General features: G+C 39.3%; 67 protein-coding genes, 1 tRNA gene and 1 pseudogene (1 of these 69 running past the window's edge). 17 read left to right on the top strand and 52 right to left on the bottom strand.

Annotated elements, in window-relative coordinates; genetic code table 11:
* Positions 1–1,885, top strand: partial view of a glutamate synthase-related protein gene (locus tag HEQ36_RS21375; RefSeq protein ID WP_168634941.1) — the end only. It extends 2,801 nt beyond the left edge of the window; the window shows 1,885 of its 4,686 coding nt (coding positions 2,802–4,686); its start codon lies beyond the left edge, outside the window; it ends in the stop codon at positions 1,883–1,885.
* A 229-nt stretch (positions 1,886–2,114) separates the two neighbouring features.
* Here HEQ36_RS21375 and HEQ36_RS21370 read toward each other — a convergent pair whose 3' ends face one another.
* A complete protein-coding gene (locus HEQ36_RS21370) occupies positions 2,115–2,525 on the bottom strand; it encodes a hypothetical protein (RefSeq protein WP_233455369.1) in 411 nt (136 codons plus the stop codon).
* Positions 2,468–2,749, bottom strand: coding sequence for a hypothetical protein (locus HEQ36_RS21365; RefSeq protein ID WP_233455368.1), 282 nt, complete (start codon positions 2,747–2,749; stop codon positions 2,468–2,470). Before HEQ36_RS21365 ends, HEQ36_RS21370 begins: the two co-directional genes overlap by 58 nt.
* Before the next feature lie 241 nt (positions 2,750–2,990).
* Here HEQ36_RS21365 and HEQ36_RS21360 point away from each other — a divergent pair, with 241 nt between their 5' ends.
* Positions 2,991–4,742, top strand: coding sequence for an N-6 DNA methylase (locus HEQ36_RS21360; protein WP_168634940.1), 1,752 nt, complete (start codon positions 2,991–2,993; stop codon positions 4,740–4,742).
* A gap of 3 nt (positions 4,743–4,745) precedes the next feature.
* Positions 4,746–5,450, top strand: a complete 705-nt coding sequence (locus HEQ36_RS21355; protein ID WP_168634939.1) for a restriction endonuclease subunit S — start codon at positions 4,746–4,748, stop codon at positions 5,448–5,450.
* On the opposite strand, the gene HEQ36_RS21350 is transcribed toward HEQ36_RS21355, so the two are convergent.
* The 5 genes from HEQ36_RS21350 to HEQ36_RS21330 all read right to left on the bottom strand — a co-directional run bounded on the left by HEQ36_RS21350 (position 5,445) and on the right by HEQ36_RS21330 (position 10,005).
* Positions 5,445–6,275 carry a hypothetical protein gene (locus HEQ36_RS21350; RefSeq protein ID WP_168634938.1) on the bottom strand — a complete coding sequence of 277 codons (831 nt, stop codon included), beginning with the start codon at positions 6,273–6,275 and terminating at the stop codon, positions 5,445–5,447. The genes HEQ36_RS21355 and HEQ36_RS21350 overlap by 6 nt on opposite strands.
* A 406-nt stretch (positions 6,276–6,681) precedes the next feature.
* Positions 6,682–6,996 carry a hypothetical protein gene (locus HEQ36_RS21345; RefSeq protein ID WP_053538431.1) on the bottom strand — a complete coding sequence of 105 codons (315 nt, stop codon included), beginning with the start codon at positions 6,994–6,996 and terminating at the stop codon, positions 6,682–6,684.
* 296 nt (positions 6,997–7,292) lie between these two features.
* Complete coding sequence (locus tag HEQ36_RS21340) at positions 7,293–8,231, bottom strand: polysaccharide deacetylase family protein (protein WP_168634937.1); 939 nt, start codon at positions 8,229–8,231, stop codon at positions 7,293–7,295.
* Positions 8,232–8,555: 324 nt separating this feature from the next.
* The gene (locus tag HEQ36_RS21335; RefSeq protein WP_027402067.1) at positions 8,556–8,930 is read right to left on the bottom strand and encodes an EamA family transporter; all 375 of its coding nucleotides are present in this window, start codon (positions 8,928–8,930) and stop codon (positions 8,556–8,558) included.
* Between the two features lie 130 nt (positions 8,931–9,060).
* A complete protein-coding gene (locus HEQ36_RS21330; RefSeq protein ID WP_027402068.1) occupies positions 9,061–10,005 on the bottom strand; it encodes a glycosyltransferase family 2 protein in 945 nt (314 codons plus the stop codon).
* Positions 10,006–10,052: 47 nt separating this feature from the next.
* Between HEQ36_RS21330 and HEQ36_RS21325 the strand changes: the two genes are divergently transcribed.
* The 3 genes from HEQ36_RS21325 to HEQ36_RS21315 all read left to right on the top strand — a co-directional run bounded on the left by HEQ36_RS21325 (position 10,053) and on the right by HEQ36_RS21315 (position 15,202).
* Positions 10,053–12,491 carry a hypothetical protein gene (locus tag HEQ36_RS21325; RefSeq protein WP_168634936.1) on the top strand — a complete coding sequence of 813 codons (2,439 nt, stop codon included), beginning with the start codon at positions 10,053–10,055 and terminating at the stop codon, positions 12,489–12,491.
* A gap of 33 nt (positions 12,492–12,524) precedes the next feature.
* Entirely contained in the window at positions 12,525–14,018 is a 1,494-nt protein-coding gene (locus tag HEQ36_RS21320; protein ID WP_325064584.1) for a glycosyltransferase family 39 protein, read from the top strand.
* A gap of 464 nt (positions 14,019–14,482) precedes the next feature.
* A complete protein-coding gene (locus HEQ36_RS21315) occupies positions 14,483–15,202 on the top strand; it encodes a Uma2 family endonuclease (protein ID WP_168466395.1) in 720 nt (239 codons plus the stop codon).
* A gap of 102 nt (positions 15,203–15,304) precedes the next feature.
* On the opposite strand, the gene HEQ36_RS21310 is transcribed toward HEQ36_RS21315, so the two are convergent.
* Positions 15,305–16,087 (bottom strand): ABC transporter permease, encoded by a 783-nt coding sequence (locus HEQ36_RS21310; RefSeq protein WP_168634934.1) that lies wholly within the window; start codon positions 16,085–16,087, stop codon positions 15,305–15,307.
* A gap of 522 nt (positions 16,088–16,609) precedes the next feature.
* On the opposite strand from HEQ36_RS21310, the gene HEQ36_RS21305 reads away from it, so the two are divergent.
* Entirely contained in the window at positions 16,610–17,215 is a 606-nt protein-coding gene (locus HEQ36_RS21305) for a VTT domain-containing protein (RefSeq protein WP_039201960.1), read from the top strand.
* A gap of 100 nt (positions 17,216–17,315) precedes the next feature.
* Positions 17,316–19,034, top strand: coding sequence for an ABC transporter ATP-binding protein (locus HEQ36_RS21300; protein ID WP_053538436.1), 1,719 nt, complete (start codon positions 17,316–17,318; stop codon positions 19,032–19,034).
* Between the two features lie 705 nt (positions 19,035–19,739).
* Here HEQ36_RS21300 and HEQ36_RS21295 read toward each other — a convergent pair.
* Entirely contained in the window at positions 19,740–20,234 is a 495-nt protein-coding gene (locus HEQ36_RS21295; protein WP_168634933.1) for a GNAT family N-acetyltransferase, read from the bottom strand.
* The gene (locus HEQ36_RS21290) at positions 20,231–20,521 is read right to left on the bottom strand and encodes a DUF1778 domain-containing protein (protein WP_053538439.1); all 291 of its coding nucleotides are present in this window, start codon (positions 20,519–20,521) and stop codon (positions 20,231–20,233) included. The genes HEQ36_RS21295 and HEQ36_RS21290 overlap by 4 nt, the downstream gene beginning before the upstream one ends.
* A 319-nt stretch (positions 20,522–20,840) precedes the next feature.
* Between HEQ36_RS21290 and HEQ36_RS21285 the strand changes: the two genes are divergently transcribed.
* The 3 genes from HEQ36_RS21285 to HEQ36_RS21275 all read left to right on the top strand — a co-directional run bounded on the left by HEQ36_RS21285 (position 20,841) and on the right by HEQ36_RS21275 (position 23,219).
* Positions 20,841–21,359, top strand: a complete 519-nt coding sequence (locus tag HEQ36_RS21285) for a DUF29 domain-containing protein (RefSeq protein ID WP_053538440.1) — start codon at positions 20,841–20,843, stop codon at positions 21,357–21,359.
* Positions 21,360–21,406: 47 nt separating this feature from the next.
* Complete coding sequence (locus tag HEQ36_RS21280) at positions 21,407–22,306, top strand: M48 family metallopeptidase (protein ID WP_168634932.1); 900 nt, start codon at positions 21,407–21,409, stop codon at positions 22,304–22,306.
* Positions 22,307–22,718: 412 nt separating this feature from the next.
* Entirely contained in the window at positions 22,719–23,219 is a 501-nt protein-coding gene (locus HEQ36_RS21275) for a 2TM domain-containing protein (protein WP_168634931.1), read from the top strand.
* 118 nt (positions 23,220–23,337) lie between these two features.
* On the opposite strand, the gene prfA is transcribed toward HEQ36_RS21275, so the two are convergent.
* The 31 genes from prfA to rplC form a co-directional block, all read right to left on the bottom strand.
* Positions 23,338–24,438 carry a peptide chain release factor 1 gene (prfA, locus tag HEQ36_RS21270; protein ID WP_039201072.1) on the bottom strand — a complete coding sequence of 367 codons (1,101 nt, stop codon included), beginning with the start codon at positions 24,436–24,438 and terminating at the stop codon, positions 23,338–23,340.
* 121 nt (positions 24,439–24,559) lie between these two features.
* Entirely contained in the window at positions 24,560–24,796 is a 237-nt protein-coding gene (gene rpmE / locus HEQ36_RS21265; RefSeq protein WP_039201059.1) for a 50S ribosomal protein L31, read from the bottom strand.
* Between the two features lie 193 nt (positions 24,797–24,989).
* Positions 24,990–25,406 (bottom strand): 30S ribosomal protein S9, encoded by a 417-nt coding sequence (rpsI, locus tag HEQ36_RS21260; RefSeq protein ID WP_039201058.1) that lies wholly within the window; start codon positions 25,404–25,406, stop codon positions 24,990–24,992.
* Positions 25,406–25,861 (bottom strand): 50S ribosomal protein L13, encoded by a 456-nt coding sequence (gene rplM / locus HEQ36_RS21255; protein ID WP_027402083.1) that lies wholly within the window; start codon positions 25,859–25,861, stop codon positions 25,406–25,408. The genes rpsI and rplM overlap by 1 nt, the downstream gene beginning before the upstream one ends.
* Positions 25,862–25,909: 48 nt before the next feature.
* Positions 25,910–26,743: a tRNA pseudouridine(38-40) synthase TruA gene (gene truA, locus HEQ36_RS21250; protein ID WP_168634930.1), complete on the bottom strand. Its 834-nt coding sequence runs from the start codon at positions 26,741–26,743 to the stop codon at positions 25,910–25,912.
* A 99-nt stretch (positions 26,744–26,842) separates the two neighbouring features.
* Entirely contained in the window at positions 26,843–27,193 is a 351-nt protein-coding gene (rplQ, locus tag HEQ36_RS21245; protein ID WP_039201057.1) for a 50S ribosomal protein L17, read from the bottom strand.
* A gap of 39 nt (positions 27,194–27,232) precedes the next feature.
* A complete protein-coding gene (locus HEQ36_RS21240; protein ID WP_027402086.1) occupies positions 27,233–28,177 on the bottom strand; it encodes a DNA-directed RNA polymerase subunit alpha in 945 nt (314 codons plus the stop codon).
* A gap of 97 nt (positions 28,178–28,274) precedes the next feature.
* Positions 28,275–28,670, bottom strand: a complete 396-nt coding sequence (gene rpsK / locus HEQ36_RS21235; RefSeq protein WP_015079191.1) for a 30S ribosomal protein S11 — start codon at positions 28,668–28,670, stop codon at positions 28,275–28,277.
* A gap of 54 nt (positions 28,671–28,724) precedes the next feature.
* Positions 28,725–29,105, bottom strand: coding sequence for a 30S ribosomal protein S13 (rpsM, locus tag HEQ36_RS21230; protein ID WP_027402087.1), 381 nt, complete (start codon positions 29,103–29,105; stop codon positions 28,725–28,727).
* Between the two features lie 106 nt (positions 29,106–29,211).
* Positions 29,212–29,325: a 50S ribosomal protein L36 gene (rpmJ, locus tag HEQ36_RS21225; protein ID WP_015079193.1), complete on the bottom strand. Its 114-nt coding sequence runs from the start codon at positions 29,323–29,325 to the stop codon at positions 29,212–29,214.
* A 760-nt stretch (positions 29,326–30,085) separates the two neighbouring features.
* On the bottom strand, positions 30,086–30,310 hold the full coding sequence (gene infA / locus HEQ36_RS21220) for a translation initiation factor IF-1 (RefSeq protein WP_006276978.1): 225 nt from the start codon (positions 30,308–30,310) through the stop codon (positions 30,086–30,088).
* A 208-nt stretch (positions 30,311–30,518) separates the two neighbouring features.
* The gene (locus tag HEQ36_RS21215; RefSeq protein ID WP_027402088.1) at positions 30,519–31,073 is read right to left on the bottom strand and encodes an adenylate kinase; all 555 of its coding nucleotides are present in this window, start codon (positions 31,071–31,073) and stop codon (positions 30,519–30,521) included.
* Positions 31,073–32,386, bottom strand: a complete 1,314-nt coding sequence (gene secY / locus HEQ36_RS21210; RefSeq protein WP_027402089.1) for a preprotein translocase subunit SecY — start codon at positions 32,384–32,386, stop codon at positions 31,073–31,075. The genes HEQ36_RS21215 and secY overlap by 1 nt, the downstream gene beginning before the upstream one ends.
* Positions 32,387–32,516: 130 nt before the next feature.
* Positions 32,517–32,960 carry a 50S ribosomal protein L15 gene (gene rplO / locus HEQ36_RS21205; RefSeq protein WP_027402090.1) on the bottom strand — a complete coding sequence of 148 codons (444 nt, stop codon included), beginning with the start codon at positions 32,958–32,960 and terminating at the stop codon, positions 32,517–32,519.
* 64 nt (positions 32,961–33,024) lie between these two features.
* Positions 33,025–33,549 (bottom strand): 30S ribosomal protein S5, encoded by a 525-nt coding sequence (rpsE, locus tag HEQ36_RS21200; RefSeq protein ID WP_027402091.1) that lies wholly within the window; start codon positions 33,547–33,549, stop codon positions 33,025–33,027.
* 83 nt (positions 33,550–33,632) lie between these two features.
* Positions 33,633–33,995: a 50S ribosomal protein L18 gene (rplR, locus tag HEQ36_RS21195; RefSeq protein ID WP_027402092.1), complete on the bottom strand. Its 363-nt coding sequence runs from the start codon at positions 33,993–33,995 to the stop codon at positions 33,633–33,635.
* Between the two features lie 2 nt (positions 33,996–33,997).
* Positions 33,998–34,546 carry a 50S ribosomal protein L6 gene (gene rplF, locus HEQ36_RS21190; protein WP_027402093.1) on the bottom strand — a complete coding sequence of 183 codons (549 nt, stop codon included), beginning with the start codon at positions 34,544–34,546 and terminating at the stop codon, positions 33,998–34,000.
* Positions 34,547–34,633: 87 nt separating this feature from the next.
* Positions 34,634–35,035, bottom strand: coding sequence for a 30S ribosomal protein S8 (gene rpsH, locus HEQ36_RS21185; protein ID WP_027402094.1), 402 nt, complete (start codon positions 35,033–35,035; stop codon positions 34,634–34,636).
* Positions 35,036–35,055: 20 nt separating this feature from the next.
* Positions 35,056–35,604: a 50S ribosomal protein L5 gene (rplE, locus tag HEQ36_RS21180; protein WP_027402095.1), complete on the bottom strand. Its 549-nt coding sequence runs from the start codon at positions 35,602–35,604 to the stop codon at positions 35,056–35,058.
* Between the two features lie 103 nt (positions 35,605–35,707).
* The gene (rplX, locus tag HEQ36_RS21175) at positions 35,708–36,058 is read right to left on the bottom strand and encodes a 50S ribosomal protein L24 (protein WP_027402096.1); all 351 of its coding nucleotides are present in this window, start codon (positions 36,056–36,058) and stop codon (positions 35,708–35,710) included.
* Complete coding sequence (gene rplN, locus HEQ36_RS21170) at positions 36,058–36,426, bottom strand: 50S ribosomal protein L14 (RefSeq protein ID WP_027402097.1); 369 nt, start codon at positions 36,424–36,426, stop codon at positions 36,058–36,060. The genes rplX and rplN overlap by 1 nt, the downstream gene beginning before the upstream one ends.
* A 46-nt stretch (positions 36,427–36,472) precedes the next feature.
* Positions 36,473–36,721, bottom strand: a complete 249-nt coding sequence (rpsQ, locus tag HEQ36_RS21165; protein ID WP_027402098.1) for a 30S ribosomal protein S17 — start codon at positions 36,719–36,721, stop codon at positions 36,473–36,475.
* Positions 36,722–36,727: 6 nt separating this feature from the next.
* Entirely contained in the window at positions 36,728–36,955 is a 228-nt protein-coding gene (gene rpmC / locus HEQ36_RS21160; RefSeq protein WP_027402099.1) for a 50S ribosomal protein L29, read from the bottom strand.
* A gap of 3 nt (positions 36,956–36,958) precedes the next feature.
* Entirely contained in the window at positions 36,959–37,384 is a 426-nt protein-coding gene (gene rplP, locus HEQ36_RS21155; protein ID WP_027402100.1) for a 50S ribosomal protein L16, read from the bottom strand.
* Positions 37,385–37,458: 74 nt separating this feature from the next.
* Complete coding sequence (gene rpsC, locus HEQ36_RS21150) at positions 37,459–38,244, bottom strand: 30S ribosomal protein S3 (protein WP_168634929.1); 786 nt, start codon at positions 38,242–38,244, stop codon at positions 37,459–37,461.
* A gap of 57 nt (positions 38,245–38,301) precedes the next feature.
* A complete protein-coding gene (rplV, locus tag HEQ36_RS21145; protein ID WP_027402102.1) occupies positions 38,302–38,661 on the bottom strand; it encodes a 50S ribosomal protein L22 in 360 nt (119 codons plus the stop codon).
* A 91-nt stretch (positions 38,662–38,752) separates the two neighbouring features.
* On the bottom strand, positions 38,753–39,031 hold the full coding sequence (rpsS, locus tag HEQ36_RS21140) for a 30S ribosomal protein S19 (protein ID WP_027402103.1): 279 nt from the start codon (positions 39,029–39,031) through the stop codon (positions 38,753–38,755).
* 146 nt (positions 39,032–39,177) lie between these two features.
* The gene (gene rplB, locus HEQ36_RS21135) at positions 39,178–40,041 is read right to left on the bottom strand and encodes a 50S ribosomal protein L2 (RefSeq protein ID WP_027402104.1); all 864 of its coding nucleotides are present in this window, start codon (positions 40,039–40,041) and stop codon (positions 39,178–39,180) included.
* A gap of 136 nt (positions 40,042–40,177) precedes the next feature.
* Positions 40,178–40,495 (bottom strand): 50S ribosomal protein L23, encoded by a 318-nt coding sequence (locus HEQ36_RS21130; RefSeq protein ID WP_027402105.1) that lies wholly within the window; start codon positions 40,493–40,495, stop codon positions 40,178–40,180.
* Positions 40,488–41,120 carry a 50S ribosomal protein L4 gene (gene rplD / locus HEQ36_RS21125; RefSeq protein WP_027402106.1) on the bottom strand — a complete coding sequence of 211 codons (633 nt, stop codon included), beginning with the start codon at positions 41,118–41,120 and terminating at the stop codon, positions 40,488–40,490. The genes HEQ36_RS21130 and rplD overlap by 8 nt, the downstream gene beginning before the upstream one ends.
* A gap of 95 nt (positions 41,121–41,215) precedes the next feature.
* Positions 41,216–41,854 (bottom strand): 50S ribosomal protein L3, encoded by a 639-nt coding sequence (gene rplC / locus HEQ36_RS21120; protein WP_027402107.1) that lies wholly within the window; start codon positions 41,852–41,854, stop codon positions 41,216–41,218.
* An 872-nt stretch (positions 41,855–42,726) separates the two neighbouring features.
* Between rplC and HEQ36_RS21115 the strand changes: the two genes are divergently transcribed.
* Positions 42,727–43,203: an NAD(P)H-quinone oxidoreductase subunit N gene (locus HEQ36_RS21115; protein WP_168465888.1), complete on the top strand. Its 477-nt coding sequence runs from the start codon at positions 42,727–42,729 to the stop codon at positions 43,201–43,203.
* Between the two features lie 48 nt (positions 43,204–43,251).
* On the opposite strand, the gene HEQ36_RS21110 is transcribed toward HEQ36_RS21115, so the two are convergent.
* On the bottom strand, positions 43,252–43,911 hold the full coding sequence (locus HEQ36_RS21110; protein ID WP_053538450.1) for a Uma2 family endonuclease: 660 nt from the start codon (positions 43,909–43,911) through the stop codon (positions 43,252–43,254).
* 60 nt (positions 43,912–43,971) lie between these two features.
* Here HEQ36_RS21110 and HEQ36_RS21105 point away from each other — a divergent pair, with 60 nt between their 5' ends.
* A complete protein-coding gene (locus HEQ36_RS21105) occupies positions 43,972–45,054 on the top strand; it encodes an ATP-binding protein (RefSeq protein ID WP_168634928.1) in 1,083 nt (360 codons plus the stop codon).
* Positions 45,055–45,097: 43 nt separating this feature from the next.
* Here the strand turns inward: HEQ36_RS21105 and HEQ36_RS21100 are convergent, their stop codons facing one another.
* The 4 genes and pseudogenes from HEQ36_RS21100 to HEQ36_RS21085 form a co-directional block, all read right to left on the bottom strand.
* On the bottom strand, positions 45,098–45,532 hold the full coding sequence (locus tag HEQ36_RS21100; RefSeq protein WP_168634927.1) for a DUF29 domain-containing protein: 435 nt from the start codon (positions 45,530–45,532) through the stop codon (positions 45,098–45,100).
* Positions 45,533–45,558: 26 nt separating this feature from the next.
* Positions 45,559–45,861: a hypothetical protein gene (locus tag HEQ36_RS21095; RefSeq protein WP_053538453.1), complete on the bottom strand. Its 303-nt coding sequence runs from the start codon at positions 45,859–45,861 to the stop codon at positions 45,559–45,561.
* The gene (locus HEQ36_RS21090) at positions 45,848–46,078 is read right to left on the bottom strand and encodes a hypothetical protein (protein ID WP_053538454.1); all 231 of its coding nucleotides are present in this window, start codon (positions 46,076–46,078) and stop codon (positions 45,848–45,850) included. Before HEQ36_RS21090 ends, HEQ36_RS21095 begins: the two co-directional genes overlap by 14 nt.
* A 242-nt stretch (positions 46,079–46,320) precedes the next feature.
* A pseudogene (locus HEQ36_RS21085) lies at positions 46,321–47,430 on the bottom strand (formylglycine-generating enzyme family protein); the annotation flags it as partial.
* A 109-nt stretch (positions 47,431–47,539) separates the two neighbouring features.
* On the opposite strand from HEQ36_RS21085, the gene HEQ36_RS21080 reads away from it, so the two are divergent.
* Complete coding sequence (locus tag HEQ36_RS21080; RefSeq protein WP_053537527.1) at positions 47,540–48,559, top strand: transposase; 1,020 nt, start codon at positions 47,540–47,542, stop codon at positions 48,557–48,559.
* A gap of 55 nt (positions 48,560–48,614) precedes the next feature.
* Here the strand turns inward: HEQ36_RS21080 and HEQ36_RS21075 are convergent, their stop codons facing one another.
* A complete protein-coding gene (locus tag HEQ36_RS21075; protein WP_168634925.1) occupies positions 48,615–49,415 on the bottom strand; it encodes a serine/threonine-protein kinase in 801 nt (266 codons plus the stop codon).
* Positions 49,416–49,472: 57 nt separating this feature from the next.
* Here HEQ36_RS21075 and HEQ36_RS21070 point away from each other — a divergent pair, with 57 nt between their 5' ends.
* Positions 49,473–49,694: a hypothetical protein gene (locus HEQ36_RS21070; protein WP_168634704.1), complete on the top strand. Its 222-nt coding sequence runs from the start codon at positions 49,473–49,475 to the stop codon at positions 49,692–49,694.
* Between the two features lie 139 nt (positions 49,695–49,833).
* Here the strand turns inward: HEQ36_RS21070 and HEQ36_RS21065 are convergent, their stop codons facing one another.
* The 5 genes from HEQ36_RS21065 to psbZ form a co-directional block, all read right to left on the bottom strand.
* Positions 49,834–51,099: a glutamate-5-semialdehyde dehydrogenase gene (locus HEQ36_RS21065; protein ID WP_053538456.1), complete on the bottom strand. Its 1,266-nt coding sequence runs from the start codon at positions 51,097–51,099 to the stop codon at positions 49,834–49,836.
* 4 nt (positions 51,100–51,103) lie between these two features.
* Positions 51,104–51,511, bottom strand: coding sequence for a hypothetical protein (locus HEQ36_RS21060; RefSeq protein ID WP_053538457.1), 408 nt, complete (start codon positions 51,509–51,511; stop codon positions 51,104–51,106).
* Between the two features lie 198 nt (positions 51,512–51,709).
* Positions 51,710–51,781 (bottom strand) — tRNA-Gly (locus tag HEQ36_RS21055).
* Between the two features lie 136 nt (positions 51,782–51,917).
* Complete coding sequence (ribH, locus tag HEQ36_RS21050) at positions 51,918–52,409, bottom strand: 6,7-dimethyl-8-ribityllumazine synthase (RefSeq protein ID WP_096669318.1); 492 nt, start codon at positions 52,407–52,409, stop codon at positions 51,918–51,920.
* Between the two features lie 328 nt (positions 52,410–52,737).
* Positions 52,738–52,926: a photosystem II reaction center protein PsbZ gene (gene psbZ, locus HEQ36_RS21045; RefSeq protein WP_168465880.1), complete on the bottom strand. Its 189-nt coding sequence runs from the start codon at positions 52,924–52,926 to the stop codon at positions 52,738–52,740.
* Positions 52,927–53,176: 250 nt separating this feature from the next.
* On the opposite strand from psbZ, the gene HEQ36_RS21040 reads away from it, so the two are divergent.
* Together HEQ36_RS21040 and HEQ36_RS21035 are read left to right on the top strand one after the other, a co-directional pair.
* Positions 53,177–55,876: a CBS domain-containing protein gene (locus tag HEQ36_RS21040; protein ID WP_168634924.1), complete on the top strand. Its 2,700-nt coding sequence runs from the start codon at positions 53,177–53,179 to the stop codon at positions 55,874–55,876.
* Positions 55,877–55,901: 25 nt separating this feature from the next.
* Positions 55,902–56,477, top strand: a complete 576-nt coding sequence (locus HEQ36_RS21035) for a Uma2 family endonuclease (protein ID WP_168634923.1) — start codon at positions 55,902–55,904, stop codon at positions 56,475–56,477.
* Positions 56,478–56,639 lie beyond the last annotated feature (162 nt).

Here is a 56,639-nt window from a genome sequence, read left to right as displayed (position 1 = left end):
AGCGATCGCTATGAATCGCATTGGTGGTAAATCTAATTCTGGTGAAGGTGGGGAAGATCCGGTTCGTTACAACGTTTTAAATGATGTTGATACCGCTGGTAAATCTCCTACTCTGCCTCATCTCAATGGGTTGAGAAATGGTGACACGGCTGCAAGTGCCATTAGACAAATTGCCTCAGGACGGTTCGGTGTTACTCCCCAATACTTAGCCACAGCCCAACAACTAGAAATCAAAATTGCCCAAGGTGCAAAACCAGGAGAAGGTGGACAGCTACCTGGACCCAAAGTAAGCCCTTATATTGCCATGTTGCGGCGTTCTAAGCCGGGTGTAACTTTGATTTCCCCGCCACCCCACCATGATATTTATTCGATTGAAGATTTAGCCCAGTTGATTTTTGACTTGCACCAAATTAACCCCACAGCCCAAGTTTCTGTGAAATTAGTCGCAGAAATCGGGATTGGCACAATTGCTGCGGGTGTGGCTAAAGCTAACGCCGATATTATCCAAATTTCGGGACATGATGGCGGTACAGGTGCATCACCCCTCTCTTCGATTAAACACGCTGGTAGTCCCTGGGAATTGGGGTTAACGGAAGTACATCGGGTATTAATGGAAAACAGCTTGCGCGATCGCGTCATCTTGCGGGTAGATGGTGGTCTGAAAAGCGGCTGGGATGTCCTAATTGGGGCGTTAATGGGGGCGGAGGAGTTTGGGTTCGGTTCTATAGCTATGATTGCGGAAGGCTGCATTATGGCGCGGATTTGCCACACTAATAATTGTCCTGTGGGGATAGCTTCTCAAAAAGAAGAAATGCGGAAACGGTTTACTGGCATTCCCGAACACGTTGTTAATTTCTTCTACTTCATCGCGGAAGAGGTGCGGAGTCTGTTGGCTAAATTGGGATATCGTTCTTTATCAGAAGTAATTGGTCGCGCTGATTTATTAACGGTGCGTTCTGAAGTTAGACTGAATAAAACCCAAGCTTTGAATTTGGATTGTTTAACTAAGCTGCCAGATGCAAAAGTTAATCGTAGTTGGTTGGTGCATGAAAAAGTTCACAGCAATGGACCAGTTTTAGATGATCAGTTACTAGCTGATGCAGATATTCAAGCCGCGATTCAGAATCAGGGTGAAGTTAGTAAAACCGTTACCGTCGTAAATACTGATAGAACGGTCGGCGCGAGGTTAACTGGGGCGATCGCTCATAAATACGGTGACAACGGCTTTACAGGGCAAATAAACCTGAATTTCCAGGGAAGTGTGGGGCAAAGCTTCGGCGCATTTAACCTGGATGGTGTGATTCTCAACTTAGTAGGGGAAGCAAACGACTATGTTGGTAAGGGCATGAACGGTGGGGAAATTATTATTAAGCCCCCAGCCAATGCCACCTATAACCCAGCAGAAAACGTGATTGTAGGGAATACCTGCCTTTATGGGGCGACTGGTGGGGTGTTATTTGCCAATGGTTTAGCCGGAGAACGGTTTGCGGTGCGGAACTCTAAAGGTACAGCCGTAATTGAAGGGGCTGGTGATCACTGCTGCGAGTATATGACTGGTGGTGTAATTGTGGTTCTGGGTAAAGCTGGCCGCAACGTGGGTGCAGGTATGACAGGCGGATTGGCTTATTTCCTTGATGAAGTCGGTAATTTCCCTGATTTTGTCAATCATGCGATCGTCAAAGTGCAACGGGTTGTGAGTGAAGCAGGTGCAAAACAATTGTATGAGTTAATTCAAACTCATGCCCAGAAAACGGGTTCACCCAAGGCACAGGAAATTATTGCTAATTGGGAAGTATATTTACCTAAGTTCTGGCAATTAGTACCACCTTCTGAATCTGATAGTCCAGAAGCCAAAGTAGCAGAAAAACAATTGAGTTCTGTGTAATTTGTCTGAATCAGGATGTACAGGATTTGAGGATTTACAGGATTTAATTAAATACTTTATCCTGTTTATCCTTTAATCCTTTTTTGTCTGAATCAGGATGTCCAGGATTTGAGGATTTCCAGGATTTAATTAATAACTAGACATCTCCAGAAATTTAATTTCCTTACAACAACCGGAGCTTTTTAGGTTAAATTTCCGAGGTGTCTATTGCATTTGCAAGAAGTAGTACCTACGAGCAAAGTTGGATAATTTGAGTTTGCAAGGCGAGTTTTTCATCTACACCAGATTTGAGCATTAGCTCAAGTTCCAATAGCATTTTTAAACTATTTTTCAGCTTGTTTACACAACAATTAGCAACCTCTTGGCGGATGTAATACAAGCGTTTGGGATTTTTCACGTCTGCAAGTTGGGCGATCGTATTGTCGTCTTGACACCCTGTGATGATCATCTGTTTGACTGTTAGCCAAGTGCGAAAGGTTGTAGTCAGGGTAGCGGTAATCTTTAAAGCTGGTTCGTTACAGTTAATTAAGTGTTCAACAAATTCTAATGCTTGAGCAATGTTACCCAAGCGAATGGCGTTGGCTAGTTGTAAACTATTAGCAGAATGGACTCCAACTGCAACAAAATTTCTTTTGAACACACTCCCAGTAATGTGCTGTTGGGCAAATGTACTAATCTTCCTCTACTCCCAACTGGTGGTGTCATGATATCGGATAATGCTTGAGGAATGGTTTCTTTAGATTCTGGGGGGTATTCTGTATGGTTGAAGTTTGCCCATTGTTGATCTAGAGTGTGGGTTTTTAGTTGTTTGATGGTGCGAGTTAGAAAGAATTCGTTTTCACTAAAGTACAAGTATGTTGGCATGGTAGTACGGCAATTGTATTGTCGTACATGAGCGTTAGCTCTAAGCCTACTATAATTTTGTTTGCATGGGAAAGCAGTCATTCAACAAAATGGCACTTTCGTTCTTCAACTTGGGTTACTTAATGTCATATTGAAATCACTGCTGACAAACTGTCAAAGATAGTTGACGTTCAGTCAAGAGTGTATGATAATGTTTTACACAAGTCAATATATCTGTCTGTCGTGCTTTCAAAATCATACAATGCCCCATCTAAGAAGCTTTTATGTAGTACATCCTGATGATTGGCTGCTTCAAGAGTTCAGTCTAGGGATTCAGAACCGTTCTAAAGAATCAATTCGTCAGTGGATACTCCGAGAACTTCTAGAAACTTATAACTACCCAACTGGCTGGTTAGAAAATCAAATCAGTTTAGTTGACTCTGAAAGTTTGGAGTTAGAAGTTGAAGACTTTTTTGGGATTCGTTTGTTAACAACTAATGGAGAACCTTTTTTTTGGATTTCTATTAGCGAGGAAAATGAATTAGAAAAGGCTGAAAATCGTCTAGTATCAATTCTTATAAAGAGTAACACCGCTGGAGTGGGCATCGTAACAGATGGAACTGATCAAGGTACTAAATTTTTACGCCGTCGATTTGATAGTGACAAGTGTGAATATATTGTTGATATTGAGGTTTACTCTCAACCAGATGCTTTGTCTAGTTTAAAGCTGAACACAGTTGATGATGATATTACTACTTCTAGTAGGCTGCTAATGTTATCGGAGCGTGTTGAGAATGTTTTCTTTGAAATTCATAGCCACATAAGAGATATTGACGGATTTCATCCAGATGAAGCACTTGATGAGGTATGCAAAATCCTATATGTAAAATTATATGACGAGGAAATGACAAAACCTAATGAAGTCTATCGTTTACAGAAGGTTTTATATGGCTCAACTGAGGAATTTGCCGCAGTCATTAGAGGCTTATATATGGAGGCAACTGAATACGATACACGAGTCTTTAGCCTTAAAATTCCAGCTTATCAACGTTCACGTGGGGTATTTAATACAAAATTACGCCTTTCTAGTCCAGCTTTAGTAAAAATTGTAGAAGTTCTTCAAAATTACGATATTAGCCATTCTGACACCGATGTTAAGGGGCGTGCATTTCAAAAAGTTATAAATCCTGTCATACGTGCTGGTATGGGTCAATATTTCACACCTGACCCAGTAGTACGATTCATGGTTAATATAACTCGTCCCCAGATTTCTGATTTGATACTTGATCCATTTTGTGGATCTGCCCATTTCTTGACAGCTTGTTTGCAGTTCGTAAGAAGCCAAAATAGATCTGGCGCAGAAAAATCTTTACATGAATTTGCTTTTGGCAAGTTACATGGTATTGAAAAAAGTGACCGAATGGTTCGCGTTGCGATGACTGATATGCGACTTCAAGGTGACGGGCATAGCAATATCAGATGTACAGATGCGCTATTAGAATTTTCAAATTATCCTGATTTAAAATCAAGTTCATTTGACCTGATCTTGACTAATCCGCCATTTGGCTCAGTGCTTGGATCAGATGCCATTTCTCAAATAGGAGAATCTTGTCTTTCTAAAGGGAGAAAGACCTGTCAATTAGAAGTTTTAGGAATTGAGAGAAGCATTAAATTTTTAAGACCAAGTGGGCGAATTGGAATCGTTTTACCTGATGGAATTTTTGCTAATCGGAGTTCTAAATATGTTCGTGACTGGTTGCAAGAGGAGGCTAAAATACGTGCTGTTATAAGTCTTCCTGTTGAGACATTCTCTCCATTTGGAGCAAACATTAAAACCAGCATTCTTATTGCTCGTAAGTGGCGTAAAGATGAAAAGAAAAATCAAGACTATTCTATTTTTATAGCTCGAATTGATGATGTTGGATATGACGCATCTGGACGAGCTAGAAATACTTCAGATTTTGGCAAGGTGGTTGAAGAATATGAATACTTTCTCTTAAAAGAAGGATGGTAAGTTATGTGGATTGGAAAAGCTTCGATATCTGATTTTCAGAAAAAATCTTGTTGGAAAGTTGAGTTTTTTTGTAATGAAGGAACTAGTATTTCTAATAGCATATTTGAATTGGTATCGCTTCAAGAAATTGTAACTGAGCGTAAGGAAACATTGAATCCTCAAGCAAGTCCAGACAAGCTTTTAAATTATATAGGGCTTGAAAACGTTCAATCCTTAACAGGGGATCTAATTGACTTTCGTTCAAAATATGGAAAAGAGATTCGTTCAAGATCAAAGGTTTTCCAAAAGGGGGATATTCTTTACGGTAGGCTTAGACCATATTTGAATAAGGTGTATTTAGTTGAGGAATTCATTTCGGAAGGAATTTGCTCAGGTGAATTTTATGTTTTAAAGCCGAATACCAATAAGGTTTTACCAAATTTTTTAAGGGCTATTCTTGCATCACAATATGTTCAACAGTATGTTCAGAACCTACAAACTGGGTCTGCACTCCCTCGTCTTCAACTTCAAGATTTACTAGAAATAGAGATACCCTTACCTCTGATCGAAATACAGCAAGAGTATGAAGAGTTTTTAATTCAAGAAAACTCGTACAGACGAAAATTATCAATTGAATTATCTGAACTTCCGCAAAAAATTGTAGATACTGTTGTTCATGCTCTTGAACATGGTGAAAAACCATGTAAGGTTTTAGTAGAAAAACTATAAAATCAACCTAAGTTTCTCTCGATACTCTGGATATTTTTCTCTGATTGAGCTAATAATTTCTACCTTGTTAAGTCCTTTGGTTTGTATTCCTAAATCTTGTGCAATAGCCTTCCACTCGTTTAATAAATATTGATTAGCTTCTTCATCAGGATAATTTCTGTGAGTAAACGAAATATAAGCATGAGCATCATCATCATTAGCTCGAAATCTCCGAAATTCTTGTCTTGCAGCATCTGAATCTGTTTTAATCATCCGGACTAATCCGCCAAAATTTGCTGCATAAGATACGTTTGCACCACGACATGAACTTGGTCCTGAAAGTCTTTCCCTTGTCCCTGCTGCATTAAGAGGTTCGCCATGATGTTGACAGATGGTGGGATCGCAATGGTCAGGGCAAGAATTTCTATCTACAAAAGAGCCGCCACGAGCTAAATGTAAAGCATCTCTTAAAGATGCCACAGAGCGAGCTTTTCCAATAAAATGGTCAAGAATATATGGGTAAACCTGTCGAGAAATAGCTGTATCTACTGCCTCCCAAGTCCAAATTAGAATAAGCAATAAATCTTCTTCGCCAAGTTTTTCAAGCAATTCATCAAAGTGTCCTTTAGATTCATCCGCTAAAATATTCATTGATTTAGCTTCAATTCGTAATAGCTCGCCAGTTCGTGTGTCCGAATCCCAATCAGAATCTTTTAAGACACAGGCAAAGTCATTGTAGCCATGATCGGAAAACCAACCCAATTCATAAGCATAGGACTCAGGATCAACTGTTGACAAAACTTTGTTGGTGTGGAAACCCCAGAGAGCTTCCAGAAGAGAACCCATTCCGCTGCCCCTTCTACCTCCTCTCGTTTTTAGGAGAAAACGAGACATTTGATTGATTCGCTTACACGCCATAGGAGTTGCTTTTATGATTGCAATGGCGGCATTCTCAGGTGTCACTATAAACTCACTCGTAATTTAGCAGTAGTATTTTACAACAAAAGTGTTAAGTAGACGTGAACCTGAGATATAAGATATAAGATATAAGTAAGTACGATTCGTTCTGGAGAAACTCAGTTTTTTGGGCGGATTTCAGGCTTTAGTAGAGTAACTCTTATATTGTATGCCTATGCCATAGAGGTGACTTTCTAGCTTAGGCATCCAGGTAGCTTGGAGAGAAAAAAATTATAGGCGATCGCCTATGGTAATGGAGTGGGCGATCGCTCTCATCATTAGTATAATCCCCCACTCAAAACAAACTCAACTGCTTTCCCACATCACCTTGAGGCTCAACAACCGAAAGTAACTCATCTCGTTTTTTAGCCATCAACTCCAAATAATACCCACTGGAATAGCTTTCAGAATTAGTCAGTCCCCGAACTCCTTGATAAAACGTCACAACATCCCCAGTATTACCCAGAACCAAAAGAGCCTTTTCACCCTTCTTAATTTTCCGAGTAACCTGTAACTGTTCCACAGGAAAATCACCAGAACGAATAACCTTGGTTAATTCTTTGAGTCTGAGTCGTTCCCTGGTGAGATAATCGAGAATACTTAATCCCACTCATTGCGTATTTGGAGATGTCTACTTTATCTGTATTTATCCTGTTTATCCTTTCATCTTTTTTGTCTGAATCAGGATGTCCAGGATTTAAGGATTTACAGGATTTAATTACGATTATGTGCATCTTCATCCAGAATTGGTATAAGCTGAGAAACATTTAATTTGCATAATTAAAACAGGCAGGATGCCTGTTCCACAAGAGTTTTAGTTGTGAGCAATATACAATCTAAATGTCCAACAGCTTATTCATCCTGTTCATCCTTTAATCCTGGTTATCCTGATTCTGACATTTTTATTTATGGTTTCTTCGCTTTTTGAGATTTCTGGGATTTTTGGGCAACTAACTGGGGATATTGATCTTGCATTTCTAAAAGTTCGGGAACAGTCACAAATTCATAACCCTGTTTCCGAAACCTGCTAATGATTTCTGGTAAGGCTTTGACAGTGTGAGAGCGATCGCCACCACCATCGTGCATTAACACAATACCCCCTGGCTTGGCTTCCCTAAAGATGTTATTAATTAGTCTTGGTACACCCGGACGTGAATAGTCCATAGAATCAGACGACCACATAATAACAGCATATTTATTACTTTTAGCATAAGCCGCTACTCCATTCCTCATGTTTCCTCCTGGTGGACGAAACAGACTGGTTTTTATACCAGTAGTCTTATAAATTATGTCTGTTGTATTAGCAACTTCGTAAGCTGCTGTCTGTGCATTCATGTGATGATACCAATGATGCCAAGTATGATTAGCAATAATATGACCATCTGTAACTACCCGTTTTGTTAAATCTGGATAGTTTTTGACATTTTGTCCAACAACAAAAAATGTTCCCTTAATATTATTTTTCTTGAGAATATCTAATACTTTGGCGGTGCTACTAGGCCAAGGTCCGTCATCAAACGTTAGGGCAATAACTTTGTTTCCTGGGGGAAGTTTAGCCTCGCTAATGACAATCCCTTGAAAGTTAGATGGTACATCAGTGGAAACCCCTTTGGCTTGTGCTTCTTGTTGCCAAGTGGTAAGCATTTCTGTTTTAAATTCCTCTAACCGCTGCTGAGTTTTCACATTAGCTGCAATATCTTTATTTTTAACAATTACACCTTGACTTTGAGCATCAGAGATTTTCGCTTTGAATAAAATCATCAAAGCAATGCTTAAAGTGCCAGTTAGTCCAAGTATTGCAATTAATATTCCCTGCGTTCCAAAAAAAGACTTATTATTTTCCACAGTGTAACTCCTTCAAGGGGCGAGCAACCATTGATGGCAGTGATAGCTCTGACGGTAGGTTATAACACATTTTTCTAAAAATTGAGGTAGTTTACCATACTCTGAAGTATGATGTCCTTGGTATTCATGTACATTCTGTTGATTGAACTCATGATTCACTATTAAAGAAAAAATGATAATTAACTCAAGATAGTTTCTCATTTACGAATGAGATTTAGTAGTTACATTAGCTACTAATCTAACCTTGAGTGGATATACTTTTATCATAGATTGATAACTTTTCCATAATAGTGGATTTAGCAGAAAAAATTAACATTTGTTCTGTTAAGTTGATTTTTTCCAAATCACTAATATCACTCCAGTGACAATCAAACCTAGTCCAAAAACACGGGTTAGAGAAATAGGTTCTTTTAAAACAAAGTAACCTAGTAATACAGAAAATATATAACCAATGGATACAGCAGGGGCAGCAACGCTGAGATTGATTCTGGTTAGGAGTAATATATAGGTTACTGCACCAATACCATAACAGGTTAATCCTAATAAAACTTCTGGTATGGTGATCATGTTGAGAATGAGATTAATAATGTTTCCTATATGAACTTTACCTAATTTAATCGCCCCCATTTTCAAAAAAAATTGTCCTGCTACACTAATAAGAACTGATATTAGCAGTAAACTAAATTCTGGTATTGACACTGATATTGCCTTAATTTTATTGATAACGGTGATTGGTGGGATGAAATACAATGGAGGGCGCAGACCCTGCGCCCCTAGGTTTTTGAGATTTAAAACTATTGAATAGTATTATTTTTTTTAAGTCAACATTTTAGTTTTTTGTAAAGCCTCCACTTTCTTTTAATGTATAAAGAGGACGACCTTTCACTTCTTCATATATTCTGCCAATATATTCACCTAAAATACCAATACAGACTAATTGGACTGAACCCAAGAAAAACATGGAAATTGTAATTAATGTGTAACCAATTAAGTGAGAGACTGGGGCAAAGATTCGCCAATAAAGCACTAATACTATCATAATCATAGCGATCGTAGCTGAGATAATACCTAAGTAGGTTGCCAGTCGTAAGGGAACTGTAGAGAAAGAGATAATACCATCAATTGCCAGGGATAAAGATTTACCAAAAGTATATTTTACATCTCCCGCAAACCGAGGGTTTCTTTCAAAAAGTACAGAGGTTTGTCGAAAACCTACCCAAGCACGTAACCCGCGAACATAACGGTTGCGTTCTGGCATAGAATTCAAGATATCTACTACTTGTCTATCCATTAAGCAAAAATCGCCTGTATCTACAGGAATATCAACTTTAGCCAAGCGTCGAAGCAGACGATAAAAAAGGTATGCCGTTAAGCGTTTTAGCCAACCTTCCTTTTGACGGGATATGCGTTGAGCGTATACTACTTGGTATTCTTGATGCCATTTTTCGATCATTGTTAAAATTAATTCTGGTGGATCTTGAAGATCGGCATCCATAACAATGATACATTTACCTTGGACAAAGTTCAAACCGGCGGTAACGGCGATTTGATGCCCAAAATTCCGGGCGAGACTGAGGTAATGGACTCGATGATCACGGTGATGTAATTCGCGCATCATACTTAAAGAGCGATCGCGGCTACCATCATCAATTAAAATTAATTCCACATCACCGTCTAACTGTTCCATAACATCATGTAACCGGCGATACATCTCCATGATGTTTTCTTCTTCGTTATAAATGGGGATAACTAGGGAGTAGATGGGCTGATTGATCATGATAAAATTTATTGAAAATTTAATTGCCTGAAAATAAAAATATAATGAATTATTCCTCTTATCTAAAAATCAATAAAGACTATATCATACTATTAACCATCTGGTTAATAGGATTAATGATAGATAGAACATGGTTTTTCTTAGATGAATCTATTCCAGCTTATGATCAAAGCGCACATTTAACGGGAGCATTACATCATTATCGGATTTTTCAAAACTTAAATATCTTATCAGGTGATTGGTGGTTATCTCTATGGCAATTAACCCCTAGTTATCGCGCTCCTTTTGTATATATTTGTACTGTACCCTTTTTAGTATTGTTTGGTAAGGGTCATGATCAAGCAAGTTTAGTCAATTTGGTATATACAGCGGTAATTATTTTATCAGTATATCATTTAGGGAATTATTTATTTCAAAACCGAAAAATTGGCATCACAGCCAGCATATTTTGCTTGTTATTTCCCATTATGGGAATTATCCGCACAGATTATTTATTAGATTATGGTTTGACGGCTATTGTCATAGCTACTTTCACAGTTTTAACAATTTGGAAAGATAGTTATAGTGGGTTTTTATCATGGATATTAACTCTTTTGCTAGGAACAGGAATAGGGTTGATTATGTTATCTAAACCCACAGGTTTTATTTTTATTCTCATTCCTAGTATCTGCACATTAATTATTTTTATCAGCAAACGTAAATTTATTAAACTAATTCAAACAGGATTATCTTTAATTTTAGCTTGGTTGATTGCTGGTTCTTGGTATAGTGTAAATTGGTTAACTATTATTACTTCTGCCTTAAATGCTAATCATGTGGGAATAGGAGAAGGTGATCCATCTGCAACAACAATTGCTGGTTGGTTATATTATCCGCAAGCTATTCCTGAAACAGTTGGTTTTCCGATATTATTTGTAAGTATTGGTATTTTCTTAATTTATCTGTTTAAACGTCGGGTTACTCAAAATGTATTGCCAGATAATTTATCAAAATCCGCGTTAACTTGGTTATTTATTTCTCTAATTAGTAGTTATATAATTTGTTCCTTGGGGACAAATAAAGATATTAGATTTATTCTGCCTTGTTTTCCGGTAATTAGTTTAATTTTGGCTTACTTCTTTAACTTGATTGACAATATCTGGTTTAATAAATTAAGATTAGCAACTTTTGTATTAAGTGGGATAATTTTACTCAATAATTTATTCCCCTTACCCCTAATTCAAGCATGGGGAGGAAAACATTTACCAAATGATGAGAGTAAAAAATATCCCCTTGCGGAATTAATGGAGAAAATCAATCAAACTACTCCATATTTAAGAACAACTTTGGGAGTAATTCCAGTTTCTACACCCCAAGTTAATGAATTTACTTTAGATTATTTCGGGACATTAGCTGATTTTCGCATTTATGGAAGAAAATTAACTATGAAATTATCTCAGGTAAATCAGGATTTACAGTATTTATCGTGGTATGTCACCAAAGATAATGAACCAGATGAACCAGGAGAAAAGGGAGAAACAAAACGCAAATTAAAATCTTTAGTAGAAGCTGATCCTGAGTTAAAATTACAGAATGATTGGGTATTACCTCATGGTGATAAATTACGATTATATCATCGCAAAAATCCTCATGTAGTTGTTGAAAAATTAAATGTTGATAACAAGCCACTTGCTTTAGAAAAAGTAATAATTGCTAATGAAGTAATTACAAATCAAAATAACTCAGTTACCTATCAAATTACAGGTTCATGGGATGAATTGCAAAATGGTTTGTTACTGTTGAAATGGCAAAATGGACAATCAGCTTGGTATCATGATCATGCGATCGCACTAGGTAATTTATATTGTGGTATAAAATGTCATCCTCAAGGAAATTTTCGAGTAATTGAGAATCTCGCTACATTTATTCCCAAGGAATTACCGCTAGGAAAATATCAACTATCCGCACTATATTTAGATAAAATTAATGGCAAAATTACACCTTTAAATATTCCTAATATAATTGTTAATGTTACAGATACAGGAAAACTAGAAAAAACACCACCTTTAGATTTAGTTTCCCGAATGTCACAATTGGCAGTAGACTTACAACAGGGAAAATTAGATAATATCTTTGTGCAAATAGATAATTTTAATCAATATGATCCTACTCAAGATTATTTAAAACAAATTGAATTTGCTACTAATTATTACCTAGAGAATGAACCAAATAATCTGAATTGGCGTTATACTTTGGTTTTATCACAACTTTTACAGCGCAAAGCACCGGAATTAATTCAGAATTTAACAGAATTAACTAAATATGATCGTCACAATCCCTATACTTGGCTTTATTTAGCATTTGTTTATTTGTATGACTTTCAACCCAAACAAGCCGAAAAGCAGTTGATAATAGCAGAAAAATTAAAACCAGATATACCAGAATTAAAGACTTTAAAAACAGTTACAAATATCATGAAATTTCTCCCATTAATTCATTTATAAAATATGAGTCATAAACAATGGTTTTTAGGTTTATTGGTAGCATCTTTAATTTTATCGCTGATAGGTTTGGGTAATTTACCTTTACGAGATTGGGATGAAGGTACTTATGCTATAGTTGCCAGGGAAATTTATCGCACTGGTAACTGGATTTATCCGACTATCCAAGGAGATCCTTTTTTATTAAAACCACCTTTGATGCAATGGTTTATTGCTGTTTGCTATCATATCGGAGGAGTGCAAGAATTTACTACCAGATTTCCGGGAGCATTTTTAACAGCTTTAGGAGTACCTTTACTTTATTTAATTGGACGTTTAGCTTTTATAAAAAATTTACCAGCTTTATTTTCAGCTTTGGTTTATTTAACATTATTGCCTGTAGTCCGTCATGGTAGACTAGCAATGTTAGATGGAATGACTGTTTCCTTTTTCTTGTTATTGTTATTTTGTGTTCTCAAAGCCCGTCATGATAAAAAATATGCTGTTGGTATCGGATTTTGTTTGGGTTTAATTACTCTGACAAAGGGAATGTTAGTAGTAGTTTTAGCAGTAATAGTAAGTTTATTTATCATTGCTAATAAACAATTAGCTTTATTAAAAAATCCATTTCTATGGATAGGAATGGTATTAGGTAATTTCCCGGCTATTGCTTGGTATTTTGCCCAATGGCAACATTATGGTAATATTTTCTTAGAAGTGCATTTTCAATCCCAAGCTTTTGACAGACTGGGAAAAGCTGTGGAAGGTAATACTGGTCCGATTTGGTATTATTTACTGGAAGTGATAAAATATGGTTTTCCCTGGTTGTTATTTTTGCCAGGAGGTTTATATTTAAGTTGGAAAAATCGTCATACTGATTGGGGTTGTTTAACTCTCATTGGTACAATTATTTATTTTGCAATAGTTTCTTTAATGAGTACCAAATTACCCTGGTATATTATGCCCATATATCCATTTTTAGCTTTAGCAATTGGGGCTAATTTAAGTTATATTTGGCAAGAGGAGAAGTTTAAAACCAGATTTTTGACGGGATTTTTTGCATTTTTAGTTATCGTCGGTTTAGCAGGTTGCATTTATTTTAATATATTTGATAAACAGCCATTATTAATTGTAATGAGTGTTGTTTTAGCAATGACTATGGGGATGACATCATGGTTAGTTAATCAGCATAACCGTCAATTTATCCCGGTTTTATTTGCGGGGATGTATTTAGTTTTAGGAATGTTGATGAGTTCTCAATCATGGATATGGGAGTTAAATGAAAAATTCCCTGTTCTACCAGTGGCAGCGTTAATTAGAGATAATGTGCCACCTGGAACACAAATTTATACTTCTTTTCCTGATAGTCGTCCTAGTTTAGATTTTTATAGTGATTGTAAAATTATTCCTACATCTATGGCAGATTTAAAAGATAAGTTTGCTGATAAATCTTATTTATTATTGGGTCAGGATACTTTGCAGAAAATTAATTTAAATCAAAGTAAGGTTATGGGAGAAGCTAATGGTTTTAAATTGGTAGCTACAAATTAATGCTAATTAATATACAGGTAGGACTTGCTGAAAAACGGTGTACACACAAGTTATCGAATCACCATTATTCCTCGAATTACCCCACCCTAACCCTCCCCGATGCTTTGGGGAGGGAACTAATTTTTCCGGTTTCCCCCTAAAGCATCGGGGGGATTAAGGGGGGGTAATTTAACTTGTGTGTACACGATAGCCTTTATAAGGGGAGGGTTAGGGAGGGATAAAACATTTGATACAGCAATCATGACTTTTCAAACACCCTCTAAATGTCTTGGCTGGTGCGCCTATTTTTTCTGAAAATATTGCTGCGTATTCGCCATCAAATTCGCTTATTTGTAATAGTACGGCATAAAATCGGAAATTTTTCTAAATTTTCAGCAATTACCGCCATAATCAAAGACTTTGAGAAAGCTTTAGACAGATTATGATGGAAGTTTAGGGCTTGATGAAAAAGGTGATAATCACTCATGAGTACCGAAAACAATCTAGCCATTGTGGACTGGGAACCCCATCATCCACCTGCTGACTTAATATTTGATGATGGTGAAGTCTTGGAATCAAATAGACACCGGATTGCCATGAATGTCCTCATTCGTTCATTGCAGCAGCTTTGGTCTGACCGCAATGATTATTTTACTGGGGGCAATATGTTTATTTACTACAGCAGTAGCCAAATTCGTAATCGTGATTTTCGCGGTCCCGATTTTTTTGCTGTTCTCAATGTTGATGGTAGTAACCCTCGACAAGGTTGGGTAGTTTGGGAAGAAAATGGTCGCTATCCTGATGTGATTGTGGAATTAATGTCACGGTCTACAGCAGGAATAGATCAGGGAATTAAAAAAGACCTTTATGAACAGACTTTCCATACCTCCGATTATTTTGTCTATGACCCATTTGATGCTAATTCTTTACAAGGATGGCATTTAGATCATGAACAACAGTATCAGCCATTAAGACCAAATGAAAATGGTTGGCTATGGTGTAGACGTTTGGGTTTATGGTTGGGAACTTGGGAAGGAACTATAGATAGGGAAACTGCGATTTGGGTGCGGTTTTATGATGTTGCGGGCAATCTAGTTTTATTACCAGAGGAGGCAGCTAAATCACGAGAGGAGGAAGCTCAAGCAAAAGCAGCTAGGTTAGCTGCCAGATTACGAGAATTGGGTGAAAATCCAGATATGTTGTAATCGTTAGGTTTCCCAAATCCCCGACTTCTCAAGACAAATCACAATTTCTGGAGACGATTACAACAGAAGTCGGGGATCTTAATTTTTGTCTACTGAGTCCAATTAACTAGAAGCACTAGTATAAAACTGGAGGGCAAACCGCCAAAACTGGGTAGAAATGAAAAACAATATCAAAGCTAATAATCCTGCACCCAGCAACCAGGTAAGTTGAATTTGACCTAACATAGTTTGGGCGGGAACTGTAGTTAAAAAAGCTACTGGTACTATGAAGGTGAAGAAGAAGCGATAGGCAGCCGGATAACCTGTAATTGGGTATCTTCCAGCCTCTAAAAACCCTCTTAATACTTCAGTAATATTATATATCTTTACAAACCAAATACTAGTTGCTCCTAGTATAAACCACAGGCTATAAAGAATAACTAAACCACAAGTCAACGGAAAGATACTCAGTAAGTATTTATCAATACCTAAGTTAAGTTTTGTACCAGCATAGACAATGATCAATAGACCAAAGATTAAATCTGGTATTCCCCAGGGGGAAATGGTATGAAGAGATAACCAAAACTGACTACGAATAGGTTTTAATAATACGAAGTCTAAAGTCCCTTCTTGGACATGACGCACAATCCGATTTAAGTTGGGAGCGAGAAAGGTGGCAGCAAAGCCTTGTAATAGTGTGAAAATTCCTAAAACTACTAAAGCTGATTCCCATGACCAACCCGAAAAAGTGTAACCTGTACGGTAGAACAGGAATAAACTGAAGATACCACCCACTAAATTGCCTAAGCTACTAATAGCATAAATGATAAAATTGATACGATATTCCATTTCTGCGGAAATGGCAGCACTCCAAAATAATCTCAACACTTTTAAATATCTTGGCATTTTTCGTCTTTACCCCAATAGCTAGTAAATATAAAATAACTTTATATGAACTTAATATTATTTTTTATGAGCGCTAAAATGTTAAATGCAACTTCTTAAGCAAATCGGATTTTATAGAGTAGATGCCGAAAACCCTTGAAGATGCGTTCTCCTAAGTCGAACGCATCTGGGCTTCAGACAAGGGATGAAGGCTAGTTGCTTTCCTTTATCCTGCATTGACGTTAATTTGAAAATTTGAAATAATTTCAAATTTTCATCCATATTCGTGATACAATCAAATTGTCACTAAAGACATAAAAAGCTACCAGGGGACTCTCGGAAAGTTACGCTTGTCAGTTCGGCTTCGCTCACCGCAAGCAGATATGATTTCGCCCGCCAGGGCAAGAAATCAGGGCAAGAACCCAAATATTTAAGGAACCAATCCTGAAACTGGGATAACTGAGGGATATAGACTGAAACTCTCTATAGAATCTCCGCGTCTTTAGACCGGAGAGTGTCAAGCACTTTAATTTACCGGAACTAATGCACTTTAATTTACCGGAACTAATTAAATCGTTGGGTTACTTTGGAGTATGGGGAATTATCTTTGCTGAATCTGGTTTATTGATTGGCTTTTTTCTGCCCGGTGATAGTTTATTATTTACGGCGGGATTTGTCGCTTCTCAGAACTTGCTGAATATTTGGGTGCTGATTTTTGGTGCGTTTGTTTGTGCTGTATTGGGCGATAATGTCGGTTATTTTACTGGACATAAATTTGGGAGAAAGTTATTTGATAAGGATGATTCTTGGTTATTTCATAAAAAACATATTGTTAAAACTCAAGATTTTTATGAAAAGCATGGTAAGAAAACAATTGTTTTAGCTAGATTTATGCCAATCGTTAGAACTTTTGCGCCGATTGTAGCAGGTGTTGGAGCTATGCACTATCGGTCTTTTATGTCTTATAACTTAATTGGTGGCTTTGTTTGGACATTTGGTATTACTTTGTTAGGGTTTTTCTTAGGAAAATCTTTACCAGCGGAACAATTAGATAAGTATCTATTACCAATAATTGGCTTAATTGTTGTTGTTTCTTTATTACCTTCGATTATTCATGTAATTAAGGAAAACAGAGCTAATAAAGGATAAAATATTTTGTTTTGATTACAGTTTACCAATCTCTATTCCCAAATGTACCCAAAAACTGGTAGCGTCAAACAAGGAAAATATTTTTTGTGGATGTTACGATTTGAAAACACGTTCTAATTATTGGCAACTTTTACCCTATATCCGCACCCAATGGCAACCTATTGCTAAGGGTTTTGTAGGGATTTTGGGATATGTACTGGCAACTTTAACCCTGATTAATGTCGCGGGTAAGTTGGCAGTTCCCTTCGGGAATGGTAATGTATTAGCGATCGCTCAATTAGCCGGAATCAGTGCTGCTATCTTTCTTGTGCGCGGCTTTTTTCAGTCTGTACAAGATTTATACATGGCTAAGGCAGCGTTAAGAATCGCTTTTTATCTCCGGCAACAGGTTTATACTCATTTACAAAAACTCAATCTCAGCTATTTTGAAACTGCTAAAGCTGGAGATTTATCTTATCGTCTCACGGAAGATGTTGACAGGGTTGGAGAAGTTATTAATAAGCTTTTTCATGATTTTACTCCCTGTGCTTTACAGTTAATTGCTATTCCCATTTACATGATTTATTTAAATTGGCAACTTACCCTAGCGACGGTAATTGTTGCGCCAATTATGGGAATTTTAATTGGTTGGTTTGGGGAACGTTTACGGAAATATTCTCTCAAAAGTCAAAGTCGTATTTCTGATTTATCAGCTATTTTAACGGAAGTTTTTAGCGGGATTCGATTAATTCAAGCTTTTGCTGCGGAAAAATACGAAATTGATAGATTTAGTCATGAAGCAGAACGCAGTTTTAAAGCTAAATATTCTGTAGAAAGATTAAAAGCTATTCAAATTCCCATTGTGGGTTTTTTAGAAGCTCTCAGTGCGTTATCTTTGTTAATGGTAGGAACTTGGCAAATATCTCAACGTAATTTAACTGTCGGTGAATTTTTTAGTTATTTAACAGCAGCAGCTTTGTTAATTGATCCTATTGGTCATACTACTAATAATTATAATGAATTTAAACAAGGTGAGGCATCGGTTGATCGAGTTTTTGAGTTATTAGCAATTCAACCAACGGTATTAGAAAAACCCAATGCTATTACCCTTCCTGCTGTCAATGGTAAAGTTGAATATTGCAATATTACTTTTGCCTATAAGTCAGGAGAACCTGTATTAAATAATATTAGTTTATTAGTCATGCCCGGTCAAGCCATTGCCTTGGTTGGTGCTTCTGGGGCTGGGAAAACTACTTTTGTGAATCTATTACCTCGATTTTATGATCCTGAATTTGGGGACATTTTTATAGATGGCATAAATATCCGAGATGTAACATTAAATAGTTTAAGAAAACAGATTGGGATTGTTCCCCAAGAAACAATTATGTTTTCGGGAACTATTGCCCAAAATATCGCTTTCGGACAAAATGATTTTGATATGAATGCAGTAGAAGAATCTGCAAAAATCGCCAATGCTCATCAATTTATTCAGCAACTACCAGAAGGTTATCATACTTGGGTAGGAGAGCGAGGTGTGAATTTATCCGGGGGACAAAGACAACGAATTGCGATCGCTCGTGCAGTCCTGCTCAACCCGCAAATATTGATACTTGATGAAGCCACATCAGCGTTAGATTCAGAATCAGAAGCTTTGGTACAAGAGGCTTTGGAGAGATTAATGGCAAATCGTACGGTGTTAATTATTGCCCATAGATTGTCAACGGTGCGGAAGTGCGATCGCATTTTGGTGTTAGAAAAAGGGCAAATTGTGGAGTCGGGAAATCATGAGGAATTATTAGCTTTAGAAGGGAGATATGCCCGGTATTATGCTCAACAATAAGATCCATAAGATCCCCGACTTCTTAGAGAAGTCGGGGATCTGAAATTCTCGCAAGGGAGACGCTACTGCAACCGCTATAATCCAATAATATGCTCATAGTTTAATCCCCAGCGTTCTTTCTCAGATAGATCAGTTGTCATCGCTTTATCATAAGTTTAAATTATCCTAAACTAAGAATACTTTTGATATTTATAACTTATAGCAATTTGCCTTTAGATTTTCTTAATAATTAATTGAGAATCTTTTCTATTTATCAACGAGGTTGCAATACTTTCCGCGATTTGCTATAATTTCAGAGAATTTCATAATTGGGTTACTATTGTCAATTTTGGATCTTTCAAAAGATGTTAGTCTCAAACCCTTTATTGACAGTGGTTTTAGAAATCAATCTCCCAGGCTGATACAAAACTTTACAAAATTAATAGCTGTTTCTTCAACAATTTTAGCCATGAATTTGCTCAGAAATGATCTAATTTGAGTAATAGTAAAAATTTACTATTGACAAATTGACGAAAACGTGATAATTAACCTGTCAATATTATTAATTTTAGTGTTAAATCAACATGAATTACCTTAACTTCGATATATGTAAGGGTTTAGCACTGCTAAACCCTTACATATATCGCATCAATTACAGAATGGTTTAACGCTAAAATGCGTTTGGGAGTTGTGGCAGCATTTTTCATAAAGTTTCAGTATTTATTTCTAAGTAATAGAATCACGTAAATCATTAAGAGTAATCATCAACGTCATTGGTTCAAGAGGAGACAAAATAAAACCTAAAGCCAAATAAAAATCCTTAGCTTCTTCAGAAATAGCATGAACAATAATTCCTCTAATACCAATTGTATCAGCAGCTTGAACAACCCTTAGCGCCGCATCACGAAATAAAGCCCGTCCTAAACCTTGACTTTGATAAGAACTATCTATTGCTAATCTTGCTAAAATTACTACCGGAATGGGGTCAGGCATATTTCGCCGAAATTTACCTAAGGCTGATTGTACACTAATCGCTCCAGAAGCCAGGGCATAATACCCAACTACTCTATTGTCAACACAAAGAACAAAAGTTCTAGTTGCACCACTGATTTGATTGGTATAAGCTCGACGTTTTAACCAATCATCAAGAGAAGCAATTCCACAGGAAAAATCAGAGCAGGAGTGGTGACTAGAGAGAGTTTCAGGTGGTGTTAAACTCATTCTTTATCCCAAGGTGGAGTTGTCTGCATGGTTTTGCGTAAACGCTCATTAGGTTGGGGTGGTGCATCTAGTAAGGCGATAAATTCTGCATAAGCCTCTGGACTAGCCCAAAAAATAGTCCGTTCCAGCAAAGTTTCCTCCGCAGCATTCCGCGCTGCTGCCAAAATAAAATCAGTTCTATTTTTACCTAACACTTTGGCGGCCATATCTATCAAATCACGTTCCTCTGGCTTAATGCGTAAATTTAAGGTGTTACGCACAGTTATATTTTTTGTTTTATTGGTCATGGTGGATTTTTTTTGGGCGTAATTATTGATTAAATCATTTTAGCATATTGTAATGACAATGACATTACAATATTTGCTGAAAAAATCGCTATTTCTGGTAATAATTATAGCTATAGCCATTAAGTAGAGATGTTCCGCCGGAACGTCCTAACTACCCTGTCTGCGGCTATACAGCACTTCCTGATGTTATGAGGTACGGTTTTTTATCGCCAAATCCGTAGGGGCGCAGGGTCTGCGCCCTCCATTGCATTTCATGAGAGCGAGAATTGCTATAAGTTACAATAGTAGCAGAGCTAATGAATGGAAGTAGACCTAAAAGATGTCTAATAAACTATATAATAGCGATTTGCAATTATGGATTGAGCAAACAATTCAACAATTACGAAATCGTGAATTTGCGTCCCTGGATATTGAGAATTTAATTGAGGAGTTAGTTGATTTGGGTAAGTCAGAGAAGAATACACTCAGAAGTAATCTGAAAATCTTATTAGCTCACTTACTCAAATTAAAAATTCAGCATCATGTACCTGACTCCATGAAAACAAGTTGGTATAGTTCAGTTGTGGAACATCGTCAACGAGTTCTTGATAATCTCGAAGATACTCCATCTCTGAAAAGTTTTTTAATAGAAGCAGTAGAAAAAGCCTATCCTGATGGGCGTAAATTGGCAATTAAAGAGGGCAAACTGGCTAAATTCGGAGTTCGTGTACCGGAGGAGAGTGAGTATCCTATAATTTGTCCTTTTGGGATAGAGGAAATTCTTGATGAGGATTTTTATGGGATACCACTTTTAAAACATCCTCTTAGACAGGGAATAAATTCCCTGGATTTTTTATAAAATCAAACAATATAATTTAATTATTTTGCCAAAATAACTCACTTCCCATGACAAAAAAAATCTTAACTGGACTAAGTTCGCAAACTTACGAACACCCATTTGATCGCAAAGCTTTAGCTTCTTTACAAAGTATGCCCGGTATCTCTCCTTTGCTCAAAAAAGTCAACGAATATGGTATTGATCGTTTACTGAGATTACAAAGTATTGCTAGTGAAATCAGAGTCACACCCCGGAATTTTCCCCAATTGTATCAACCATTATTAGAAGCTTGCCAAATTCTTGATGTGACAACTATTCCTGAATTGTATTTGTTTCGAGGGACAGGGCATATTCAAACCTATATTATTGGCGTAGAAAAACCTATTATTGGTATCAATATTGAAGCAATGGAATGGTTGAATTATGATGAATTACTGTTTATTTTTGGATACGAAATTGCTCGAATTAAAAGTCAACATATGATTTATCATCAAATATCAATTGTCATGCCGGCGTTGAAAATGTGGTTAAGCAGTACCACATTAGGATTAGGAGGATTGATAGCTGGTGGTGTAGAATTAGCATTATATAATTGGGTAATGATGGCAAAGTTCACTGCTGACCGGGCCGGTTTATTAGCTTGTCAAGATATTGATATTGCCACTACCGCACTGATGAAACTGGCAGGTTTACCAGAAGAGTATTTAACTCCTAATGTGATCGAAGATTTCCTGATTCAATCCCGCGAGTTTGCATCTAGTAGTGTTGATAATCTAGATCAAGTTACGAAAATATTAAGTTATTCGGAATCTAGTCTTTCTTGGTTAGTAATGCGAACTGGTGAATTATTAAAATGGGTTGATTCAAGAGAATACGATCATGTACTTCAAGGAGAAAATGTCAATACTCCAAAAGAAGAAGAGGAAGGAGACGAAAAAGAAGGATGGAATTTTTTGACTTCTTGGTAATTTAATAGGCGATCGCCTTTAATCCTGATTCAGACAATCGCTTTTTATATCTTACCTAATCTTTCCACAAGGCAATACCACCCAATAAACCTGTGATATTGCGGATCAATTTCACATCTGATTGAAAATCCGTAGGGGTGCAAGGCCTGCACCCTCTCCTCATCGGACTGCTAATAACCACCATATATCTTTTTCCCAACCATAACTAATTGAACACCAGATTGATTTATATTTGCTAATCTAGAAGTGGTGTAAATACAGCAATTTTCGCTCTAATGAAATACAATGGAGGGCGCAAGCCCTGCGCCCCTACGGATTTGGGGATAAAAAACTGTACCTCATAACATTAGAAAGTGCTGTATTGCTGATGGTAGTGCATTTTTCTATTAAAACTATTATTTGAGCAACAATTATGACGACGTTTCACCCTAACAGCCTGCGTTCTTACAGCCAAGAAGATGTACAGCAAATTCTGCAATTAGCGATCGCTCGTCAAGTAGACGATAATGATCAGGAATTTTCCTATCAGCAAATCCTGGAAATCGCCACAGAGTTACAAATATCACCCGATATCCTCCAACAAGCGGAACGGGATTGGTTAGGTAAGCAAAACGAAGTTGAACAGCGTAAAGCTTTTAATCTTTATCGCCAAAGTAAATTTAAAAAACGTCTGGGAAATTACGCAATCATCAATATTTTTTTCATAGGTATGGATTTAATTAGTGGCGGTATTTCTTGGTCACTTTATATCTTACTAGCTTGCGGATTAGCCATATCCTTAGATATTTGGAATACTTTTCAAACCAAAGGTGAAGATTACGAAATCGCCTTTCAAAGATGGAATCGCAACCATCAAATTAAACAAACAATCAATACAGTTTTAAATAAGTGGTTTAAGGTATTTAGTCCTTAAAATGACCGTAGGGGCGCAGGGCCTGCGCCCTCCATTCTATTCCCTCGTCCAACAAGAAAACCGCCTGTGAGTGCAAAAAATAACAACAAGCGGTTTTCTAAGATATTTAGGAAGTTAATTAGCTACTAGAACCAGAAGCCGCTAGTTCTGCTAACCGTTCTTGTTGATCTTGCGATATACAAGATTGAATCACCGTCTCTATATCACCTTCCAAAACAGGGTTAAGGGTAAAATTTTGACCTAAACGGTGGTCAGTCACCCGACTATCTTTATAATTGTAAGTGCGAATTTTTTCCGAACGAGAACCCGTACCCACCTGCGATCGCCGCATGGAAGTCACAGCATCTTGTTGTTCTCGCAATTTCAACTCATACAACTTAGCCCGGAGAATTTGCATCGCCCGTTCTTTATTCTGCAACTGACTCCGTTCTTCAGTACAGAAAATCCGAATCCCCGTAGGTTTGTGGAACAAATCAGCGGCTGTTTCCACCTTATTCACGTTTTGTCCACCCGCACCACCAGAACGCGCCGTACTCATTTCAATATCTTTCGGGTCAATGTGGATTTCCACTTCATCCACTTCTGGCATAATCGCTATAGTCGCAGTCGAAGTGTGAACCCTTCCTCCCGATTCCGTTGCTGGTACACGCTGAACACGATGTACACCTGATTCAAACTTCAGCTTACTATAAACACTATCACCTTGAATTTCTAGAATTACTTCTTTAAACCCGCCCATTTCCCCCAAGGACTCGCTGACCAGCTTCACCTTCCAACCTTGGACATCAGCATAGCGGGAATACATCCGCAGTAAATCCCCAGCCCAGATACTAGCTTCATCACCACCAGTACCAGCGCGGATTTCCAACATAATGTTTTTATCATCGTTGGGGTCACGGGGTAGCAGCAACACCTTTAAGCGGCTTTCCAAATATCCTAGCTTTTCTTCCAGTTCACTAACTTCCATTGCTGCCATTTGATGCAACTCTAGATCGCTATTGGACTCTTTGAGGATCTGACGCGCCCCTACCAATTCATCCTGGACTGTTTTCCAAGTTTCATAGGTATTAACTACCTCTTCCAAAGAAGAACGAGACTTAGCAATTTTTTGATACTCATCGGGATTACTAGCAGTATCAGGATCGGCTAAACGGCGTGTTAATTCATGAAAAGTTTGTTCAACAGATTTAAGTTTCTCCAGTAAGTATGATTCTGCCATGATGACTATAAATGCTCCTAAAAAATAACAAGTTGGCTCAAGCATTAAATGACAAGCGACCCAGCACTATGCAGGGTCGTCTGTGGCTTCCGCCACACTATCAACAGCTACAGCCAACCAGCTACTTTTGATTATCGTCGCCAGTTTGAGTGCTGGACATACCATATTTACGCAGGAAGCGTTCTACACGACCTTCCGTATCAATCATTTTCTGAGTACCAGTGTAGAAAGGGTGATTTCCAGACCAAACATCTACGTGGAGTTCGGGCTTAGTAGCACCAATGGTCATAACTACTTGACCATTACAGTAGACTTTAGCATCTGGATACCATTTGGGATGAATATCAGGTTTAGCCATTGTTTTTTTGTGGGGAATCTATATAAATTTAGAACTGAGAATAGGGAACTGGAGATTGGATACTGGGTAAAAAGTTTTTCCCTCTTCCTTCTGAACTCCTGAATTCTGATAGCTTTCACGTACTGTGCTGAAGGCATAGGGTGGCGTTAGCCATACTCCTGAATTCTGAACTTCTGAACTCCTGACTCCTATCTTAGCGTTTCGAGTATTGAGGAGCTTTGCGGGCTTTGTGCAAACCGTATTTCTTCCGTTCTTTAGCTCGTGGGTCACGAGTTAAATAGCCTTCAGTTTTCAAAGGTGAACGGTTATCTGGGTCAAGTTGACATAAAGCACGAGCAACTCCTAAACGAATAGAATCTGCTTGTCCGGTTAAGCCACCACCTTCAGCTTTCACCACGATGTCATACTCGCTTTCCAATCCCAAGGTTTCCAAAGGTGCTTTAATCGCGCCTAAGTAGTTAGGATTGAATTGGAAATACAAATCTCCATCTTTACCGTTAACAGTCATTTTCCCTTCACCGGGAACTAGACGAACTCTAGCGACAGAGGCTTTCCGACGACCAGTACCCCAATAAACAGCACGTCCGCTAGTAATTTCTGCTACCTGCATTAGTTTTCTCCAGGAATTGTACTAATTGTGATTTCTTTGGGTTGTTGTGCTGCATGAGGATGAGTTGGGCCTGCATACACTTTCAGTTTGGTAAATAACTGTTTACCCAAACTATTTTTAGGTAACATACCCTTAATAGCGTGTTCGAGAATTCTTTCTGGTAATCGCTGTTGTAACTTGGCGAAAGTTTCGGTTTTCATACCACCGGGACGACCAGAATGGCGACGGTAAAGCTTTTGAGTGCGCTTTTTACCTGTAACTGCCACTTTCTCAGCATTGATAATAATGACAAAATCCCCGGTATCTAAATGGGGAGTATATTCAGCTTTTCTTTTACCTCTGAGGATCATAGCGACTTCACTCGCCAGACGACCCAGACGTTTATCTGTCGCGTCTACTAAGTACCAATCACGCTCAAGAGATGCTTGAGGGGGAAGGTAGGTTTTACTACTCATTTTTTGTCCTTTGTCAGTTGTCAGTTGTCAGTTGTCCTTTGTCATGATTCATGATTCATGACCCATGACTAGGTATGGTTGGGTGTCATACCAAATTTTTGGCGGAAAGGGAAAATCGGGATAACCGACTCTCAACAAGCATAGCCCGTGAGCGGGTGCAGAATATTTCACTTCTTCTCGGCGTTCCTGTTGCCAGATATCGGTAAAGTCATCTAGAGTCCGCTGACCAGAACCTACTTGCACTACCATTCCTATCAACAGCCGCACCATGCCATATAAAAATCCATCAGCCTGAATTTCAATATGGATAAATGATCCACTCCGACGACATTCTACTGCTTGCACTTCTACCCAGGAATGCGATCGCGCTGACCCAGCCCGTTCAAAAGCAGATAAATGGTGTTTTCCCAGCAGTGGTTTTAAGGCAGACCTAATTAAGGCTTCATCTAAAGGGGCATAATAATAATGCCAACTGAAAGGCTGCGCGAATAAATTCGGTAACTCCTCAGTGTAGATAGTGTAGCGATATCGTCGGTAAATCGCGCTAAAACGAGCGTGCCAACTTTCACTTACACCTGCTGATGCCCTAATTAATATACCTGGGGGCAAGTAGCCATTGAGAACTTTTGCCCACCTATGAGCAGGAATTAAACTTGCGGCTTGAAAATGAGCTACTTGAGCGGCAGCATGGACTCCAGAATCAGTTCGACCTGCTCCGTGTAGTGTCACATGATACCCTAGCACAGTGGCTATAGCTGTTTCTATCTCTTCTTGAACAGTTCGCTGTCCTTTTTGTCTTTGCCAGCCGTGAAAATGAGTACCTATATACTGAATGACTAAGGCTACTCGCTGAGTCTGATTTTGCTGGCGGCTTTCTAACATAGTTGTTTATCAGTTGTCAATTGTCAGTTGTCAGTTGTCAGTTGTTTTTTATTTGCTACTGACCAATGACCCATGACCAATGACTAATAACCAATAACTTTAAACTAGTTCAATAATCGCCATTTCCGCATGATCACCGCGACGGGGGACAGTATGCAGAATGCGAGTATAACCACCTTGACGGTTAGCATACCGAGTAGGAGCTTGCTCGAATAGTGCATGAACCAGGGCTGTGTCGTAGATATAACCTAACGCTTTTCGACGTGATGCTAAAGAGCCATCTTTAGCTAGGGTAATCATTTTATCTACTTCACTGCGGACAACTTTAGCTCTGATTAAAGTTGTAGTAATTCGACCATGACGTACCAATTCTGTTGTCAAAGCTCTGAGAAGAGCTTTACGTTGATCCGCTGGTTTACTAAGTTTTTTGACTCGGCAACGATGACGCATAACAATGCACTAATGAAGTTTCATTTATTGGGTTTTGATTTAGCTAGGCTTAGAGCTTCTTTCTTGAGGTAAAGTAATACCTAAGCGACGCTGTAAAGCTTCCACTACTTCTTCCGCTGACTTTTGACCAAAGTTTTTGATTTCTAAAAGGTCTTCTTGGGTGTAATCCAATAAGTCGGCTACGGAATTTACTTGGGCGCGTTTTAGACAGTTATAAGCTCTAACAGATAACTGTAACTCTTCAATGGGAATTTGTGCGGTGGGATCATCGGGGATATCGGAACCTGTGTCTGTTGGTTCTAAGGAGATATCTTTTAATGGGTTAAATAAATCTACCAAAATTCCAGCAGCAGATGATAGTGCTTCTTGAGGAGAAATACTACCATTAGTCCATACTTCCAAAAGAAGTCTATCTTTCAAAAAGCCATCGTCACGAGTTTCTTCAACACTATAGTTGACCTTTCGTACGGGCATAAACACTGAGTCAATTTGGAGAAAATCCAAAGATGTGGCTTCTTCTCTGCCTCGTTCTACAGTCCGGTAGCCTTTGCCTCGCTCAATCCGAAATTCCATTTCCAGTTTTCCACCCTCGGCGATGGTGGCGATATACTGGGTCGGGTCAATCACTTCTACTTCACTAGGTAAATCGAAATGTGCCACAGTTACTGTTGCTGGTCCGTTAACGAGTAACCGACCAATTTGGGGTTGAGAAGAATAACTCTTGAGAATGACATCCTTCATTCGCATGAGCATTTCCAGTACGTCTTCCCTTACCCCTGGAACTGTCGCAAACTCATGACTGACACCAGCAATTCTCACTGCTGTGACTGATGTTCCTTCTAAGTTAGAAAGTAGAACCCGCCGCAACGCGTTGCCAACAGTTGTCCCTTGACCGCGATCTAGGGGTTCTAGAACGAACTTACTGTAATAGCTCCGACTTTCCTCAGCATTAGACTCTACACATTCAATTTGAAACTGCGCCACGGAGTAGCCTCCCTCACTTCGTAAAGTCAAAATTCAAAATTCAAAAGTCAACAGTCAACAGTCAAAAGTTGACAGTTAACTGTTAGAGGAGAAAAGCTTAAACTCGACGGCGCTTGGGTGGACGGCAACCGTTGTGGGGAATTGGGGTAATATCCCGAATGAGTGTAATTTCTAATCCTGCACCTTGAAGCGCCCGAATCGCGGTTTCTCTACCTGCACCAGGACCACTCACCATAACTTCGATTTGCCGCATTCCTTGGTCTGTGGCTCGTCTAGCTGCGCTTTCAGCAGCGGTTTGCGCGGCAAAGGGTGTTCCCTTTTTTGCCCCTTTAAATCCACTAGAACCAGCACTTGCCCAGGAGATAACATCTCCATTTTGATCGGTAATTGTGACAATGCTATTGTTGAAGGTAGACTGAATGTAGGCAACCCCATTGGGTACGTTCCGTTTCTGCTTTTTGCTCCCGGATTTTTTTGTTGGTTGTCTGGCCATATTTCTTTAGTGAATTTAAGGTACAACTTGCTAATTGCAGCAAGTTTAGAGAAATTATTTACCAGGGGCTTTCTTCTTACCAGCCACTGTCTGTCTTCTACCACGTCTGGTTCTAGCGTTGGTACGGGTTCTTTGTCCACGCACTGGTAAGCCCATGCGGTGTCTCCGACCTCTGTAACAGCCAATATCAACTAAACGCTTAATATTTAGTCCTTCTAAACGGCGTAAATCTCCTTCAACTTGATAGTTGCTTTCGATTTCTCCTCTGAGGGCTGCCACATCAGCATCGGACAGTTCTTTGACGCGGGTATCTGGGTTAACACCAGTCGCTGCGAGAATTTGATGTGATCTAGTTAAGCCAATTCCGTAAATGTATGTTAGACCGATTTCGATACGCTTATCGCGTGGAAGGTCTACTCCGGAAATCCGTGCCACAATGAATCTCTCCCTATTGTTTTCGTAGTTGCAGTTAGCAAAGCGCGATAGTTTTTTCTTGTCCGGTTAATTGTCGCGGTTTTAACTTTGCTTTGATAGATAGTTTCTATCCTTGGCGTTGTTTGTGTTTGGGATTTTCACAAATCACCATCACGCGACCACGACGCTTGATCACGCTGCACTTTTCGCAAATTTTCTTAACTGAGGCTCTGACTTTCATAAGACCTTGTGGTACGTGGGAAACTCAGTCACAAAGCGTGCTGAGAGGGATGGTTCGACATGGCTCACCAGCCACGAATCGTGCGGTTTTAACCGCCTTGAATATTTTGTCATTACCGCCTTGGAATCAAGAAATTCGGGGTACTTTTGTGATGTACTTTCAACGGGACAATTACCGATTCAAATTTCCCAACTCTGTACGCATAATGTTTTGCTCCAAAGAGCCTCCCATTTTTGGGGTAATGTTAGCTGATGCCTACGGCACGCTGCGCGAACGTCAATGTTTTAAGAGCTTTTTAGACTTGCAACACTGTTTCAGTGACTTTAAAACTGTTTAATTGCAAATGACAGAGCAGGGAACTAGTGAGGCAGCGCGGTCTTGGGGGTTTCCCCCATGAGCGACTGCTGAACCCCGAAGGGGCTACGCATTCGGTGGGTGTCGTGACTCAAAAAACGTAGTCAGTTAAGACTTAGACTGGTCAGTACAGCTTGCAATTTCTTACAAGCTCAGTCCTTTTTAGGGCTGAGTTACTAACGCCTTTTAAAATTGACTCCAAATAGTAAATTATAGCATTTCTAGAAGAAATATTTCAGTTATGTAACTAGAAAAAGACCAATTGATTTATGGTAGGATTTTCTAAATACAGCAGATTGCAGGTGAACTAAGTACAAAATTTCAACCAAAAACCAAGCATCAAGGGTTTTTAGCTCCTGACTCGGTGACTCGGTGACTCGGTGACTCGGTGACTCCTGCTATAGATTTATTTCTTCCGCAGGCGATAGGTGATTCTACCTTTGGTTAAGTCGTAGGGTGTTAATTCAACTTTGACGCGATCGCCAGGTAAAATCTTGATGTAATTACGGCGAATTTTCCCAGAAATGTGTGCTAGGACATTAAAGCCGTTATCTAAGTCAACACGAAACATTGCATTAGGCAACGATTCGGTGACAGTCCCTTCCATTTCGATTAAATCTTGCTTAGACAAGTTTTTTCCTCAACTCAACAATCTCCTATTGTCCTTGTACACTTTCATGGGCATCAAGAACACAATTAGAGAAAATATCAACAGTTTATTAATACATCTTAGCTAAAATTGACTTGTGCCTAGCTTGGAAGATAGGGGCGAGGTAATTAGGGAAGGGAAAATTTTGTTTTTTCTCTCTGCCGACATAGACCGCTACCCCTGAGTTTCTTTAAGCAGCTATGATATTTTTCAAATCGGTAAAAACTTCTTCTTGGGACTGATTACCGTTGACTGTGAGGAGTTTTTGGCGATCGCTGTAATAGTTAATTAAGGGTGCAGTGTCATCACGGTAAACCTCCAAGCGCCGACGAATTACTTCTTCAGTATCATCTTTTCGTCCGCGTCCTAGTAACCGGGTAATAACAGTTTCATCTGGTGCATCCAGATTGACTACTTTTTCACCACCCTGTCCTAGACTTGTGAGTAATGCTACTAGAAACTCTGCTTGTGTAACTTTACGAGGAAAGCCATCTAAAATCCAACCTGTTTTAGCATCTGGTTGTTTCAGGCGTTCTTCAACCATATCTTCTACTAATTTGTCGGGGACTAATTCGCCTTTATCCATAAAACTTTGGGCTTGTATGCCCAAATTTGTTTTGTCTTGAATGGCTTGACGTAAAATGTCACCTGTAGAAATATGGGGAATCTGCAAAAATGCAGCCAAGGTTTGAGCTTGAGTTCCTTTACCAGCACCCGGTGGTCCCAAGAAGATTAATCGCGTCACTATTGTTTCACCATTCCTTCATATCGCTGAGAGATAACGTAAGTTTGGATTTGTTTAGCAGTATCAATTGCCACACCAACTAAAATCAACAAAGATGTCGCACCCAAACCTTTAAATGTGGGAACTTTTAAGGCACTTTCTACGGCTGTGGGAATAATTGCCACTAAACCTAAAAAGATAGCCCCTAAAAAAGTCAGTCGGTTTGTGACCTTTTCGATATACTCACTAGTAGCTTTTCCAGGACGAATACCGGGAATACTAGAACCCATTTTTTTCAAATTCTGAGCCACGTCTACAGGGTTGAGAATCAACGAAGAATAGAAGTAACTGAAGAAAACAATGGAAGTTAAGTAAACGAGGGCATATACCCAAGGTGCAGAACCACCGGGACTTAAATAGGTATTAACAATGTTTGCTAATTCGGGATTTTTAGTGAAATTGGCGACTAAAAGTGGCAAACTCAGGATGGCGGCTGCGAAAATAATCGGCATTACTCCGCCAGAATTAAGCCGTAAGGGCAAATAACTCCGCTGTTCTGCTAAAACTCTTCTGCCTACTTGACGACGAGCAGAAATAATAGGGATGCGGCGCATTCCTTCCTGTACGAACACAATACCCACGATTGTGAACATAAAAACTAGTACAAGGACGATGACACGCCCAACAATTTCCCGTCCACCAACTTGTACCAAGTCAATGGTATCGCCCAGAGATTTGGGTAAAGAAGCCACAATGTTGACAAAAATCAACAAAGATGCCCCATTGCCAATCCCCCGTTCAGTAATCAGTTCCGATGCCCACATAACGAACATTGAACCAGCAGTAAGGGCGATCGCAGTTTCTGCGACAAATATTGGGCCTGGGTTGAGAGCAAATTGTTGGAGGAATAATGCCGAAAAAGCTACACTTTGAATAATTGCCCAAACTACTGTCACATAGCGGGTAATTTGTGATATTTTCCGCCGACCTGCTTCCCCTTCATTTTTCTGTAAATTTTCTAAAGATGGCAGAGCAGCAGTGAGCAATTGGATGATAATGGAGGCATTAATAAAGGGCAAAATCCCCAAAGCAAAGATCCCCAAAGTAGAGAGTCCCCGCCCAGAGAATATATCCAATAAACCGAAGATGGAATTGTTGCCCGATATAGCCTCAGCAAACTTAGGTCTATCAATTCCTGGAACAGGCAAAAATATCCCCAGGCGAACCAAAATTAAAATACCGACAGTTACAAGCAGCCTACCTCTCAGTCCGGCTGCTTGCGCCATCTGCATAAAAGTTTCTTGAGCCGTTGGGGCTTTGTCTCGACTGATCATAGAGTTTTACCTTTGAAGTCCTAACTATGATTTACGTGATTCATGATGATGAAGATGATTAAGGTATCTTGTAAACAATAACCTCTTCCCCCCAATCACGAGGTTATCGGCAGTCCTTACCCCTCATCTTTTATACAGTTTCACAACTCCCACCGGCAGCTTCAATTTTAATCCGAGCTTGACCTGTGAAAGCAGCAGCTTTTACCTGAAGAGGAACATTCAATTCTCCATTACCCAAAATTTTCAATTCACCTTTAACAGTGGTTAAGATACCCGCCGCTTTTAAGGATTCCAATGTTACTTCTGAGTTAGCAGGCAAGTTAGCTAATTTCTCTACATTAATCGTAGTGTAAATTCTCCGGTTAATCAGAGGGAAGCCCTTGAGTTTAGGTATCCGGCGGTACAATGGCTGTTGACCACCTTCAAAACCTGGTCTTGTGCCACTACCGGAACGGGATTTTTGACCCCGCATCCCTAGACCAGCACTAGCACCTTGTCCAGCAGAAATACCTCTACCTACACGCTTACGGCGTTTTTTAGAGCCTTTTTGGGGCTTAACATCATTAAGTCTCATTTTGATTTGGGATTTTAGATTTTAGATTTTGGATTTTAGATTGAGAATCTGATACAAAGGGTGACTAAATATAGAGTTTCTCAATGGCGATACCGCGATCTTCAGCAACTTCACTTAATGTCCGCAGGGTAGATAGAGCATTAACTGCGGCTCTGGCATTGTTCAAAGGGTTATTTGAACCTAGTTGTTTGGCAAGAATGTTCCGTATTCCTGCTAACTCTAGTACAGTCCGTACAGCACCCCCGGCAATTACCCCTGTACCTGGTGCGGCTGGGCGCATCATGACTTTAGCTCCGCCACCGATACCATCAATGGGGTGAGGAATGGAATTGGATTTGGTGATAGGGATATCAATTAGATGTTTTTTACCATCAGCGACACCTTTTTTAACTGCACCAATTACATCTGATGCCTTACCAACTCCGACTCCCACTTGTCCTCGTTCATTACCGACGACGACAATGGCACGAAAGCTGAGTTTTTTACCACCTTTGACGACTTTACTCACCCGGCGGATTTGGATAACTCGCTCTTGCCAGGTGGTTTCTTCTTTTTTTGTACGGCTTGCTTTACGACGACCGGTTACCATAATCAATGCTCTCTTTTAGTTGTCAGTTGTCAGTTGTCAGTTGTCAGTTGTCAGTTGCTACTGACTATTGACTACTGACGGACTTAGAAATCTAGACCAGCTTCGCGTGCCGCCTCAGCCAGTGCTTTAATGCGACCATGATAAAGGTTGCCACCACGGTCAAAAACGACTTTAGTGATGCCTTTTTCTAGGGCGCGTACAGCTACCAATTTACCAACTTGCACTGATGCGTCACAGTTAGCACCAGAAACTACGTTAGATTTCAATTCTGGTTCTACGGTTGATGCGGCAACTATAGTTTCTTGCTTGGTATCATCAATTACCTGAGCATAAATATGCTCATTGGATCGAAATATAGCCAAACGTGGACGTTCTGGAGAACCTTTGACTTTGCCCCGAACGCGCCGATGACGACGTTGTTTTGATTCTTTGCGTGTAAGTTTCATGTTTACTTCTTACCACCCTTACCAGTCTTACCAGCTTTGCGTCTGACCACTTCACCTGCATAGCGAATACCTTTACCTTTGTAAGGTTCAGGGGGACGGACTGCACGAATTTTAGCTGCTGTATTTCCTACAATTTCTTTGTCATAACCGCTGACTATGACATTAGTAGTACCTTCTACTGCAAATTGAATTCCTTCTGGTGGTTCAATTTGCACTTTATGGCTATAACCCATATTTAAAACTAGGTTACGGCCTTCAAGTTGGGCGCGATAACCAACCCCTTGGATTTCCAAGCGACGTTGAAAACCCTGGGATACTCCCTCCACCATATTGGCCACCAAGGTGCGGCTCAGACCGTGCATTTGTCTGGAGGTGCGGGTTTCATCACGACGAGTAACTAGCAATGTTTCTCCATCTAAGGAGAGTATGACATTGTTAGGTAGTTGACGGGAAAGTTCACCTTTAGGACCTTTCACCACTACTTTGACACCATCAATCGCCACTTGCACTTTGGCGGGAATGGTAATTGGACGTTTACCAATACGAGACATGATTTTTTGTTCTTTGTCAGTTGTTTTTTGTCAGTTGTCAGTTGTTGGTTGTTTTGCCACTGACCAATGACCAATGACCAATGACGACTACCAAACGTGGCAAAGCACTTCACCGCCTAGATTTTGGCGGCGTGCTTCGCGGTCAGTCATAATCCCACTGGATGTAGAAATAATGGCAATACCGATACCGCCTAGCACTCTTGGTAATTCTTTTCTATTGGAGTAAACACGCAAACCTGGTTTACTCACTCGTTTTAGGGCAGTGATTAGGGGTTGGCGATTTTTACCTTTGTATTTCAGGGAAATAACTAGGTTTCGCTTAATTCCTTCTCCTGCTTCTTCAACTTCCGCAATGAAGCCTTCTTCTCGCAGTACCTTGGCAATACTACGAGTCATCTTTGTAGCTGGTACTTGCGTAGTTTGATGCCTTGCCATATTGGCATTGCGGATGCGCGTCAGCATATCTGCAATTGTGTCGTTAGCCGCCATCGTTCCCTCTTTAGATGAACTTATTGATCGCGAAAGGGCATTCCCATTTCCTTAAGTAAGGCGCGGCCCTCTTCGTCGGTTTTTGCCGTGGTGATGATAGAAATATCTAAACCCCGGACTTGATCGATTCTGTCATATTCCACTTCTGGAAAAATTAGCTGTTCGCGCACACCCAGAGTGTAGTTACCACGGCCGTCAAAGCTTTTGGGGCTGACACCGCGAAAGTCTCTGATTCTGGGTAGTGTCAGGTTAATCAGACGATCTAAAAAAGCGTACATCCGTTCGCCTCTTAGTGTCACCATAATCCCGACGGGCATACCTTGACGAATTTTAAAGCCGGCGATCGCTTTCTTTGCCCGTGTTACCACAGGTTTTTGTCCAGTAATCAGGGCTATTTCGCTGATGGATGCCTCTAGTGATTTAGCGTTTTGAGCAGCTTCTCCCAAACCTCTGTTGATAGTTACCTTAATCACCTTCGGCACTTGATGCACGTTGGTGTATTGAAACTGATTAATTAATTTGGGAGTAATTGTCTCTTGATATACGGTTTTGAGTCGTGTTATGGCCATAGTGTTTGTCCTGTTATTCCCTGGTCTTGGTCAGGGAAAGTTCTTTCTCAGTTGTCAGTTGTCAGTTGTCAGTTGTTGTTTACTAATGACGAATGACTAATAACTATTTATCAAGAATCTCACCTGTTTTTTTGAGCATTCTCACTTTCTTGCCTTCGGCGGTGAAAGTGTAGCAGACACGACTAGCAACGTTTTGCTTGGTGGAATAGAGCATCACATTGGAGCTATGAATGGGGTACTCCTGGGTGACTATTTGCCCTGATTCGCCTTCCTGCTGGGGTTTCACGTGCTTGGTTTTAATGTTGACACCTTTGACAAGAACTTTGCTCAGTTGTGGTAGTGCTTTAATCACTTCACCAACTTTACCTTTATCTTTGCCAGCGATGACTTGCACAGTATCACCAGTTTTGACGTGCATTTTATGAAAAACTTTGGGTTGTGGGCGCTTTGCCATTACAGCACCTCCGGAGCCAGAGAAACAATTTTAGTAAAGTTTTTATCGCGCAGTTCTCGAGCTACAGGTCCAAATACCCGTGTACCTCTAGGATTACCTTCTTTATTGATAATCACTGCGGCGTTATCGTCAAAACGGATGCACATACCGCTATCACGACTTATTGCTTTACGTGTTCGTACGATTACTGCTTCTACAACATCAGACTTTTTGACAGCCATGTTGGGTGAAGACTCTTTGACAACAGCGATAATTCTATCGCCTACGCCACCATAACGGCGGTTACCTGCACCTAATACGCGGATGCACATTAGTTTTTTAGCACCGCTATTATCTGCGACATTCAGATAAGATTGGGGTTGAATCACAACTGGTCTCTCTTTTGGGGTCGTTGTAAGTTAATACAACTGTTTACTATGTAGCTTTGGTGTTCAGAATTTCTGCAACTTGCCAACGCTTGGTTTTGCTCAGGGGTCTGGTTTCTTGAATCCGCACGCGATCGCCTGTTTTACAGGTATTTTCTTCGTCGTGAACTTTATAGCGGCGGGTTTGAACTACGATTTTGCCGTACTTGGGGTGAGGAGCGCGGTTTTCTATGGCTACTACCACAGTTTTTTGCATTTTATCGCTCACTACCAAGCCAACTCGTTCTTTGACTGCCATAATTTTCTACTTTTGCTCTTGGTCTGAAAGACTTGCTGCCCGTTTCCGTTCTCCTTCTACTGTCAGCAATTGGGAGAGACGATGGCGTGCGTGTTTGAACTGGTGAGGCTTTTCTAGTTGTCTTGTGGCTTTTTGCAAGCGCAACTGGAACAATTGTCTCTTAACGGCGACAATTTCCTCGGCCAGTCTTTCGTCATTTAATTCTCTAGCTTCCGCAATCTTGGGAAGAGGCATAACCTACTCCTGCTCCTGTGGTTGAGAGCGCACAATAAATTTGGTCTTAATTGGTAACTTAGCGTCAGCCAATCGCATAGCTTCGCGGGCAATTTCTTCAGTCACGCCGCCAATTTCAAACATGATCCGGCCTGGCTTGACTACGGCTACCCAAAATTCTGGGTTACCTTTACCAGAACCCATCCGGGTTTCAGCAGGACGCATGGTGATTGGTTTGTCAGGGAAAATCCGAATCCAGATTTTGCCACCCCGGCGAATATACCGAGTCATTGCCCGACGGGAAGCCTCGATTTGCCGTGAGGTAATCCAAGATGGTTCTTGGGCTTGGAGTCCAAAATCCCCAAAGTTGAGGGTACTGCCTCGGCTGGCAAGACCTTCCATGCGTCCGCGTTGTTGTTTGCGGAATTTAGTTCTTCTAGGACTTAACATGATTTGTCAGTTGTCGGTTGTCAGTTGTCAGTTGTCAGTTGTCAGTTTTTTTGCCACTGACTATTGAGCATTGACTAGGATTCATTGGAGCGGTCTTCAAACTGTTGACGACGACGTTGTTGTTGTCGGCGACGGGGTTCGCGTTCACGGTCACGATCGCCACGGTCACGGTCACGTTCTCTGGCGGGTTGGGCGGGAGCTTGTTCCTGACCAGGAATAATTTCTCCTTTAAATACCCAAACTTTAATGCCGAGAATCCCGTAAATTGTCTTAGCTGTGCAGCCAGAATAGTCAATGTCAGCGCGTAAGGTGTGGAGAGGAACTCGACCTTCACGAGTCCACTCAGAGCGGGCGATTTCTGCACCGTTGAGCCGACCACCGACTTGAACTTTGATTCCTTGTACACCTGCTCTTTGAGCGCGTTGAATTGCTTGACGCACAACTCGGCGGAAGGAAACCCGACGTTCTAATTGTTGAGCAATGTATTCGGCAATCAGGTAAGCATCAGCATCAACTCGTTGGACTTCAACAACGTTAATGCGAATTTGGCGATTACCACCCAAAGCTCCTTGTAGTCCAAGACGCAATGATTCAATACCTTGACCACCCCGACCTACAACCACACCTGGTCTAGCTGTCCGTACTTCTAGGTCAATCTGATCCGCTTTGCGCTCGATTCTCACTTCGGAAATACCGGCGTTATTTTGAGCGTATCTACCTAGTTTTTGTTCAATGTATTGACGGAGTTTGTAGTCTTCCTGTAGAAGTTCTGGATAACGGTCAGGTTCTGCAAACCAACGGGATTGGTGTTCTTGAGTTATACCCAGTCGAAACCCGACTGGATGAATTTTCTGTCCCACAAAAGCTTCCTCTAAAATTTCTTACTGTACGCAATTTTTTTGTGCCTGTCTGGCTGTTTACTCAGCAGTAGCGCCAGCGGAAACAGCAACAGTGATATGACACGTTGGTTTGCGAATTTGGTAAGCTCGACCTTGCGCTCTGGGTTGAAACCGTTTTAGCACTGGTCCTTGGTCAGCATAGGCTTGACTAATCACCAAACTGGCTCTGTCCAAACCAGCATTATGCTCTGCGTTAGCTGCGGCACTTCTGAGAACCTTTAAGATAGGGTCACAAGCACCATAGGGCATGAATTCGAGAATGATTAGTGCTTCTCTGTATGAACGCCCGCGAATTTGGTCAAGTACACGGCGCACTTTATAGGGAGAAATGCGTATATAACGGGCGATCGCCTTAACTTCAGTAGTGTCAGTTGCCATTTTCATAACTTACTCTATGTTTGTCAGTTGTCTATTGTCAGCGGTTGTCAGTTGCAAGAGGACTAAATGACCACTGACTACTGACTAATGACTATCTCCCTGATTTTTTGTCACTTTTGCCATGACCTCTGTAGGTACGGGTAGGAGCAAATTCTCCTAACTTATGTCCTACCATTTGTTCATTGACAAATACAGGAACGTGCTGCCGTCCATTATGAACAGCGATAGTATGACCTACCATCAAGGGCAAAATGGTCGAAGCTCTCGACCAAGTTTTAACCACTTGTTTTTCATCTTTTGCGTTTAACTTCTCAATTTTCTTGAGCAGATGGTCAGCAACAAAAGGACCTTTTTTTAAAGAACGACCCATAGTTCAATTTTGGATTTTGGATTTACCTATTTTGGATTTCGGATTTTGGATTTTGGATAATTAAGCTGTCTTAATATTAGGCTTCAAAAACTTTGAACGCTTAAAAATAGACTCAATCTAAAATCCAAAATTTAAAATCTAAAATTCTAAGACTGACGGCCACCACGACCACGTTTAGAGGATTTGCGGCGACGACGGATAATCAACTTAGTGCTGGCTTTTTTGCGCTTACGTGTCTTCGCCCCTAAAGTGGGTTTACCCCAAGGTGTTACAGGACCGGATCTACCGATAGGCGCTCTACCTTCACCACCACCATGTGGGTGATCCACTGGGTTCATGGCACTACCTCTAACCTTGGGACGACGGCCTTTCCAGCGATTTCGTCCAGCTTTACCAGCACTGAGGTTTCTTGCGTCTGTATTACCGACTTGTCCAATGGTGGCGTAGCAATCACGCCGAATCAACCGGACTTCACCTGAAGGTAACTTCAATGTCACATAGTTGCCTTCTTTAGCAACAACTTGTGCTACTGCACCGGCAGCACGGACAATTTGACCACCTTTACCTGGGGTCATTTCGACGTTGTGAACACCAGTACCCAAGGGAATATTCGATAAAGGTAAGGCATTACCATCTTCGATGGGTGACTCAGGGCCAGCAATGATCTTTGTGCCTACAGTCATGCCATTTGGCTGCAAGATGTAACGTTTTTCGCCATCTTCATACAACAACAAAGCGATCCGCGCATTCCGGTTAGGATCGTATTCAATGGCTGTAACTGTAGCCGGGATATTCCGCTTATCTCGCTTAAAGTCAATAATGCGGTAAAGTTGTTTGTGTCCGCCACCCCGACGACGGCTGGTTATCCGCCCTTGATTGTTCCGACCTTTGGGACGATGAACTGATTCAGTTAATGATTTTTCTGGTTCAGTTTTCGTAATTTCGGCAAAGTCAGAGATGATTACTTGGCGAGTACTGGGGGTATAAGGGCGATAAGAACGAGTACCCATAGTTCAGTTTTGGAGTTTTGATTTTTGATTTTGGAGTCAGGATTTTTTGATTTCAATTTCCGATTTTTAATTGTTGTTTGGCATTTTCTTGATTTATTAGCCCAATCTAAAATCTAAAATCTAAAATCTAAAATTTTTAGACTTCTGGGAAGAGAACTTTTCTGATTTTTTCTTCGTCCCCAGGAGCAACAGTAACAATAGCTCGCTTGTATTGGGGTTTGTATCCAATAAATCTACCTACCCGTTTTTGTTTGCGGGGTGGGTTAGCGGTATTGATTTTGACGACCTTAACTGCAAATAGGTCTTCAATTGCGGCTCTAATTTGTGGTTTGGTGGCTTTAGGAATTACTTCAAATGTGTATTTGTTTTGTTCCATGAGCATGGTCGCTTTTTCGGTGAGAATGGGGCGACGCACTAAATCCGGTAGATCACGGGTGGCAACTACTTTAGGCACTGTAGACCTCCTGGATCTTCTCTAGGGTTGATGATGTGACGATAATTTTGTCAGCATGGAGCAAATCGTAAACGTTTAACTGGTCGGCAGGAATCAGTTTTAAGTTTTCGATATTGCGAGCTGATAAAAGCACGTTTTCTGCAATTTCAGACAAAATCAATAGTGCTTTTTGTTCTGGTGCAGCGCCCCATCTAGCTAATGCTGCTACGAGATCCTTGGTTTTAGGACGCTGTAATTCGTTGCTAAATTCTTCAACAACAATTAAATCTTCAGCACGACTAATAAAGGCTGTCCGCAATGCCAATCGGCGTTCTTTGCGGTTCATTTTTAGGTCGAAGTCTCTGGGTTTTGGTCCAAAGATCACACCGCCTCCACGCCACAATGGTGAACGGATAGAACCAGCACGGGCGCGACCTGTGCCTTTTTGCCGCCAAGGTTTACGACCACCACCACGAACTTCTGCACGAGTCTTGGTGCTGGCAGTTCCCTGGCGAGAATTGGTCATTTGTCTGACTAGGGCGCGGTGTACGATATGCGCCGCTGTTGTTTCTTTGGCAACTCGTAAGTCGAAGTTTGTCTCTCCAACTTGCTCTCCTTGCCAATTTTTAATTACACTCTCTACCATCTTTGTGTCCTTTGTCAGTTGTCTTTTGTCAGTTGCCAGTTGTCGGTTGTCTTTTTTTGTCACTAACCAATGACTACTAAGCAATGACTAAATGACTATTTTTTACCAACTATAGTTGCAGGAACGACGCTGACTAAGGCTCCTGGTTTGCCAGGAATAGCTCCTTTAATCAGGATTAAGTTGCGTTCTGCATCTACTCGTACTACTGTCAATTTGCGAATTGTGACACGAGTACCGCCTAAACGTCCTGCCATCCTTTTACCGGGATAAACACGACCTGGGGTTGTACCAGCACCGATAGAACCTGGCGCTCTATGGTTTTTGGAACCGTGTGACATGGGACCGCGACCAAAGTTGTTCCGCTTTTGGTTGCCGGCAAAACCGCGACCAATACTCGTACCAACTACATCTACAATTTCACCTGCACTAAAAATATCTGCTTTAATTTCTTGACCTAAAGCATAATCACCAGCGCTATCGGTGCGATATTCATTCAGATGACGGACTGCTGGAGCGGATGACTTAGCCAAATGTCCCAACAATGGTTTGTTCAGTGCCTTGGGTTTGACTTCGCCATAACCAACTTGAATGGCAGAGTAACCGTCGGTCTGTTTCGTTTTAACTTGCGTAACGGTGCATGGACCGGCTTTGACGACGGTAACAGGAATAGAGACTCCTGCTTCATCAAAGATTTGGGTCATGCCCAGTTTGGTGCCGAGAATACCTACAGACACAGTTACTGGTTCTCCTTTCGTTTTATTTTTTTGGGCTAAACCTGGAAGTCGAATGGGGACTGGTTTTGCTACTGTCGCTTGAGTGTAAACTTTACCTCTAAAATTTGGACTGGCGTTAGACAGTGCAAATTCTTGGCGACGCAACAGTTTTTGTCCCTTTTGTTTTAGTGAATTTGTTTATTTTCACTTACTCAATCACAATAACAGGAATAACTGCCTACTCTATTGAGAAGGGATTACTTCTGGAATTCAATGCGAGGCTTGATGGCTTTGCGCTGTGTGCAGCAATGCTTTCGTCCAAGCAGTTGCTTTGGCACTCTACCGTTGTAGCAGGACTTAAGTGGTTATTGACCCTCAGTATCCTTTTCCTTAGTCTTAACATCATGCCATGAAACCAACATTATTGCTAAGGAACTACTTATTTTCATGCCCTAAACTATTGTCTAAGGTTTTGCCTAATTTTTTTAGGATTTACGGGAGTGATTTGGTGTGGGAGCTTAAATATGACTTTGGCTCTTTATTTGACCTGAAAGCTTTTTTAGTTTAGCAGTCTCTTATGAAGTGAGCCAGTTTTATTCTTTTGGGGAAACTAACTAGAAACTCAGATGCTAGGACTAACTAGAAAGTCTAAATAAGAAAGATGGCTATCTAATTATACTATTCGGTCACAATCTAATAATATAAACTATTAGTTAATTTTTGTCTAGTATTTTTTTTGCTCTGTTATGGGATGCTGAGGTGTGGGTAGGGAAAATCACCCATGTTCCGGCTGTGAATTTTCAAAATTGTTGAAAATATGCAGGTTCATTTAACTTAATCTACCACTAGAGAGTGAATAATAGAGATATCTAAGTGGGATAGGAAGAAAATATATGGCACTAATTACCACTGGCAACGGTTTCATCCGCAATTTGGAGAAATTTGGGGCGTTGGGTGTTTATGTTCCTCTGGAGGGGGGCTATGAAGGTCGGTATCTGCGCCGATTGCGGGCGGCTGGCTATGTTAGCCTCCACATTACTGCAAGAGGACTGGGTGATGTGGCTGCATATCTGACGCAAGTTCATGGTGTCAGACCACCACATTTAGGCAAAAGAAGCAATAGTAGTGGTGCGGCTGTGGGTGATGTATATTATTTACCACCAATGATCAGTTCCCATTTGGCACAATTACCTCCTAAGTCTAAGGGGTTGGTGTTGTGGATTATTGAGGGATATATTCTTTCTGATCAGGAAGTTGAGTATTTGATGGATTTGCCTAAGTTAGAACCAAGGGTTAAAGTGGTAATTGAGAGAGGTGGCGATCGCACTTTCCGCTGGACTCCTTTGGAAAAGACACTGTTAGCTAGTTAAGCAAATTGTCAGGGTGGGGAAAACCCCGCCCCTACTATGCAATTATTTCTAATTCTGTATTTCCTGTTGTACCCAAGTACGGAAAGATTTACTAGCTTGCACTTCATCTATTTGGCAATCTTGCAAAAATTGATAAAGTTTTTCTTTGGTGATTATAGAAAATGTGGGACTTTTTTCTCCTTCAACATATTGATGATTTTGAAGTTGATAAAATAGCACTATTTCACCGTTATAACGCCAAAATTCTGGTACTCCCATGCTGGCATAAAACTGGAGTTTATTGATGTCAGTATGAGTAATATCTACTTCTACAATCAAGTCTGGTGGTGGATCTTCGTTTAAATCAACTTTTTTTCCAACTACTTGAGGTTGATTTTGAATGTAATAACAGTTGTCAGGTTCAGCACTTCTTTGTAAATCATCACGATTTAAGGTGGTTGAACCCATTGTTTTAATTTTTAATCCACTTTCTTCTACCAAAATGCGGATGAATAGTTCAATTAATCTGGTAGCACTTTCATGTTCTTCTAATGGCATGGTAATTTCTAATGTCCCTTGATCATAGATAAGTCGAGAAGAACGACTTTGCCCTAATGCTGCTAAAATTTGCTGATAATTCTGCCAACTGATATTGTGAAAAACTACTCGCTGTTCTGCTGGGGTAGTTTCTGGAGTAATATTGTTTGGTTTAGTGATTGTACTAACCATAGTTGCCTTTAAATTTAGCTTAATAGTTATTATAACATATTACGCAAAAGCGAGAACCGAGTGAATTTAAATTTGTCTACTCCCTTACAATTAATTGGGCGTTCTGTAGAGTTTCAGCGGATTATTGAAATACTCGCAAAAGATGGTGATTTGTTAATTACTGGAGTTCCTGGTAGTGGGAGACGCACTTTAGTGAGAGGTGCAGCACAGGAGGTGAATACAGTTATCTTGGAAATAGACTGCATTCGCGCTACGGAAGCGGAGAGATTTGTGCAATTACTAGCGGAAGCGATTAGTCAAAACTGGGAAGCGGAAAAAATTCAAAATTGGTTAAATGAAAATACTTCGGCATTTTTTACTTTTAATTCGGAAACTCAACTAAAAGTGATTCGTTCTTTGGAACAAGAACAACTATGGGAAGCATTCGCCAATTTGTTAGACTTATTGGAAATAATGGCGGTTGATTTAAATCAAAGAATATTACTGATTTTACAAAGTTTTCCCCATATTCGTTCTTGGGATCGTCATGGTTTATGGGAAACTACATTTAGGAAAGAAGTTAAGGCTTATCCTCATGTTAGTTATGTATTAATAGCCACGATTGCTGAATCTAGCCAACAGCCAGATGATACTAATTATCCGATAGAAACTATTCAATTAGCGCCTTTAGCTAAGGACGTTGTAGCCTTGTGGGCGAGGGAAATTTTACATACAAAGGGTTTTACTTTTGATTGTCATAGTCAGGCTTTACAGCTATTTTTAGAGGCGGTACAGGGACATATTGGGGATGGAATGGCGATTATTCGGCGGTTGTCTGCGTCGCACTGTGCAGATGGATTAATTAGGGAGGAAGATGTGCAAAAGGCTATAGCCGGATTATTGAAAGATTTATCAATGACTTATGAATCTTTGCTGATGTTGTTACCGGCAAATCAGGTACATTTATTGGAATCTTTAGCTATTGATCCTACTGATAAACCTCAGAGTAAGGAGTATATTCAAAAGCATGGACTTTCACGGGGTGGGAGTCTGCAAGGTGCTTTGACTGGTTTGCAGCATAAGGGTTTAATTTATGATGCTGAACATGGTTATCGGTTAGCTATGCCTTTGTTGGCTTTGTGGTTGCGGGAACGGTTGAGTTAATTTTATTTCTCACGCAAAGGCGCAAAGACGCAAAGGAAGAAGGTTATGATTCTGGTAAAAATTCAGTTTCTAATATTTGTGTGATTGCATAATTACAATTTTCTGGAAAGGTTTCATAAGGTAGGTTGGTTTCTTTGACTGCTAAGTTAATTCCGTCTTGATAACCTAATGAAAAGGCTTCTTCTAAATAGGATTTTAAGCTGGGACTATCTGCTAATATTCGGTTGATTTGAGTCCGTTGTTCTCGAATTGTTGCTAACCAACTATTACTACGTTTTTCTGGTTGATATTGCCATTTTAGTAAGTGTCCTAATAACAAGGCTAAAAGGTTGGTTAATTCTCTTCTTTCTTGTCTTCCCAATGTTTCTATCTCTTCAATTAAGTTGAGTTTATCTAGTGTTTCCCATTTTTCTTCTCTGAGTAGTTGTGCTTGTGTTTTTGTCCATCCATAAAAATCAGAATTGTACAGTGTATTCATGGTTTTTACCTGTAAACTACTATATATTATTTATTTGTCTGAATCAGGATTTTCAGGATTTTAGGATTTTCAGGATAGGAATTTGTCTGAATCAGGATTTCCAGGATTTTAGGATTTTCAGGATAGGAATTTGTCTGAATCAGGATTTCCAGGATTTTAGGATTTTCAGGATGGGAATTTGTCTGAATCAGGATTTCCAGGATTTTAGGATTTTCAGGATTGGCTATTTGTTGCTTTTTTATTGAATTGGCATCATTTGTATTTACGATAAAACGATAAAGCCAAATATTGGAATCAATAAAGTATTGTGTCTTCTCACCAGCGTTCATTTGCTTGTTCTCTAGTGAGTGGTTGAAAATCTGCAATCTTAATGGGATTTGCGGTTAATTGGTTAATAATACCTGTTTGCGGAAAGTGTTTCTTTTTTGGAAGTTGTAAAATTACAATTTCTACTATTTCCGCATTGTGTATTTCGTCTTGATACTCAAGGGGAATTTCGATTTTACCGTTATTTACTCTGGCTTTAAACTGTATATTTGTAGTCATACTGATATTTCTGACACAATTGTTGATATCTTACTTTTATTCTACAACTGTATTTGATTATTGTCAGAATCAGGATTTGCAAGATTAGAGGATGAACAGGATTTTGTTATTTTCACATCTTGCGTATTCTTCAATCCTGTAAATCCTTAAATCCTGGATATCCTGATTCAGACAAAATGGAAATATTATTAAAGGAAAAGGAGAAAAGAAAAAGCAGGACAAAAGAGCAAAAGTATAAAAGGCTAGAAAGTCCTCGCTGTACCACTATATACAACCCGAAAACCGAAAGAGTCGTGGCTACCGTCGAGGTTCTCGTCGTAGCGATAAGCAGAACGGCAAAAATCAGGATAGGTGAGCCGCGAACCACCACGCAGCAGTTTATATGATTCGCTTTGATTTGTTAAAGCATTACCATCTGTAGGCGCATTTATATAACTATCTTTATAATCATCTTGACACCATTCCCACACATTGCCGTGCATATCGTACAAACCAAAAGCATTAGGGGGAAAAGTTCCTACATCTGTGGTTTGCTGGCGATATTTTCCTTTCGGTGCAGAAGCGTAGGTATAATTACCATCATAGTTTACCAGTTCTGGAGTAATACTTTCACCAAAATAAAATGGTGTGGTAGTTCCGGCTCGACAAGCATACTCCCATTCAGCCTCGCTGGGTAATCTGTAGTTTTTTCCTGTTTTTTGACTTAACTTTTTACAGAACTCAACCGCATCATTCCAACTAAGTTGTTCAACAGGAAGATTATCACCTTTGAATCGGGAAGGGTTAGTTCCAATAATAGCTTGATATTGTGCCTGTGTTAATTCATATTTCCCCATGTAGAAACCGGGAACTGTAACTTGACGTTGGGGACCTTCATTTGAACCTCGTCCTACTTCACTTGCGGGTGAACCCATGATAAATGTTCCCCCTGGTATTTCTACCATTTCTAATAAAACACCGTTTCCTAAGTCTTCTGTGAAGTATTTTGCACTTGCATTGCGTCGGTTGGTGATGTTTCCGGTTGCGTCTGTGGTGACAACTTCAAAACTGAAGGTTTGGAGATTATTTGGGGAAGTTGTATTTTGTCTAGTTTGATTTTTGTTCCTCCACAGATTTTGTCCTACTGCTATAGTCAATCCTCCAACGCCAAGTAAAGATAAGATATTGCGACGAGTAAAAATTTTCTTTTGTTGTGATTTTGGTTGATTATTAACAGGTTTTGGTGGTTGAGGTTTTGGAGGTGGTGGTGGTTGTAAGGCTTTTTCTATTGCTGCTATCCTTTGCAAAATCTCCTGAGTATTTCCAGGACGATCTTTATATAAACGTTCCATCATCTCATCTAGCAAATCTGCTAACATAGATGATATTTGTGGCAGAAGTGTTGAATGTTAGGAAAAGATTAAAAAAAAGTACCATAATTTGATACAATCTAAAAAAATCTAGATAAAGAATTATCAAATTATGCGCTTAAAGAATTTCCCAGAAGTGGTCAAAACAATATTGAAACCATTGCCCAAAAAAGATTATCCAGTTCTGGACACATTTTCATTTGTATCAGTGTGGTTACAGTATGTCATGGATAAAAGTATAGTGAGTATGAGAGATTTATTTCAAAGACTAAATAATCAAGGGATAGATTTAAAAATATCAAATTTTTCCAAGGCAAGTAAAAAGAGAGATACTCAAGTATTTTTGGAGATAATAACTGAATTAAACAATCAACTGAGAAAGAAAAAAGGAAAGGAAGAAACCCAAGCATTATTTCCTATAGATTCAACAATTATTACATTAACAAGTAAATTATTATGGAGTCAAGGATATCATCAAGTAAAACTATTTTGTGGGTTAGATAGTTTGACATCAGAAGTTGGTGGAATGGTGATTCATTTTGGGCAAGGACATGACCATAAATATGGACAAGAAACAGTAGAAGCAATTCCGTCAAAAGGAGTAGGGATAATGGATAGAGGATTTGCATCCTCCGAAAGAATATCTGAATTAAAACAACAAAAAAATAAAGCTTTTGTCTTAAGAATTAAAAATAATGTCACTTTAGAAATGCTAGAAAATGGTAATTGTAAAGTTGGCAAAGATGAAAGAGAAGTGGAAATTAGAGTAGTAGCATTTTGTGATATAGAAACTAAGAGTGAATTTCGTTTAGCAACAAACTTATTAAATGAAGGAGAAGAGCAAGTTAGTAATCAAGAGATTATGGAAATTTACATACAAAGATGGCAAATTGAATTGTTATGGAAATTCTTAAAAATGCACCTCAAGTTAGACAGACTTATGACAAAGAATGAGAATGGAATTAGAATTCAGATAATGTGCTGTTTAATCGCTTATTTGATATTGCAACTAATAGAAATACCGCAAGAATTTGGCAAAACTTTATTAGATAAGCTCCGTTATCTTCAGTCCTATATGTGTCAGGAAATAAGTTATGTTCATTGGTTTAGAAAACTTATTTGGATAAGATGAAAAATAGCACTTATAGGCTAAGTTTATTTCAATATGTAAAGTTTTATTACGCTATTCAACATTTCTGTATTTGTGGTGCATGATTACGCCAATCTAATTTCTCATTATAAGCATCATAAATAATTGGATCAAGTGGTTCTTTACCTGTGAGTAAATAAACAAATGTTCGTCCTAAAGCAAAAAAATCAGATTGAGGTACGGCGTTATTGTTAATTTGTTCTGAGGGTGTGAAACCTGCGGAAATGATTCCTGTGACTCCACCTTGCTGATTAACGACTGTGGTTGTAAGTTTACGGACTGTGCCAAAATCAATTAACACCAATTGAGCATTTTCGGCCCTCAACATAATGTTAGATGGTTTGATATCTCGATGAAAAAAGTTTTTATTATGGACTTGTTCTAAAATAATCAGTAAATCTTTCAGCCATGCTATTGCTGTAGTTTGGTTAATGGGACGCAACCCATTTTTTTGCATATACTTTTGTAAGTCTTCTCCCTCAATTTTTTCCATTACTAAACAATGAATTGGGGTGTTGTGGTTGTGGGGATAATATTCAAAATAAGCGTCTAGTTCTACTTTAGGAATACCAGGATGATGGAGTTGACTTAAAACATCGGCCTCTTGTTTAAATAATTCTATGGCTTTTTGCCGATTATCGGTCAAGATTTTGATAACTTTGGTTTTGTTGGTTCTGACTTCGTTGATTTCAAATGTATCACCAAAGCCACCTCCTCCCAGCCTAACTATTACCCGATAGCGGTCTTGTAGTAACAAGCCTGAACTACAGGTTTCACAAAATAGGATATTGTTGGGATTTTGCGGCTTTGGGCAGTTAGGATTGATGCACAGGCTCATAATCTTGGTAGGTAGCACATTTATCTGATATTCTACCTTTATTTACGGAAAATAAATATGTCTGAATCAGGATTTCCAGGATTTAAGGATTTTCAGGATGTGAATTTGTCTGAATCAGGATTTCCAGGATTTAAGGATTTTCAGGATGTGAATTTGTCTGAATCAGGATACTCAGGATTTGAGGATTTTCAGGATGTGAATTTGTCTGAATCAGGATTTCCAGGATTTAAGGATTTTCAGGATGTGAATTTGTCTGAATCAGGATACTCAGGATTTTAGGATTTTCAGGATGTGAATTTGTCTGAATCAGGATACTCAGGATTTTAGGATTTTCAGGATATTAAGAATATGAAGAAGATGAAAATAATGAAATCCTGTTCATCCTTAAATCCTGGATATCCTGATTCAGACATTCTCCCTAAAACCGTCCATTTCCCTGAATAATATGCTTCACTGTTGTTAAAGTTTCTAAACTAATAAATCCCCTTCTATGTCCTTTTTGATTGGACATTCCTAAAAATACAGCCTCTCCCCGTGAAGAATGACGGGAAAAACGCGGGGAAGCATTTATGTAGGTGGAGGCGCTATTTACTCCTAATGCAAATTGGCGACTTTCTTGGTAGGATTCGGTGACAATACTATCAGCATGACTGCTACTATATTGGTTAATCCAAGCGATCGCACTTTCTAAACTATCTACTAACTTAAAAGCTACTGTTTTGGTTAAATACGGTGTTCCCCATTCTTCATCTTTGGCTAATTGCAATTGGGGAAATGCTGCAACTAGTTCTGCATCTCCTTTAAGTTGAAAACCTTTTTCTTTCAAGCTACTCCACAGCACTGACAAGGAAGATGGTAAGGCTTGACGATGCACTAAAACTTTTTCAATGGCATTGACTTGATCTGGTTCGCTTTCATGGCTATCCATAATCATCCAGCGAATCATTTCTAAGCTACTGTTCACTGACCAATACAGATAACAATTACCCATTGCTGATTTTAACACTGGGCAGGTTGCTTGTCTGACTACCTGTTGAATTAAACTGGAACGTCCGTAGGGAATAACTAAACTTAAATACTGATCTTGGGTAACTAAATCTCGCACTGAAGCACCATGTTCAGCCGTGATTAATTCTACACAACCTGCGGGTAATCCGACTTTAGTAATGGCTGTTTGCAAGGCGTTAGCGATCGCTGTATTGGAGTTACTAGCTTCCGTACTACCTTTAAGAATAATACTATTGCCAGTTTTTATGCAAAAACCAGCAGCGATCGCCCCCAAATCCGGGAAAGCCTCATAAATAAAGGCAATTACCCCCAAAGGCATCAATTGAGTATAACTTTGAGAGTCTTCCTGTTGATAATCAGCAGTTCTCACCCGGCGCAAAGGATCAGATAATTCCCCCAATCGTTGCAGAATCTTAATAGTATTCTCCAACCTAGAGGGGGTTAGCTTCAACCAGTCCAAAATTAATTCGGGAACTGCCATTTCTCGACTTGCTTCTAAATCTAGAGTATTAGCTTCGAGAATTTCATCAAAATCGCTTTCTATCGCTTGTGCCATTGCTAACACAGCGCGACTCCTATCTGTCCCCTTAGTCGTTCCCAATTTTAAGGAAGCCTGAAAAGCGCGGTTAGCACTTGTCATAGGTTCGGGGTAATCATCAATCACTTCACCTGTCATGGAGTTAACGTCTGTAAGTAAGCCAGACCATTAGTGCTGGCAGAATTACCAATAGCAATGCTACAATTGCCCAAGCTATGATGTTGGAACTATTAGCCAATCGTAGAGCTAATGGTAGCCATATAATCACTAACACAAAAATTATGCTGAGTGCTATTGGTAAATAGTTTTGTCCTAATCGGGGTTGAACAATTTGCCAATTATTGCCTTTCCAGCGCCAAGCACGCTTGTAAGGATAAGTAGTAGAAAGTTGCTCTAATACATATCCATTGTCTTCGACAACAAAAATTTGCTGACAGCGATCGCATCCAAACGCTTCTGTGAGTGTAATGGGAATTAACTGTCCATTGCGACGGCAAGGACAAATGTATTCCGTATTTAAGTCAATTTTATCTGGTTTTTGAGGTTGCACAAGCGAGATAAATAACTTGGGCGGTTTCTTACATTATTCCCTAATTTTCCTGAAAATCAGTATGGGAAACCTTGAAATTGCGTCTAATAATGTAGCTGGGAAAGTTTTCTCACAAACTCCGAAAAAATCCATCATTTACAAATTTAGTGGTGATGGAAAATCTTTAGTGTTATTTTAACATATCTACTTTAACTAGAAAGCGGGTGATGGGATTCGAACCCACGACATCAACCTTGGCAAGGTTGCGCTCTACCACTGAGCTACACCCGCGAGACTCACCAATAAACTTATTATTCCAGATATATTCAGCTTTGTCAACCCCTTAGCTAAACTTTTTTTTCAGTTGTCAGTGGCAAGAATTTTTAACCAATTACCCATTACCTATTACCCATTACCCATCACCCAATTAACCTGCTAAATTCGGGCGTAATTGCCGCATGAGACTAGCCATTTCTATAGCATTCATAGCGTACTCCCAACCATGATTACTCTTGATACCGGCTCGTTCTAGGGCTTGCTGCATGGTATCTGTGGTTAAAATGCCGAAAATTACAGGTACACCTGTTTGGAAACTAGCCGCAGCAACACCTTTAGAAACTTCTGACGATACATAATCAAAATGCGGTGTTTGTCCTTTAATGACTGCGCCGAGGCAAATTATGGCATCATAACGGCCAGACATTGCTAACTGACGGGCTACATTGGCAACTTCAAAACTACCAGGAACCCATACATAATCTACTTGCTGTCCTTCGGGGTCAGGATCTATACCATGACGCTTCAAGCAGTCTTTACATCCTTCTACTAATTTTAAGGTGACAAGATCATTGAAGCGAGCGATGATCAATGCAAAGCGCAAAGACTCGGTGTGCTGAAAATTTCCTTCAAAAACTGCCATAACTGCCCCTAAATAAATTTAGAATAACTGCTTTACCAATATACTTTTCTGCAATGAAAATATAAGAGCAGGAAAGCACAATCAGGAAAAAGTCGTTTAGAAAACAATCAATACCTTCGCAAAATTGAAAAAAGCCTGATTAGTAGTAGGTTGGGTTGACGTAAGGAAACCCGACAAATGCTTTTGGTTGCGCTGTTGCTTAACCCAACCTACAAAAAATGGCGAAGATATTGAAAAAATAAAGTTTTTTCTTTTTGACTCTTTACCTTAGCTTTTCTGCTCCTAAAAGTGTGTATGGTATGCGCTAGTGAATATTTAAAGCATTCAACTAAACCACAAAAAAGTTTAATATACCAACTAACACGACTAAAGCCGCCCAAATTGCTGAACCAACCCAGAGTAGTTTTTTAGATTCTACCCAGTTTTGAGGAGTAGCGTAAACAACAGGTACACCAATCACAAGCACGAAGGAGAACAGGACTAATGATATTAAAGCGATTTGAAATACTATGCTCATTTTGTTTTTCCCAACATAACTAAATCTTAGTTTTCCCGGAACTGCTGCTGTATAAACAGTTTAGGGTTTTCAGTGAACCTTATGAACTCATAGGGCATCGCCTGATCAATTAATATTTTACGTCTGGTTTGTAACAGTTGCTCACTTCTGATCTTCCAATCTGTTTTTTTCTTTCGGGGATTGGGAAAATGATTAAGATAGAAATTATCTTCTCTGTCACCTGTTACCTGTCCCCTGTCACCTTTAATATATGGATTTAATTCTTTGTCACACAACTGCGGATTTTGATGCTTTGGGGGCAGCGGTAGGGTTAACTTGTCTCAAACCAGGCAGTAAAATTGTCTTGACTGGGGGCGCACATCCTCCTGTGCGGGACTTTTTGGCCTTACACCGTGACGAGTATCCGTTGATTGAAAGACGTTCCGTAAATCCTGAAAATATTCGCTCTTTAATGGTTGTGGATACTCAAAAGCGCGATCGCCTTGGTAAAGCCGCTATCTGGTTCGATTTACCCAATGTCCAAGAAATCATTGTTTACGATCATCATTTTGGACAGGAAAGAGACATTCCCAGCACTCAATTATATATTGACGAAGTGGGGGCGACAACTACCTTAATGGTAGAAGAACTGCAAAAAAATAATATTTCTTTAAATTCTGCCCAAGCAACTGTAATGGCTTTAGGTATTCATGTTGATACAGGTTCATTAACCTATAAACAATCTACAGCCAGAGATGCTTTAGCTTTAGCTTGGTTAATGCAGCAAGGGGCAAATTTATCAGTTATTTCTACTTATCGAGATCCTGGTTTATCACCACAATTACAACAGTTATTAAGTACAGCTTTAGAGAATTTACAATATCTTTGTTTGCGGGGATATACCATAGCTTGGGTGACACTAAAAACCGATGGTTTTGTCCCCGGTTTATCAGGTTTAGCTTCCGAAATTATTGACTTAACAGAAACCGATGCTGTACTGTTGGCAAATGAATATCCTTTAGGTGAAGATGATTGGCGATTCACAGTAATTGGGAGAACAAAAATTCCCCAAACAAATCTTAATTCCTTATTTCAACCTCATGGTGGTGGGGGACATTCTCAAGCTGCATCTCTTAATCTGCGTACCACAGATTCCCAACAAATTTTACAAGAATTATTAGATAGTTTAAAAGCCCAAATTCCCCATCCTCCCACAGCTAGAGATTTAATGTCTTCGCCAGTGCGGACAATTCGCCCTGATACTACTATAGCTGAAGCCCAGCGGATTTTATTGCGTTATGGACATTCAGGTTTATCTGTAGTTAATAACCAAGGTTTATTAATCGGAATTATTTCCCGTCGGGATTTAGATATTGCTTTACATCATGGGTTTAGTCATGCACCAGTTAAAGGTTATATGACAAGTAATTTAAAGACAATTACCCCTGATACTTCTTTACCAGAAATTGAGTCTTTAATGGTGACTTATGATATTGGCAGATTACCAGTATTAGATCATGGGCAATTAGTTGGTATTGTCACCCGCACCGATATTTTAAGAGAATTACATCAATTAACGATTCAAAATATAGAATTAACAACTGATAATTATTCTCGAAATTTAGGACTTAATACTGAATTAGAAAAACGTCTCACTCCTCAGCTTTGGCGATTACTCAGTACCGCATCCCAAGAAGCAGAAAAACGCGGTTGGCATCTTTATTTAGTGGGTGGTGCAGTCCGAGATTTGCTATTAGCAGAAACAGAAACTCGCAGTTTGACAATTAATGATATTGATTTAGTTGTTGATGGTTTTCATAAAACCGCAGATGTGGGTGCAGGTGTAGAATTAGCTAAAGCCTTACAGCAAATTTATCAAAATGCGAGATTAGAAATTCATGGTGCTTTTCAAACTGCGGCTTTATTATGGCATAAAGATTTAGTATTAGACTCATTATGGGTAGATATTGCCACAGCAAGAACCGAGTTTTATCCTTATCCAGCAGCAAATCCAGAAGTTGAGGCTAGTTCCATTCGGCAAGATTTATATCGGCGAGATTTTACAATTAATGCAATGGCTTTGCGGTTAACTTCTCCCCGCGCTGGTGAATTATTAGATTTCTTTGGTGGTTTTATAGACTTACAAAATCAGCAAGTTCGGATTTTACACCCTAATAGTTTTATTGAAGATCCAACTCGGATTTATCGCGGAGTACGGTTTGCAGTGCGGTTTGGATTTTCCCTAGAACCACAAACAGAAGCCTATATTCTTTATGCTATAAATAGTGGAGTTTATGATCGAACAAGTCAAGAAAATAGTAAAACTCCGGCTTTGCAAACTCGACTAAAAACTGAATTAAAATATATATTAGCAGCACCTTATTGGCAATCAGCTTTAGAATTATTGGATAATTTGGGGGCTTTACAATGTATTCATCCTACTTTAAAATTAGATGTGGAACTTTCTCGACAATTAAATTTATTAAAACACTGTTTAAGAAAATTTGACAAAAAACAAACTTTAATAAATTGGCAAATGCGTCTAGAAGTATTAATTGCCTATTTACAACCGGAATATCGAGGGAAAGTCGCTAAAAATCTGCAATTAACTGATGATAGTATTATTAGATTAGAGAAATTATTTTCAGTGGAATCTGAGATAAGTACATTATTACCCACTTTTGAAAAACCTAGTCAAACTCTCTATTTACTCAGGAAATATGATTTGCAAACTTTAATCTTAATTGCTTTACAAAGTCCCCGCAAAATCAGAAGACGGATTTGGCAATATTTAACAAATTGGGGAAATATTCAACCGCTATTAAATGGAAATGATTTAAAACAATTGGGTTATAAACCTAGTCCCCAATATAAGCAAATGCTTGATGATTTATTGACTGCAACTGTAGATGGTATAATTAAGGATAAAGCAGAAGCACAAGAATTTTTAGCCAAGCATTATCCTGGGTAATTGATATTAAAAATATGAGGTTGATATGCAAATTCAAACATCCAGCAAATATTACACTCCAGAAGAATATTTAGAACTAGAAGAAAAATCAGAATTTAAAAACGAATATATAGATGGGGAAATTATACCTATGACTGGTGGAACTACAAATCATAATGAAATTTCAGGTAATTTTTATCTACATTTTAAATTAAAAATGCGGAATCAAAATTACAAGATTTATATGGGTGATGTTAAATTATGGCTAGAACGTTATCAAATCTATACTTATCCAGATATTATGGTAATTCAAGGAGAACCAATATATCAAGGAACTGGAACTACTCAAGTAACAAATCCGTTAATGATTGTCGAAGTGTTATCTAAATCAACTATAAATTATGATAAAACCGACAAATTTAGATTTTATCGTTCTCTTCCTGAATTAAAAGAATATATTATGATTAACCAATATGAATGTTTTATTGAACAATTTGCCAAAAATGCCGAAGGACAATGGGTATTAACTGAATATGAATCAGTAAATGATATATTGTCTTTAAAATCCATAGATTTTCAAATTCCCTTCAATGATATTTATGAAGGTGTAAATTTCCAGTAGGTTTGGTTGACGTATCTTAGAGGTTGTTTGAAAACTTTTTCGTGTGGGATCTGACACCCGCAGATCCCCCTAAATCCCCCTTTTTAAGGGGGACTTTGAGGAATTTAGCCCCCCTTTGTAAGGGGGGTTGGGGGGATCTCGATTAATTCTGATACTTTTCAA

Origin of the sequence: Anabaena sp. 54 (genome assembly GCF_017355725.1) — a bacterium.
GTDB classification, from domain to species: Bacteria; Cyanobacteriota; Cyanobacteriia; order Cyanobacteriales; family Nostocaceae; genus Dolichospermum; species Dolichospermum heterosporum.
Note: the sequence above shows the minus strand (reverse complement) of the source record. Positions and strands in the feature narration are given on the sequence as shown.

Excerpts from the sequence above, each read along its gene's own strand:
- HEQ36_RS21365 (WP_233455368.1), bottom strand. The coding sequence starts at position 2,749 with ATGCCAACATACTTGTACTTTAGTGAAAACGAATTCTTTCTAACTCGC.
- HEQ36_RS21360 (WP_168634940.1), top strand. The coding sequence starts at position 2,991 with ATGCCCCATCTAAGAAGCTTTTATGTAGTACATCCTGATGATTGGCTG.
- HEQ36_RS21355 (WP_168634939.1), top strand. The coding sequence starts at position 4,746 with ATGTGGATTGGAAAAGCTTCGATATCTGATTTTCAGAAAAAATCTTGT.
- HEQ36_RS21350 (WP_168634938.1), bottom strand. The coding sequence starts at position 6,275 with ATGGGTTCTCTTCTGGAAGCTCTCTGGGGTTTCCACACCAACAAAGTT.
- HEQ36_RS21325 (WP_168634936.1), top strand. The coding sequence starts at position 10,053 with ATGAATTATTCCTCTTATCTAAAAATCAATAAAGACTATATCATACTA.
- HEQ36_RS21315 (WP_168466395.1), top strand. The coding sequence starts at position 14,483 with ATGAGTACCGAAAACAATCTAGCCATTGTGGACTGGGAACCCCATCAT.
- HEQ36_RS21310 (WP_168634934.1), bottom strand. The coding sequence starts at position 16,087 with ATGCCAAGATATTTAAAAGTGTTGAGATTATTTTGGAGTGCTGCCATT.
- HEQ36_RS21305 (WP_039201960.1), top strand. The coding sequence starts at position 16,610 with ATGCACTTTAATTTACCGGAACTAATTAAATCGTTGGGTTACTTTGGA.
- HEQ36_RS21295 (WP_168634933.1), bottom strand. The coding sequence starts at position 20,234 with ATGAGTTTAACACCACCTGAAACTCTCTCTAGTCACCACTCCTGCTCT.
- HEQ36_RS21290 (WP_053538439.1), bottom strand. The coding sequence starts at position 20,521 with ATGACCAATAAAACAAAAAATATAACTGTGCGTAACACCTTAAATTTA.
- HEQ36_RS21285 (WP_053538440.1), top strand. The coding sequence starts at position 20,841 with ATGTCTAATAAACTATATAATAGCGATTTGCAATTATGGATTGAGCAA.
- HEQ36_RS21280 (WP_168634932.1), top strand. The coding sequence starts at position 21,407 with ATGACAAAAAAAATCTTAACTGGACTAAGTTCGCAAACTTACGAACAC.
- HEQ36_RS21275 (WP_168634931.1), top strand. The coding sequence starts at position 22,719 with ATGACGACGTTTCACCCTAACAGCCTGCGTTCTTACAGCCAAGAAGAT.
- prfA (WP_039201072.1), bottom strand. The coding sequence starts at position 24,438 with ATGGCAGAATCATACTTACTGGAGAAACTTAAATCTGTTGAACAAACT.
- rpmE (WP_039201059.1), bottom strand. The coding sequence starts at position 24,796 with ATGGCTAAACCTGATATTCATCCCAAATGGTATCCAGATGCTAAAGTC.
- rpsI (WP_039201058.1), bottom strand. The coding sequence starts at position 25,406 with ATGCAGGTAGCAGAAATTACTAGCGGACGTGCTGTTTATTGGGGTACT.
- rplM (WP_027402083.1), bottom strand. The coding sequence starts at position 25,861 with ATGAGTAGTAAAACCTACCTTCCCCCTCAAGCATCTCTTGAGCGTGAT.
- truA (WP_168634930.1), bottom strand. The coding sequence starts at position 26,743 with ATGTTAGAAAGCCGCCAGCAAAATCAGACTCAGCGAGTAGCCTTAGTC.
- rplQ (WP_039201057.1), bottom strand. The coding sequence starts at position 27,193 with ATGCGTCATCGTTGCCGAGTCAAAAAACTTAGTAAACCAGCGGATCAA.
- rpsK (WP_015079191.1), bottom strand. The coding sequence starts at position 28,670 with ATGGCCAGACAACCAACAAAAAAATCCGGGAGCAAAAAGCAGAAACGG.
- rpmJ (WP_015079193.1), bottom strand. The coding sequence starts at position 29,325 with ATGAAAGTCAGAGCCTCAGTTAAGAAAATTTGCGAAAAGTGCAGCGTG.
- secY (WP_027402089.1), bottom strand. The coding sequence starts at position 32,386 with ATGATCAGTCGAGACAAAGCCCCAACGGCTCAAGAAACTTTTATGCAG.
- rplO (WP_027402090.1), bottom strand. The coding sequence starts at position 32,960 with ATGAGACTTAATGATGTTAAGCCCCAAAAAGGCTCTAAAAAACGCCGT.
- rpsE (WP_027402091.1), bottom strand. The coding sequence starts at position 33,549 with ATGGTAACCGGTCGTCGTAAAGCAAGCCGTACAAAAAAAGAAGAAACC.
- rplR (WP_027402092.1), bottom strand. The coding sequence starts at position 33,995 with ATGAAACTTACACGCAAAGAATCAAAACAACGTCGTCATCGGCGCGTT.
- rplF (WP_027402093.1), bottom strand. The coding sequence starts at position 34,546 with ATGTCTCGTATTGGTAAACGTCCAATTACCATTCCCGCCAAAGTGCAA.
- rpsH (WP_027402094.1), bottom strand. The coding sequence starts at position 35,035 with ATGGCGGCTAACGACACAATTGCAGATATGCTGACGCGCATCCGCAAT.
- rplE (WP_027402095.1), bottom strand. The coding sequence starts at position 35,604 with ATGGCCATAACACGACTCAAAACCGTATATCAAGAGACAATTACTCCC.
- rplX (WP_027402096.1), bottom strand. The coding sequence starts at position 36,058 with ATGGCAAAGCGCCCACAACCCAAAGTTTTTCATAAAATGCACGTCAAA.
- rpsQ (WP_027402098.1), bottom strand. The coding sequence starts at position 36,721 with ATGGCAGTCAAAGAACGAGTTGGCTTGGTAGTGAGCGATAAAATGCAA.
- rpmC (WP_027402099.1), bottom strand. The coding sequence starts at position 36,955 with ATGCCTCTTCCCAAGATTGCGGAAGCTAGAGAATTAAATGACGAAAGA.
- rplP (WP_027402100.1), bottom strand. The coding sequence starts at position 37,384 with ATGTTAAGTCCTAGAAGAACTAAATTCCGCAAACAACAACGCGGACGC.
- rplV (WP_027402102.1), bottom strand. The coding sequence starts at position 38,661 with ATGGCAACTGACACTACTGAAGTTAAGGCGATCGCCCGTTATATACGC.
- rpsS (WP_027402103.1), bottom strand. The coding sequence starts at position 39,031 with ATGGGTCGTTCTTTAAAAAAAGGTCCTTTTGTTGCTGACCATCTGCTC.
- rplB (WP_027402104.1), bottom strand. The coding sequence starts at position 40,041 with ATGGGTACTCGTTCTTATCGCCCTTATACCCCCAGTACTCGCCAAGTA.
- rplD (WP_027402106.1), bottom strand. The coding sequence starts at position 41,120 with ATGGTAGAGAGTGTAATTAAAAATTGGCAAGGAGAGCAAGTTGGAGAG.
- HEQ36_RS21115 (WP_168465888.1), top strand. The coding sequence starts at position 42,727 with ATGGCACTAATTACCACTGGCAACGGTTTCATCCGCAATTTGGAGAAA.
- HEQ36_RS21110 (WP_053538450.1), bottom strand. The coding sequence starts at position 43,911 with ATGGTTAGTACAATCACTAAACCAAACAATATTACTCCAGAAACTACC.
- HEQ36_RS21100 (WP_168634927.1), bottom strand. The coding sequence starts at position 45,532 with ATGAATACACTGTACAATTCTGATTTTTATGGATGGACAAAAACACAA.
- HEQ36_RS21095 (WP_053538453.1), bottom strand. The coding sequence starts at position 45,861 with ATGAACGCTGGTGAGAAGACACAATACTTTATTGATTCCAATATTTGG.
- HEQ36_RS21090 (WP_053538454.1), bottom strand. The coding sequence starts at position 46,078 with ATGACTACAAATATACAGTTTAAAGCCAGAGTAAATAACGGTAAAATC.
- HEQ36_RS21080 (WP_053537527.1), top strand. The coding sequence starts at position 47,540 with ATGCGCTTAAAGAATTTCCCAGAAGTGGTCAAAACAATATTGAAACCA.
- HEQ36_RS21075 (WP_168634925.1), bottom strand. The coding sequence starts at position 49,415 with ATGAGCCTGTGCATCAATCCTAACTGCCCAAAGCCGCAAAATCCCAAC.
- HEQ36_RS21070 (WP_168634704.1), top strand. The coding sequence starts at position 49,473 with ATGTCTGAATCAGGATTTCCAGGATTTAAGGATTTTCAGGATGTGAAT.
- HEQ36_RS21065 (WP_053538456.1), bottom strand. The coding sequence starts at position 51,099 with ATGACAGGTGAAGTGATTGATGATTACCCCGAACCTATGACAAGTGCT.
- ribH (WP_096669318.1), bottom strand. The coding sequence starts at position 52,409 with ATGGCAGTTTTTGAAGGAAATTTTCAGCACACCGAGTCTTTGCGCTTT.
- psbZ (WP_168465880.1), bottom strand. The coding sequence starts at position 52,926 with ATGAGCATAGTATTTCAAATCGCTTTAATATCATTAGTCCTGTTCTCC.
- HEQ36_RS21040 (WP_168634924.1), top strand. The coding sequence starts at position 53,177 with ATGGATTTAATTCTTTGTCACACAACTGCGGATTTTGATGCTTTGGGG.
- HEQ36_RS21035 (WP_168634923.1), top strand. The coding sequence starts at position 55,902 with ATGCAAATTCAAACATCCAGCAAATATTACACTCCAGAAGAATATTTA.